The following is a 55,255-nucleotide window of genomic DNA, read 5'->3' as shown; positions in this document are numbered from 1 at the left end:
TTGGCCCGGCTCCTTGGTCGTGAAGAAGGGTTCGAAGGCATGATCGAGCACCTCAGCCGTCATTCCGCTGCCGGTGTCGGTTACGCAAATGACGACGTACTGGCCCGGCGGCAGCTCCGGATTGGCGCGACTGTAATCATCGTCCGCTGAGACGTTGACGGCTTCGACCGTCAGCTTGCCGCCATCGGGCATGGCGTCGCGGGCGTTGATCGCGAGATTGATGATGGCTGATTCCAGATGATTGGTGTCAGCTTCGATCTGCCACAAACCCGCGCTGCCAACGGTTTGGACCTCGACACGCTCGCCGAGCGTTCGCTGCAGGAAGTCCTGCACGCCGTTCAAGAAGTTGTTGACGTTGATCGGCCTCGGATCGAGCGCCTGCCGACGCGAAAAGGCGAGCAGGCGGCTGGTGAGCGCTGCAGCTCTTTGGGCGCCGCGCTTGGCATGGCCAAGAGCGCGCTGCAGATTGGCGCTGCCGGCCAGTTGGCGGGCATTGCGCTCCGCGGTCTCGATATTGCCGAGCACGATCATGAGCAGGTTATTGAAGTCGTGGGCGATGCCGCCGCTGAGCTGTCCGATGGCCTCGAGCTTTTGTGACGCGAGCAATTGCTCCTGCACCAGCTTGAGCTCGTCCTGCGCGCGCTTGCGCTCGGTCAGATCGCGCGTGACCTTGGCGAAGCCGATGATCTCGCCTGCCTCATCGACGATGCGGTCGATGATGACCGACGCCCAAAACCGTGTTCCGTCCTTTCGCACGCGCCAACCTTCGGCCTCGAAGCGGCCGTGCTCGCGGGCTTCGGCCAGGGCTCGTTTCGGAACCCCGATAGCGAGGTCTTCCGGCGTATAGAACTGGCTGAAATGGCGCCCGATGATCTCGTTCGGAGCATAGCCCTTGATGCGCTGGGCACCGGGATTCCAGGTTGCGACGTTGCCCTCCGGGTCGAGCTGGAAAATGGCATAGTCGATCACCGCCTCGATCAAGCGGCGGTAGCGGCGTTCGCTTTCGAGCAGCTCGACATGGGCCTGCTGTCGTTCGGTGATGTCCCGGGTCACCTTGGCAAAGCCGATCAGCTCGCCGTGCTCGTCCCTGATGGCATCGAGTACGACGAGGGCCCAGAACCGGCTGCCGTCCTTGCGGACGCGCCATCCTTCGGAGTTGAAGCGCCCGGTCTCGCGCGCGGTCGCCAGCGCCCGTTGGGGCAGACCCGCAGCCCGGTCTTCCGGGGTATAGAAGGCCGAGAATGGCTTGCCGATGATTTCACTCGCGGCATACCCCTTGAGGCGTTCGGCGCCTGAGTTCCAGCTCCGTACGAAGCCGTTGGTGTCGAGCATGAAGATCGCATAGTCGACGATGGCATTGACCAGCAGCTCGAGACGGCGCGCATCTCCGAGTTGGTCGAGCGTCGTCTGGCTCATGAAATCCTCGGGCTGCGCGCGGATGGAGTGCGCTCAACGGCCTCCAGGGACCGAAAGTTCCTGCCGAGGTTACGATTGTACCTCTCCTGGCCTCAAGGAGAGAACGATTGCTCTCAGCCGGGATGTTGCGAGCGACAGCGCAGCGACGGGTGCCGTCAAGCGGCGTAAGCGGAAAAGCGCGGCGCGGAGAGCTTGTCAGGCGGCCCCTGAGTTCCCCTAAAAACGGTGTCGGTCTGCGCGGCGCGCTTGCAATGCGGACACACGAAGAGATGCGCGATGATCGGAACCGGCTCGTCCGCAAGCAATTCCGAACGGTACCACCTCATCTCGATATGGCAGTCTGGGCAGATCGGTGCTTCCAGCTGTTCCGCAGCGCTTTTGAGACGATCAACCATTGGCCCCTCGCGTTTTCGAAGGCCATAACGCAATACCCTCAACCGGTCTGCAACAAATGACACCCAACCTGAAAATTCAGCTAAGGCTCACCAAACTCAGAGCCGCCTGAGCGCCACGCTCTCCACCGCGTGATCGGCGCCCTTCTTCAGGATCAGCGTCGCGCGCGGCCGCGTCGGCAAAATGTTGTCCTCGAGGTTGGCGAGGTTGGTGCGCTCCCAGATCGCGGTGGCGGTGGCGATGGCTTCCTCGTCCGACAGCAGGGCGTAACGGTTGAAGTAGGATTTTGGATTGGTGAACGCGGTGTCCCGCAGCGCCAGGAAGCGCTTGATGTACCAGCGCCGCAGCGCCTCCTCGTCGGCGTCGATATAGACCGAGAAGTCGAAGAAGTCGGAGACCACGGGCACTGCCTTGCCGTCGCGCGGCAGCTTGCCGGTCTGCAGGACGTTGACGCCCTCGACGATCAGGATGTCGGGCTGGTCGATCTCGGCCCACTCGTTCGGCACGATATCGTAGGTCAGATGCGAATAGACCGGCGAGCGCACATGGCGGCGGCCCGACTTGATGTCGGACAGAAAATTGAGCAGCAGCGGCAGGTCGTAGCTCTCCGGAAAGCCCTTCTTCTGCAAAATGCCCTGCTGCTCGAGCAGGGCCTTCGGGTAGAGGAACCCGTCGGTGGTGATCAGGTCGACCTTCGGACGCGGCGACCAGCGCGCGAGCAGCGCCTGCAGCACGCGGGCGGTGGTGGATTTTCCGACCGCGACCGAACCGGCGACGCCGATGATGTAGGGCACCTTGCGGTCTCGGATGTTGAGGAACTGGCGCTCGGCGTAGTACAGGCGCTGCATCGCATCGACATAGATCGAGAGCAGGCGCGACAGCGGCAGATAAATGTCCTCGACTTCCTTGAGATCGAGGCGGTCGTGCAGCGAGCGCAGGCGGTCGAACTCACCGGGCTCCAACGTCATCGGCGTGTCGTCGCGCAGACGCGCCCACTCTTCGCGCGAATAGACGCGGTATGGATTATACTGCTGCTCGGGTGCGCGGATATCCATGACCGACCTTTCCGTTGCGATCTGTTCGCCCTTGCCTACGTGCCTTTGCGCGAGGCCTTCTCTTCCAATCCCGACATATTGGTCCGCTTGTCCAGCGCCAGCTCGACCTCCTCCAGCTTTACGCCGCGCGCCTTGAGCAGCACAAGGAAATGGTAGAGCAGGTCGGCGCTTTCAGCGATCAGATGCGCGCGATCGTTTTCGACTGCTGCGATTACGGTTTCGACTGCTTCTTCACCGAACTTCTTGGCGCAATGCTCGGCGCCCTTGTCGAGAAGCTTGCGGGTATAGGAGGCCTCGCCACCGGAGGCCGCGCGGGCATCGATGGTGTCGGCGAGATCGTGGATGGTGAAACGCGGCATAGGAATGACTCGACAAACACTCAGAGGCCAGGAGGCACAGTCCCACCGGCCTGTGTAGCATTTTTATGGACAGGAGTCGTCAGGCATCCAGGCGCATGGGCAGGCCGCGCCGGGCCATGTGCTCCTTGGCCTCACGGATGGTGAATTCCCCGAAATGGAAGATCGAAGCCGCCAGCACGGCGGTGGCATGGCCGTCGCGGATGCCGTCGACGAGATGGTTGAGATTGCCGACGCCGCCCGAGGCGATCACGGGCACCGGAACGGTGTCGGCGATCGCGCGGGTTAGCGGAATGTCAAAACCCTGCCGCGTGCCGTCGCGGTCCATCGAGGTGAGCAGGATCTCGCCCGCGCCGAGCGAGACCACTTCCTGGGCATATTCGATCGCGTCGATCCCGGTCGAGTTGCGACCGCCATGGGTGAAGATCTCCCAGCGGTCGCCGCCGGGGCGCTTGACCCGCTTGGCGTCGATCGCGACCACGACGCACTGCTCGCCGAACTTCTCGGCGGCTTCCTTGACGAACTCGCGCCGCGACACCGCCGCGCTGTTGATCGAGACTTTGTCGGCGCCGGCGCGCAACAGCGTCTTGATGTCGTCGACTTCACGCACGCCGCCACCGACAGTCACGGGCATGAAGCAGGCTTCCGCCGTGCGCCGGACCACGTCCAGCATGATGCCGCGGTTCTCATGGGTCGCGGTGATGTCGAGGAAGGTCAGCTCGTCGGCGCCGGCGGCGTCATAGGCGATCGCGGCCTCGACGGGATCGCCAGCATCCCTGAGGTCGACGAAGTTGACGCCCTTGACGACGCGGCCGTCCTTGACGTCGAGGCAGGGGATCACGCGCACCTTGAACATTTTTCTCTCCTAGGCGGTGCGTGCGTTGCGGATCAAGGTGAGGGCGGCAGCGGGATCGAGCCGGCCGTCATAGAGCGCGCGGCCGGCGATCGCGCCGGCGAGCTTTTTCGCGCGTGGCGTCAGCATGGCTTTCACATCCTCGATCGAAGCGAGACCGCCGGAGGCGATCACGGGGATCGAAATGGCGTCGGCGAGCGCAATGGTCGCATCCAGGTTGAGGCCCTTAAGCAGGCCATCGCGGGCGATGTCGGTGAAGATGATGGCGGCGACGCCGGCATCTTCGAACCGCTGTGCGATCTCCAGCACCGTGACCTGCGAGGTCTCGGCCCAGCCTTCGACCGCGACCTTGCCGTCGCGCGCGTCGAGCCCAACAGCCACACGGCCGGGAAATTTCTTCGCGGCAGCCTTCACCAACTCCGGATCGCGCACCGCGGCGGTGCCGATGATGACGCGGGTGATGCCCTTGTCGAGCCAGGCCTCGACGGTCTTGAGATCGCGAATACCGCCGCCGAGCTGCACCGGGATCTTGATCGTCTTCAACATCCCTTCGACTGCCTGCGCATTCACTGGCTTGCCGGCAAACGCACCGTCGAGGTCGACGACGTGGAGATACTCAAAGCCTTGCTCGGCAAAGCTCTGCGCCTGGGCAGCGGGATCAAGATTGAACACGGTCGCGCGCGCCATGTCGCCTTGCTCGAGGCGCACGCACTGGCCGTTCTTGAGATCGATGGCAGGAAAGAGAATCATGTCAGACCTTCTGCCGTCCCGCGCTTGGAGACGGAACTATCACGTATGCACTCCGTCATTGCGAGAAGCGAAGCGACGAAGCAATCCAGGCTGCCACCGCGGAAAGATTCTGGATTGCTTCGCTGCGCTCGCAATGACGAGCTGGAAATCGAAACGACCTTCACGGTTTCCATCGCAAAAAGTTCGAGATCAGGGCGAGGCCGAAGCGCTGGCTCTTCTCGGGGTGAAACTGAGTGCCGATGGCGGTGTCCTTCGCGACGATCGCGGTGACCGGCCCGCCGTAATCGGCGCGCGCGAGCACGTCCGCTTCATTGGCGGCGTTGAGGTGGTAGGAGTGCACGAAATAAGCGTGCTGGCCCTTGGGACCCAGCGGCAGCTTGTTCAGGACCGGATGCTCCTGCAGCAGATCGAGTGTGTTCCAGCCCATGTGCGGGATCTTGAGGCTCTCGTCGCGCGGCGTGATCTTCTCGACATCGCCGCCGATCCAGTTCAGGCCTTCGGTGATGACGTGCTCCTTGCCGCGGCTCGCCATCAGCTGCATGCCGACGCAGATGCCGAAGAACGGCCGCGCCTTGACGCGCACGGCTTCGGTGATCGCCTCGACCATGCCGTTGACCGCATCGAGCCCGCGCCGGCAATCGGCGAAGGCGCCGACGCCAGGCAGCACCAGACGATCGGCCTCATAGGCCTGGTCGGGATCGCTGGTGACGAACACCTTTTGCCGATTCTCCAGGCTGCGCGCGGCGCGCTCGAACGCCTTGGCGGCGGAATGCAGATTCCCGGAACCGTAATCGATGATGGCGACGCTCATCTTGACCCTCCCGGTTCTGGAAACAATCCAATGATGCCGCCGGCCGGAATCGGCGGCGGGCTCGAAAATGGCTGGCCCGGTACACCCCGGGTCGGCGGCGGCCCGCCGCGATCGACGGCCCATTGATCGTTGACGATGCCGCGCTGTTTTTCGCTCCATCGCTCGAAGAAACGGCGCTCGGCGGTGTCGTGGTCGTCGGCGACGACGATGTCGAGCTGCCGCCATTTGCCCCGCGACAGTGTCCAGCGGCGCAGGGTCGAGGCCTCAAAACCCATCAGGAGCGCGACGATGATATTGGCGAGGACAATCGAGCGGCGACCGACGCCGAGGCTGGACAGCCCGGCATCGAACGCGGCGAGAAAGACGATCCAGCCGATCAGCGCCAGCCAGAGCCTGTTCCAGAGCAGCCAGAGCGGGCCGAAGACCATCGCCCAGAAATGGAAGCCGTCGCGCACGAACACGAACTTGTCGGTCGCGCGCAGATCGGCCCCGCCTGGGGTGGGAGCATGAACTGTGTAGACAGGCATTGTCGATGCCCCGTGCTCGAGAATTCAAGTCAAGGCCGCCGGCGGCGTTCGTTGACCGGCGGAGATGTCAGCCGCCGAGCGAGCCCTTGGTGGAGGGGATTTCACCCGCCGCCTTGGGGTCGATCGCAACGGCGGTGCGCAGCGCCCGCGCCAGGCCCTTGAAGCAGGACTCGGCGATATGGTGGCTGTTATCGCCATATAGGGTCTCGACGTGGAGAGTCACGCCGGCATTGATGGCGAAGGCCTGGAACCACTCGCGCACCAGCTCGGTGTCGAACTCACCGATCTTGTCGCGGGGGAAGTCGGCCTTGAACACCAGGAACGGGCGGCCTGAGATGTCGATGACCACGCGCGTCAGCGTCTCGTCCATGGGCATGTGCACGCCGGCATAGCGGGTGATGCCCGCCATGTTGCCGAGCGCCTGCTTGACCGCCTGGCCGAGCGCGATGCCGGTGTCTTCGGTGGTATGGTGATAGTCAATGTGCAGATCGCCCACCGCCTTGACCGTGAGGTCGATGCGGGAATGGCGGGCGAGAAGATCGAGCATATGGTCGAAAAAGCCGATGCCGGTCGCGATATTGGCCACGCCCGTGCCATCGAGGTTCACGGAGACCTCGATGTCGGTTTCCTTGGTCTTGCGCTTGATCGTCGCGGTGCGCATGGAAAATCGATTTCCACTTTAGTTTTGAGCATGATCTTGTCGGAAAACCGGTACCCACTTTTCCGGATCATGCTCTTTGAGCCGAAAACGCCAGTCTCTTAACAGCCAAATGACGCCTTCGCTACTGCGGGAACGCTGGCCGGGCCTCTACTTCTGCCTATGGTGAGCGAAATTCGGCCCGGAACGGCCCGTTGTGCCCTTAGCTCCGACCGCCTAAATCAGGCGGGACAACGAGGGTCATGATGCAAGATTCCCAGAACAGCTCGCCGGTTTGGCACGGCACCACGATTCTAACGGTCCGCAAGGGCGGCAGGGTGGTGGTCGGCGGCGACGGCCAGGTCTCGATCGGCCAGACCGTGATCAAGTCCAACGCCAAGAAGGTCCGCAGGCTCGGCAAGGGCGACGTGATCGGCGGCTTTGCCGGCGCCACCGCCGACGCCTTCACGCTGTTCGAGCGGCTGGAGAGCAAGCTCGAGCAATATCCGGGGCAACTGACCCGGGCCGCCGTGGAGCTCGCCAAGGACTGGCGCACCGACCGCTATCTCCGCCGGCTGGAGGCCATGATGATCGTTGCCGACAAGGACGTCTCGCTGGTTCTCACAGGCACCGGCGACGTGCTCGAGCCCGAGGCCGGCGTCATGGCGATCGGCTCCGGCGGCAATTACGCCCTGGCCGCGGCCCGGGCCCTGCTCGACACCGACAAGGACGCCGAGACCATCGTCCGCCGCTCGCTCGACATCGCCGCGGACATCTGCGTCTACACCAACCGCAACGTCACCGTCGAAGCACTGACGGCCGGCTAGGGATGGCCGTGGCCCAAAGCGCCAGCCCGACCCGGCCCGCGATCCCGCCGCCCGTGTGGGTCGGCATCGCGCTGCTCTTGCTGGCGCTGCAGGCCTCGATCCTGTTCGCGATGGGGCGGGTGCCGATCTGCACCTGCGGTTACGTCAAGCTGTGGCATGGCGTGGTGAACAGCTCGGAGAATTCCCAGCACATCGCCGACTGGTACAGCTTTTCGCACGTGCTGCACGGCTTCCTGTTCTATGGGCTGACCTGGCTCTTGTTCTCGCGGCGTCTTGGCTGGCCGGCACGGCTGATCATCGCCATGCTGATCGAGGGCGCCTGGGAGATCGTCGAGAACTCGCCATTGATCATCGAACGCTATCGCGCCGGCACGATCTCGCTGGATTATTACGGCGACAGCATCGTCAACTCGGTCTCAGACACAATGTTCATGGTGCTGGGGTTCCTCACCGCCCGCGTGTTGCCTGTCGCGGCGACCGTCGCACTCGGGCTCGCCTTCGAGATCATGCTGGCGCTGCACATCCGGGACAATCTGACGCTCAACATCCTGATGCTGATTCATCCGATCGAGGCCGTGAAGCAATGGCAATCCGGTCCGCCGATCATCTGACGGCCAAAAAAGCGGCTTGTCGCCGCCGGCTTCTAATCCTAGCTAAGGTCCCATGACAGACTTTTCCCCTCGCGAAATCGTTTCCGAACTCGACCGTTTCATCGTCGGCCAGGGCGACGCCAAGCGCGCCGTCTCGATTGCGCTGCGCAACCGCTGGCGCCGGCAGCAGCTCTCCGGCTCCCTGCGCGAAGAGGTTCTGCCGAAGAACATCCTGATGATCGGCCCGACCGGCGTCGGCAAAACCGAGATCGCGCGCCGGCTCGCCAAGCTGGCAAACGCGCCGTTCCTGAAGGTCGAGGCGACAAAATTTACCGAGGTCGGCTATGTCGGCCGCGACGTCGAGCAGATCGTGCGCGATCTCGTCGAGGTGGCGATCGCCCAGGTGCGCGAGCGCAAGCGCAAGGACGTGCAGGCCCGCGCCCAGCTCGCCGCCGAGGAGCGCGTGCTCGATGCGCTCGTCGGTGCCAATGCCTCTTCGGCGACACGCGAATCCTTCCGCAAGAAGCTGCGCACCGGCGAGCTCAACGACAAGGAAATCGAGATCGAGACGCAGTCCTCCGGCGGCGGCATGCCGATGTTCGAGATCCCGGGCATGCCGGGCGCGCAGATGGGCGCGATCTCGATCGGCGACATCTTCGGCAAGCTGGGCGGCCGCAGCAAGACGCGGCGGCTGACGGTGGAAGGCTCGCACGAGATCCTCGTCAACGAGGAATCCGACAAGCTGCTGGATACCGACCAGCTGACGCTGGAGGCGATCAGCGCGGTCGAGAACAACGGCATCGTGTTTCTCGACGAGATCGACAAGATCTGCGCCCGCGACGGCCGCGTCGGCGGCGACGTCTCGCGCGAGGGCGTGCAGCGCGATCTCCTGCCGCTGATCGAGGGCACCACGGTCTCGACCAAGCACGGCGCGGTCAAGACCGACCACATCCTGTTCATTGCGTCAGGCGCCTTCCACGTCGCAAAGCCGTCCGACCTCTTGCCGGAATTGCAGGGCCGGCTGCCGATCCGCGTCGAGCTGCAGGCCCTGACCCGCGACGACATGCGGCGCATCCTGACCGAGCCCGAGGCCTCGCTGATCAAGCAATATGTCGCGTTGATGCAGACCGAGGGCGTCACCCTCGACATCACCGACAGCGCCATCGACGCGCTGGCCGACGTCGCGGTCGCCGTCAATTCCACCGTCGAGAACATCGGCGCGCGGCGGCTGCAGACCGTGATGGAGCGGGTGCTGGACGAAATCTCCTTCACCGCCCCGGACCGCAGCGGGGAAACCGTGAAGGTCGATGCCGATTTCGTCCAGAAGCACGTCGGCGACCTCGCCAAGAATGCCGATCTGAGCCGCTTCATTTTGTAATTCTGGCCTGCCGCGCTATGGATGCGGCGTGACCGCGCGCATCCTGCAAAACCCCTGGCGACTCCTGCTCGCGATCAACGCGGCGGTGATCGCCGGCGTGTTCGTGCACAAGATCCAGCTGCCGCCTTACGTCCCCTATATCCATCTCCTCGTCGACTACCATTTCGGCTTCATCAAACGCGCGCTGATCGGGGCGATCGTTGCGCTGTTCACGGACAAGGTGCCGGTGTGGCTGGTGTTCGCGCTCGGCGGGGCGACATGGCTCGTCACGCTCGGGCTCTACGCAAGACTGTTTCAGAAGACGTTCGGATTCACGGCGAAGACGCTGCCGCTGTTCGTCTTCATCGCGGGCTCGCCGTTCTTCTTCAAGAATTTCATGCACACGCTCGGCCATTTCGACATCTACGGCTGCGCGCTTGCGATCATCCTGCTGTTGATGCCGGCGGGATCGATGCTGTTCGTCGCGACGGCGGCGCTGTTCTCGATCGTGCTCGTCCTGATCCACCACATCCATCTCCTGATGTATGTGCCGACGATCATCGCCATCGTCGTGACCAGGCACTATCTCGTTTACGGCCTCACGCGCGGCAATGTCGCGTTCGGCGTCATCGCGTTCGTGCTGGTGTCCGCGCTGTTCTTGGCCGCGCAATTCCTGGGAACGATGCCAATCCCGGAAGCGGATTTCGTCGCCTATCTGAAGACCCGGATGGCCGATCCCTCGCGTAACGATCTGCTGCAATTCGCCTATATCTGGTATCAACCGCTGGCAAAGGAAATTACCGACACCTGGGCCTGGCTGCCGCACAACAGCCTCGGCATTCCCGTGTTCGCCCTGCTGATCTGGCTGCATACGCCGCTATGGCGCTATTTTGCGAAGCTGATCGCGGCCCTCGCGAGCGAGACCCACCGCAGGCTCGTCATCGCCGCGCTGGTCGGCGTCAGCCTCGCCTATCTCGTGATGTTTGCGATGGTGTTCGACTATTCGCGCTGGATCTCGAACTGGGCGGTCTGCATGGTCCTGATCCTGCATGCGGTGAAGATGCTGCCGGCGAAGCAGGAGACAGCGCCGATTCCGGAAGAGGATCGGAAGACGAATGTCTTCGGCCTGATCGTCACGCTGATCCCGCGGGTCGGAATCGTCCGGCCGTTTTAGGGATCATAAATAGCCACACAGGCAGTGCGCCCCCTCTCCCGCAAGCGGGAGAGGGTTGGGGAGAGGGCTTTCTCCGCAAGCGAGAACCCCCAAGGGGAGAGAACCCTCTCCCGCCGCGCTTCGCGCGTCGGCCTCTTCCGCAAGCGGGAGAGGCGAGAGGAGCCTGAGGCTCGCTTGATCCCCTAATATCTCGCCCGCCGGATCCGCACGTACAGCGCGCCTTCGCCGCCATGGCCGATGCCTGCTTCCTCGAATCCGACCACAAAGGCGCGGAATTCCGGCAGGCTCAGCCATTCCGGTACCTGGCGGCGAAGCACGCCGCTTTCGCCGCCGCTGCGGCCCTTGCCGGTGATGACGAGGACAAAGGTCAGGCCGTCGTGATGGGCGCGGTGCAGGAAGCCGGTGAGGGCGCGGTGCGCGCGCATCTGGGTCATGCCGTGCAGATCAAGCCGCGCCTCGATCTCGCTGCGGCCTCGCGACAGTTTTGTCCGCTCGCGCTTGCCGAGCGGGGCGAGCGGCGGCATCGCCGGTTTGGACGGACGCGGGGCTGGAGCCGCAGCCAATGGCCGCTGCGATGGCGCAGGCTTGGCAGCAGCCACTGCGGGCGCAGTCTCGGCGCGCGGCGTGGCATGAACCTTCGTCGCACGTTGCTTTCGCAGCGGCTTGACTTGTTTTGCGACGAGGTCCCACAGCTCGCGATCTTCCTCGCTTAAGCCACGGCGGCGCGGCGAGGGACGCGAATCCAGCACGGGCGGACGGGAGGATCGCTTCATTGCTGGTGGGAACGGGTTTTCATGTGCCTGCGTGGTTCGCGCACCGGCTCTATCACAGGACGCGGCGCCGGCAACGGCACCGGGCCGGCAATGGCCACCGTCTCGGCCTTGGGGTCCTTGGCCGGATCGCCCTGCGGAAACAGTTTTGCGATCTTTTCCGACGGTCGCGGATCCGGCACCGGCAGCCGCGCCGCGCGCAAATTCGGATCGAGGCTCTTCGGCACCAGCATCACGAAATGCATGGGATGGCGCAGCCGCCCCGAGAGGCGGCCGGCCTCCGCGCCCGCGCCAAAATAGAGATCGGCGCGCGCGGGACCGATGATGGCCGAGCCGGTGTCCTGCGCGATCATCAGCCGATGGAACGGCGTCTTGGCTCGGTCGGACTCGATCGGCAGCTCGCCCTCGATGAAGAAGGGCGTGCCGTAGACGTGGAGCGACTTGTCGACCGCGATCGAGCGGCCGGCCGTCAGCGGGATGCCTTGCGCACCGACCGCCTCGTCCTTATCGGACAGATTGACCTCGTGGAAGAAGATATAGGACCGGTTCTGGCGCCGCAGCTCCTTGGCACCGTCGGGGTTTTGCGCCATCCACTCCCTGATCTTCTGCATCGACATCTCTTCCTTCGGAATGATGCCGCGCTCGATCAGGACGCGCCCGACGGCGGTGTAGGGATAGCCGTTATAGGAATCGTAGTTGAGCCGGATGGTCGTCCCGTCGTCGAACTTGATCCGCGCCGAGCCCTGGATCTGCGCGAACAGGAGATCGGTCGGGTCCTTCAGCCAGGCGATCTCGAGGCCGCGGCCGGCGATCTTGCCGTCCTCGATCTCGCCGCGATCGTAATAGGGCACCAGCTTGCGGCGGCCGATCTTGCGATAGACCGGGCCCTTGTTGGGCAGGCTGACCGAGGCCTGATTGAAGCCGCGCACGAACAGGTTCGAGGGGCGGCGGTAGACCGGCACGTTGTAGACCTCGGTCTGGGTGCGCGATCCCTCCAGCACCGGCTCGTAATAGCCGGTGACGAAGCCGTCGGGCTCGCCAAGGCGCGAAATGCGCAGCGGCGAAAAGTTTTCTTCGAAGAAGGCCTTTGCCTTGGAATCGTCGGTCACGTCGAGCGTCTTGGCGACGCGGCAAGGCTCGCTCAACGAGCCGCCCAGTGCCTTCGGCTCGGGCGCACCCGTCTGCGCGTTGATCGGTCGGCAGCTGGCGCGAAAGGTCTTGTAGGCCGCGAGATGATCGTCGTCGCTCCAGCCTTTCACGTCGGCCCAGGTCAACGGCAGATATTGCGCGCCGGGAATCTCGAACGGGAGAGGCAGCTGCGGATAGGGTAGCGGGCGCGGCGGGATCGCGGCGGCTTCAGGGAGACGATGATGATGGCTGCGGTAGTGGCGCCGCGCCGCCTCGGCGCCGAGCGAAAACGACGACAGCACGACGAGGCCTGCGCAAAGCGTCGTCGCGCCGTTCTTCAGAAAGCTCTTAATTCGCGCTTCCGGTGCCAACCAGCTTCCAGTTCGGATCGCGAGAGGTGGTGTCGCGGGCGAAAGTCCAGATGTCGGTGATATCGGCGACCTTGTCGGCATTGCCGTCGACGATGTTGCCGGCCTTGTCGCGGGTGACCGAGATCATCTGCGAGACGAAGCGCACGGTCAGCTGTGCGGTACGGTCGCGCAGCTCGGCACCGACGAGCTCGGCCTTGTCGATCGAGACGAAGCGGGTCTCGGTCTTCTGCTCGTTCTTCTCGCGTTCCCTGATCGCGGCGTCAAAGCTCTCATAGACCTCCGAGGACAAGAGGTCGCGCAGCGCACGGCGGTCGCCGTTGGCAAAGGCCAGCACGATCATCTCATAGGCGCCGCGTGCGCCCGAGAGGAAATGACGCGGGTCGAAGGTGGAATCCTTGTCGACGATGGCATCGAGGCCCTGGGCCAGTGCGGTGCCAGGCTCGGCCAGGCCCTTCCAGCGGTCGGAAGGCGGGGTCGGCTCGGCTGTCGGGGCGAGCGGCGGCTGGTCGATCACCTTGCCCGGCATAGTCACGACGTTCTTGTCCGGGGCACCCCCGAGCGCATTGCGGGCCGTGCGGTCGAACGGCGGCCGCTCATTGCCGGTCCGCTGCCCCAGCACGCTGCGCAGCCGCAGAAAGATAAAGACCGCCAGCGCTAGAAAGATGATGGTGTAGATGTCCACGTCGTGTCGCTTTCTGGTCTTGAACTCAGGTCTGCTTTGGGGTCGCTGCCGGGAAAAATCGATCCGGCCAGTAGACCGTTCCATACCCGAACGGCAAGACTACATCACCATTTTGGCCCGCGCGTCATGTCCGCTGGATGTAGGCACGAAATTTGGCCCGGCCAATGGCGCCTTTTGGCACAGCGGGAAGTGTAGCGCGTTTTATCCTTAAGGGGAAACCCGATCATGGGTGGAAATCGCGCATCTTCAAGCATTTAACGTGGTATTTGGTGTTCGGGGCGGGCAAACGTCACAGTTGTGGGCGCGGCTGGGATCGTCCCTCTGAACCCGTTCGTCCTTGTGGAATGAGGCAGCCCTATGTTAGCCAACCGCCGCGAAATTCAGCCCCAATCGGGTAAGGAGACACTCTGATGACCAACGGTAACGGCACCCCTCCCGAGGCGGCCCAGGCTCCCCAGCTCAATGTGCTGGCGCAATACACCAAGGATCTCTCGTTCGAAAACCCGAACGCCCCGAGCTCGCTCCAGCCGCAGAGCCAGCCGCCCCAGATCAACATCCAGATCAATGTCGGCGCCAATAATCTCAGCGAAACCGAGTTCGAGGTGACGCTGACGGTCGAGGGCAAGGCCGAGACGGCGGGCAAGGTGATGTTCTCGTTCGAGCTGGCCTATGCCGGCGTGTTCCGCATCGCGAACGTGCCGAAGGAGAACCTGCATCCGCTGGTCATGATCGAGTGCCCGCGGCTGTTGTTCCCGTTCGCCCGCGAGATCATTGCGACCGCTGTGCGCGACGGCGGCTTCCCGCCCCTGATGCTCGATCCGGTCGATTTCGTCGGTCTCTATCGCCAGAACATGGAGCGGCAAATGGCCGCCCAGCAGCCGGCCGGCCAGGCCTAACCTGCAGACTATTCGGCTGGGGCGGCTGGAGCGGGCAGATACTCGTTCCAGATTGCCTTGTCGCCCATGGTCGCGATGAAAGCCCGATGGGCCTTCCGCTCGGCGTCGGATACCCGCGGCGCAAGCGGCACCTGTCGCTGCCGCCGCGGCGCATCGCCACCCGCATTGACGCGAATCTCCTGGGCTTCCGACGCCAGCAGCAGCTGCGACTGCCGCGCCCCGACCAGATCGACATAGACTTCCGCAAGCAGTTCGGAATCGAGCAGCGCGCCGTGCTTGGTGCGGTGTGAATTGTCGATCGAATAGCGTGAACAGAGATCGTCGAGCCGGTTCGACACCCCGGGATGCTTGCGCCGTGCCAGCAGCAGCGTGTCGACGAGCCGCTCGCGCGGGATCGGAGGGCGCTTGATCCGGTCGAGCTCGGCATTGATGAAGCTGATGTCGAACGAGGCGTTGTGGATCACCAGCGGCGCATCGCCGATGAACGCCAGGAATTCGTCGACCACTTCGTGGAACAGCGGCTTGGTCGAGAGGAACTCGGCGGACAACCCGTGCACCGCGAACGCTTCCGCCGGCATGTCCCGCTCGGGGTTGATATAGACGTGATAGGTCTGCCCCGTCGGCATGCGGTTGAGGATCTCGACACAGCCGATCTCGACCAGCCGATCGCCGCGAAGCGGATCGAGGCCGGTGGTTTCGGTATCGAGAACGATTTCACGCATGATTTTGAGATGCCGTGCAGGAAGCCGTAGAGGTCGGCGAATCAGGCCCGCCGCTGCGGCATCTTAACGACCTCGGCCAGGATGTGCGTGATTTGCGCACGCACCGGCTCAAGTCCGTGGGACGTATCCACCACGAAATCGGCGCGCTTGCGTTTTTCGGCGTCGGGCATCTGCTTGGCGATGATGGCCTCCAACTTGGCCTCGTCCATGGTTCCCCGTGCCAGCACACGCTCGCGCTGCAATTCCGGCGAGGTCGAGACCACGACGACGGCATCGACGCGCTTCTCGCCGCCTGTTTCGAACAGCAGGGGAATGTCGAGGACCACGACCGGTGCCTTGGCCGCTTCCGCATCGGCAAAGAATTTCTGCCTGGAAGCGCCGAGCATCGGATGGACGATCTGCTCGAGCTGCTTGATCGCGGCCGGGTCGTGCACCACGCGCGCCGACAACTTCTGCCGGTCGACCCTGCCGTGTGCGGTGGTGCCGGGAAAGGCGGCCTCGATCGCGGGCGCGGCCTCGCCTTCATAGAGCTGATGAACGGCCGCATCGGCGTCATAGACGGGCACGCCGGCCTCCGCGAACAATTTCGCGGTGGTGGATTTGCCCATCCCGATCGAGCCGGTCAGTCCGAGGATCCGCATCGGCGCAAAATCATCCCTGTCAGTCACACCGCAACTAACCGTTCACGCCGCAGGAACGCAAGCAACGGCAACAGCGGCAGGCCGAGGATGGTGAAATGATCGCCCTCGATGCGCTCGAACAGATGAATGCCGAGGCCTTCGAGCTGATAGGCGCCGACGCTGGTGGTGACGGCATCGCCGGCGGCGTCGAGATAGGCGGACAGCTCGGCTTCCGACATTTGCCGCATCGTCATGCGGGCGATCGATACATCCTCAAAAACAATCTTGCCGTCATGCGCCAGCGCGACGGCGGAATTCAGCTCGTGAGTGCGGCCGGCGAGATCACGCAATTGCGCCAATGCCGCGGCGCGGCCGGCGGGCTTGTTGAACAGGCGGTCGCCGAGGGCCAGCGTCTGGTCGGCCCCGATCACATAGCTTCCGGGACGATTGGCGGAGGCCGCCTTCGCCTTCTCACGCGCCAGCAGCAGGCCGATCTCGCGCGGATCCGAAAGTCCGGACGCGGCCTGAATGCCGCGCTCGTCGATATCGGCGGTGACAGCCTCGAATTCCAGCCCCGCATTCCGCAGCAGCATTTTTCGCGCGCTGCTCTGCGAGGCCAGCATTAACGGAGATTTGCCGCGCCACAGACCCATCGCCGCCACTTATTCGGAAGGCCGGTTGCGCTGACGATCGCTGTAGAGCTTCATGATCGCCGCCGCGGTTTCCTCAATCGAGCGTCGCGTGACGTCCAGCAGCGGCCAATCGTGCTTGGCGCTGAGCTTGCGCGCAAACGCCACCTCCTCGGTCACCGACTGCTTGTCGGTATAGGTGTCGCTGCCGGATTCGGCGCCCATCGAGAGCAGGCGATTCTGACGGATCTGGATCAGGCGTTCCGGGGTCGCATGCAGGCTCACCACCAGTGGCCGGGTCAGCGTCTCCAACTGGGCCGGCACGGGAATGCCTGGAACCAGTGGGACGTTGGCGGTCCGGATGCCGCGATTGGCGAGATAGATCGACGTCGGCGTCTTCGAGGTGCGGGACACGCCGACCAGGACGACGTCGGCATCCTCGAGGCCTTCGACATGCTGCCCGTCGTCATGGATCATCGTGTAGTTCAGCGCGTCGATACGCTTGAAATATTCGGCGTTGAGCACGTGCTGCGCACCGACGCGGCCCGTGGTCGCAGCGCCAAGATAGGCTTCGAACAATTGCATGACCGGGCCGATGATCGAGAGGCTCGGAACATTGATCGTCTTGCACTTGTCCTCGAGCCTCGAAACCAGGTCCTTCTCCAGCAGCGTGAACAGCACGATGCCGGGTGCTTCCTCGATCTCGTCGAGCACGCGGTCGAGCTGCTTCTGGCTGCGTACCAGCGGATAGACATGCTCGACCGGCGTGACGTTGGCGTATTGCGCGGCGACGGCGCGCGCGACCGTGATCAGGGTCTCGCCGGTGGAGTCGGAGACGAGGTGCAGATGGAAATAATTGCTCGAGGTCGGCACAAAAACTCTTTGAATGTCGTTGTGTGGTTTGTGGATTTCTGTGGAGCTTAACCCCTCGGAAAGGGATGCGCGACACCACGGGCGGGATAAGTGCCGATTTTCTTCACACCGCTGCCCGTCAGAACAAGTCCGGCACCGTGTCACGAGAGAAGCGGGATTGCGCGGACAACCCCCTTGATAAGCTGCCGACAAAAAGGCGCAAGCCTTTGAAGCCCGGCGGCTTATCTGAACGGGCCTGGTCTGCCCGGAACATGTTGACGGATGTGAACAAGCGCGTGCGCACGCGCGGATGGCGTTGCGTGAGTCCAATCCACGGTCACTCAGACTCAAACCTTTAAGAATCTAAGATTCTAGATTTGAGGAAGGCGCTACGGACGGATATGTGTGCAGGTGAGACCTTAAAGAGTTCTTACTATCCCCAGCCCGCCTGATGGCTGGACGCAAAGTCGGACGCCGGACATGTTTGAAGACGTCTATCTCTGGATCAAGGCGCTGCACGTGATCGCGGTCATCTCCTGGATGGCCGGCATGCTCTATCTGCCGCGGCTGTTCGTCTATCATTGCGAGGCCGAGATCGGCTCGAAACAGTCCGAAACCTTCAAGGTGATGGAACGCCGCCTGCTGAAGGCGATCATCAACCCCGCCATGATCGTCACCTGGCTTGCCGGGCTTTATCTCGCCTGGGCCGGCCATTGGTTCACCTTCGGCTGGCTGCACGTCAAACTGGCAATGGTGCTTGCGATGTCCGCGGTCCACGGCTTTTTTTCCCGCTGGCTGAAGGATTTCGCCGCCGACCGCCGACCCCACAATCAGAAATTCTTCCGGATTATCAACGAGGTGCCGACCGTCCTGATGATCATCATCGTCATCATGGTGATCGTGAAGCCGTTCTAGGCAGCAATCGTGAACGATCGCTCAGCGCTTCGGCTTGCGGAGTGGGAAGCGATTTTCTATATTAGCGATATCCCACCCAACGCAGGCGGATGTGGTTGTGTCTGAGCTTTCCAGAGGCCGGACACCGCATCAGGTTTGAAGCCCCCACCGGCACTCACCTTGCCAGACCTGCGGACCTTACCTGCACCTGCTCGCGTCCGCATTTCAGAGCCACCTCGCACCCCCCTTCCAAGGTTACCCCACAGGACCACCCCAATGCGGGAAATCAAACTCGAAGACCTCAAGTCCAAAACGCCCGCCGAGCTCGTCTCGTTTGCGGAGGAAAATGGGGTCGAGAACGCCAGCACAATGCGCAAGCAGGAGCTGCTGTTCGCCATCCTCAAGCAGCTCGCGCTGGCCGAAACCGACATTGTCGGCCAGGGCGTCGTCGAGGTGCTCTCCGACGGCTTCGGCTTCCTCCGCTCGCCCGATGCCAATTATCTGCCGGGCCCGGATGACATCTACGTCTCGCCCTCGCAGATCCGCCGTTTCGGTCTGCGCACCGGCGACACCATCGAAGGCCACATTCGCAGTCCGAAGGAGGGCGAACGCTATTTCGCGCTGCTGAAGGTCAACACGCTTAATTTCGAGGACCCGGAAAAGGCCAAGCACAAGGTCAATTTCGACAACCTCACGCCGCTGTTTCCGAATCAGCGTTTCCGCATGGAAATCGACGATCCGACGCGGAAAGACCTGTCTGCACGCGTGATCGACATCGTCGCGCCGATCGGCAAGGGCCAGCGCGCATTGATCGTGGCGCCGCCGCGCACCGGCAAGACCGTGCTGATGCAGAACATCGCGCATTCGATCACGGCCAACCATCCCGACTGCTATCTGATCGTGCTCTTGATCGACGAGCGTCCGGAAGAAGTCACGGACATGCAGCGCTCGGTGAAGGGCGAAGTGGTGTCGTCGACCTTCGACGAGCCGGCTGTGCGTCACGTCCAGGTCGCCGAGATGGTGATCGAAAAGGCCAAGCGTCTCGTCGAGCACGGCCGCGACGTCGTGATCCTGCTCGATTCGATCACGCGCCTCGGGCGTGCCTACAACACCGTGGTGCCGTCATCGGGCAAGGTGCTGACCGGCGGTGTCGACGCCAACGCGCTGCAGCGGCCGAAGCGCTTCTTCGGCGCCGCCCGTAACATCGAGGAGGGCGGCTCGCTGACCATCATCGCGACCGCGCTGGTCGATACCGGCAGCCGCATGGACGAAGTCATTTTCGAAGAGTTCAAGGGCACCGGTAACTCGGAGCTTATCCTGGACCGCAAGGTCTCGGACAAGCGCACCTTCCCCGCGATCGACATTTCGCGCTCCGGCACCCGCAAGGAAGAGCTCATCACCGACCCGCAGGTGCTCAAGAAGATGTACGTGCTCCGCCGCATTCTGAACCCGATGGGCACCATGGATGCGATCGACTTCCTGCTCGACAAGCTCCGCTCGACCAAGAGCAACGCGGAGTTCTTCGACTCCATGAACACCTGAGTGCGGTGCAGCATTGGATTAGAGGGGCGCCTTCGGGCGCTCTTTTCGTTTGTGCGGCTATGCTGCAGCGGTCGTGCAGCATAGTCGATGGTCTGACCGCACCGTCTGGATCTCTGTGACCCTTTGATAAATCTACATAATACCTCCACCCGCAAGCGTTAGCCTCGACTGATGAACGGGAATTTTGCAGCAAACGCTGCTCTTTATATTGCGCTGCAATATTCCTTTGCTGCGGTTCGATGCGCAGCAAAAGCGGGCTTCGGCCCTCAAACGGGCTGTTTGCCTTTTCCTCACCAGCCGGACAAATAGGCCATGCACCCGCGAGATCAGACCATCTTTGCATTGTCGTCCGGGCGTCCGCCGAGCGCGATCGCGATGGTGCGTGTGTCGGGCTCGCAAGCGGGACAGGTGCTGGCGACGCTCGCAGGTGAGTTGCCGGCACCGCGGCAAGCCAGCCGCCGGCTGCTGCATGACGCCACGGGCCAGCCGATCGACGATTCGGTCGTGCTCTGGTTTCCGGCGCCGGGCAGTGCGACCGGCGAGGACGTCGCCGAATTTCACGTGCATGGCGGCCGCGCGGTGCTAGCCGCGCTCCTCGCCGCGATTTCCGTTATTCCGAATACGCGCGCGGCGGAGCCGGGCGAGTTCACCCGGCGGGCTTTTGAGAACGGCAAGCTCGATCTCACGGAAGCCGAGGGGCTCGACGATCTCATCCATGCCGACACCGACCGCCAGCGTCGCCAGGCGCTGCGGCAGTTGCAGGGTTTGCTCGGCGATCGCGCGCGCGACTGGCGCGAGCGCATCATCGAGGCGTCGGCGCTGATCGAGGCCGGGATCGATTTTTCCGATGAAGGCGACGTGCCCGTAGAATTGAGGGCTCCGGCAGTCAGGGCGATCAAGGCGCTGCATGATGAAATTACGAAAGTCCTTGCGGCACAGGGACATTCCGAACGCCTGCGCGACGGCTTGGTGGTCGCGATAACAGGCAAGCCGAATGTCGGCAAGTCGACCCTGATGAATCAGCTTGCCCGCCGCGAGGTCGCGATCGTCTCACCGTATGCCGGCACCACGCGCGACGTGATCGAAGTGCAGCTCGATCTCGATGGCTATCCCGTCACTGTCATCGACACGGCCGGGATTCGCGAGACCAATGATCCGGTCGAGCAGGAAGGTGTTCGCCGGGCGCGGGCGCGGGCCGAAGAGGCCGACCTGGTCCTGTGGCTGGTGGAAGGCGGGCAGGCCATCGATCCCGACGCGCTGCGGTCGCTTCGGAAATCCGGAGATGGCGATCGGCCGGACGGGCCGGTCTGGATCGTGCGCAACAAGATCGACCTCGGGGCAGCCGGACTAATGGGTGAGTTCGGAATCTCGGCGAGCCGTGGTGATGGCATTCCGGAACTGGTGGAGGCCCTCGTGAAATTTGCCGCCGAGTGCTTCGGAACCAGCGAGGGCGCATTGGTTACCCGAGCCCGCCAACGCGATCTGTTGACCCGTGCGGCGGACAGCTTGCGCCGGAGTCTGGAGCTTGTAGAAGAGGGCGAAGAACTCGCCGCGGAAGAGCTGCGCACCGCCGCTTATGCTCTCGGCCGTTTGCTCGGTCGGGTAGATGTCGAGGACGTACTCGGGGCCATCTTTCAGAAATTCTGCATTGGAAAGTAAGTCTAGTTCTACATTGTAGAACTAGTCCTTGTTCCGCTACTTGCGTTTCACGTGAAACATGGCTTGCCGCCCTGTCAACGCGTTTCACGTGAAACGCTATCCCCGTTATTGCAAGCAGCAGCGATGAAGCAATCCAGCTTCCTCCAATGGTGATTCTGGATTGCTCGCTGCGCTCGCCATGACGGCGTTGTGGCGGAGTAGTCCAACGAACTAGCATACCTGCGGAGCTGCTGGTTTCACGTGAAACAGAAGCTATGGCAACACGCCTCGTACTGTGCATGGGGTTGTTTTACGAGGCGGCCAAGTGCCCGTTTCACGTGAAACATCGGTTTCCCGAGTTTCCACTTCCGGCTTTCTCACCTCTGAGCTAGAAGTTCGCCCATGCGATCAGAGCGAGAAAGTTTCGACGTCATCGTCATCGGGGGCGGTCATGCCGGCTGTGAGGCCGCGGCTGCTTCTGCCCGGATGGGTGCAACGACGGCTCTGGTGACGCACCGCTTCTCCTCGGTCGGCGTGATGTCCTGCAATCCTGCCATCGGCGGTCTCGGGAAGGGCCATCTAGTCCGCGAAGTCGATGCTCTCGATGGCCTGATGGGACGGGTCGGCGACGCCGGTGGCATCCAGTTTCGCGTTCTCAATCGTCGAAAGGGTCCCGCGGTGCGTGGTCCCCGAGCCCAGGCCGATCGCAAGCTCTATGCCGCCGCGATGCAGGCCGCGATCCGGGAGACTGAGGGTCTTTCCGTGATTGAAGGTGAGGCCGACGAGCTGATCGTGGTCGATGGCCGGGTGACTGGACTGCGCCTGGCGGACGGCCGGGAGCTCAGGGCAGGGGCGGTTGTCGTTACCACCGGCACCTTCCTCCGCGGCCTGATCCATCTCGGTGAGAAGAACTGGCCCGCCGGCCGGGTCGGCGAGGCCCCCGCAATGGGTCTCTCAGTTTCCTTCGAGCACGCCGGCTTCACCCTCGGACGGCTGAAGACCGGCACGCCGCCGCGCCTCGACGGCACCACGATAGACTGGTCCGCGGTCGAAATGCAGCCCGGTGACGATCCGCCCGAGCCGTTTTCGGTGATGACCGAGCGGATCACCACGCCACAGATCCAGTGCGGCATCACCCGGACCACCCCCGCAACCCATGAGGTGATCCGCGCCAACGTCCATCGCTCTCCGATGTACTCTGGCCAGATCAAGAGCTCCGGACCGCGCTATTGCCCCTCGATCGAGGACAAGATCGTCCGCTTCGGGGACCGCGACGGTCATCAGATCTTCCTGGAGCCGGAAGGGCTGGACGATCCGACCGTCTATCCCAACGGCGTCTCGACTTCGCTGCCCGAGGAGGTCCAACTCGCGATCCTCGCCAGCATCCCGGGCCTCGAGCGGGTGAAGATGGTTCGTCCGGGCTATGCCATCGAATACGACCACATCGATCCCCGAGAACTCGATCCGACCCTGCAGACCAAGCGTTTGCGTGGCCTCTTCCTGGCGGGACAGATCAACGGCACCACCGGGTATGAAGAAGCCGCGGGGCAGGGCATCGTGGCCGGTCTGAACGCAGCACTCTCCGCCAGCGGCGCGGCGCTGGCGGTGTTCGACCGCGCCGACGGCTATCTCGGCGTGATGATCGACGACCTCGTCACCCGCGGGATCAGCGAGCCCTATCGGATGTTCACCTCGCGGGCCGAGTATCGGCTCACCTTGCGGGCCGACAATGCCGATCAGCGCCTGACCGAGAAGGGCATTGCGCTGGGCTGCGTCGGCAGCGCCCGGACCCGATATCATCGCGCCAAGATGGATGCTCTGAACGCGGCGCGGACGCTGTCGAAGTCTCTGACCATCACTCCCAACGAGGCGATCAAGCACGGGCTGTCCCTGAACCGGGACGGCCAGCGCCGGTCCGCCTTCGAGCTGATGGCTTACCCAGATATCGGCTGGAGCCAGGTCCGGGCGATCTGGCCGGAGCTCTCCGCTATCGATCCCGGCATCGCCGCCCATCTGGAGATCGACGCGAAGTACGACGTCTACCTGGAGCGCCAGAGCGCCGACGTCGAAGCCTTCCGGCGTGATGAGGGCATGGTGCTGTCGGAGATCGACTACAGCCTCGTCCCCGGTCTTTCCAACGAGGTGCGGGCCAAACTCGAGAAGGCACGGCCATTCACCGTCGGTCAGGCCGGCCGGATCGACGGTATGACGCCGGCGGCGCTCGGCATCCTCGCGGCCTATCTTCGCCGCGAGGCGCGCAAGACCTCCAAGGCCATCGCATAGGGTTTCACGTGAAACAGCGCGGACGGGGCGGGGACAGACCGCTATCGCGACGATCAGGAGCCGGCGAGGCCGCCGGTCGCCGGTCCGAACCGACCCCCGGGAAACCGAAGATCGACAAGGCCAGCGCCAACGATCAGGCGCTCGACTCCATCATCGCCGCCGACAAGCGCGCGGCGCTTAAACTCGCACCCGTTTCACATGAAACGGAGGAGCGGCTCAATCGCTACATTGCGCTGCTCCGGGAGTGGCAGGCCAAGACCAATCTGGTCGCGCCCTCGACCCTGCCTCACCTCTGGACCCGTCACATCGCCGATTCGCTTCAGCTTGTGAATCTCGCGCCGTCAGCTAAACGCTGGGCCGACCTCGGCAGCGGCGGCGGCTTTCCCGGCGTCGTCCTCGCCTGCGCCATGGCCGGTACGCCGGGCGCGAGCGTTCATCTCATCGAGCGAATCGCCAAGAAGGCCGCGTTTTTGCGCGAAGCTGTTCGCGTCACCACATCTCCGGGAGTCGTACATCTCGCTGAGATCGGGGATAATGTGGATAGAATCACCGGCCCCGTCGATTGCGTCACCGCGCGCGCGTTGGCTCCGCTAAATCAACTCATCGGCTTTGCGGAGCCGCTGATGCGCCAAGGCGCAAAGGCGTTATTTCCGAAGGGTCAAGATGTAGAGGCTGAATTGACCGAAGCCGCTAAATATTGGAATATTCAGCCGCAGCTCCACCGAAGCCGGACCGGCGACGGATGGACCGTCGAACTGGCTTCGGTTGAACGGCGCGGGTGAGGCGCTCAGGGGTTGAGGAATTTCGATGACCGTGATTGACGAGCCGCAGCAAGACCAGACCGTCCAGGAGACGGACCAAGTCCCGCACGCTCACCCGCGCATTCTGGCGTTGGCGAATCAGAAGGGTGGCGTGGGAAAAACGACCACAGCGATCAACCTCGGCACGGCGCTCGCCGCGATCGGCGAGCGCGTCCTGATCGTCGATCTCGATCCGCAGGGCAATGCGTCGACCGGCCTCGGCATCGATCGCCGCAATCGCTCTTGCTCGACCTATGACGTGCTGATCGGTGAAGCACCCTTGCGAGAAGCGGTGGTCTCCACCGCGGTGCCGCGGCTGCACATCGCGCCCTCGACCATGGATCTCTCCGGCCTCGAGCTCGAGCTCGGCACCACGGCCGGCCGCGCCTTCAAGCTGCGCGATGCGATCGGCGCGCTCAACAACAACGTCTCGCCCGAGTCGGACTACACGTACGTGTTGATCGACTGCCCGCCCTCACTGAACCTGCTGACGGTGAATGCGATGGCGGCATCGGACGCGATCCTGGTGCCGCTGCAGTGCGAGTTCTTCGCGCTCGAAGGTTTGTCGCAATTGCTGCAGACCGTGGAGCAGGTGCGCTCGACGCTCAATCCGAACCTGTCGATCCACGGCATCGTGCTGACGATGTTCGACTCGCGCAACAACCTCTCGAACCAGGTGGTTGCCGACGTCCGCCAGTTCATGGGCGAGAAAGTCTACAAGACCATGATCCCGCGTAACGTGCGCATTTCGGAAGCGCCGTCCTATGGCAAGCCGGTGCTGGTCTACGATCTCAAATGCGTCGGCAGCGAAGCGTACTTGCGTCTCGCCACCGAAGTGATCCAGCGCGAGCGCGAGCTGCGCGTCACGCATTAGCGCTACCGTAGGGTGGGCAAAGGCGTTTTCGTCGTGCCCACCGTCTTCCGCTTATGAACAATTGGTGGGCACGCTTCGCTTTGCCCAACCTACGACAATTCAGTTCTGGAGTGCTGCAGCGTGAATCCAAGGGAGCTGGCGATGGCCGATGAAGCGCGTTCGCGACTGGGCCGGGGTCTTGCAAGTCTGATCGGTGATGTCGGCGGCGAGGCCCAGCACGTCGACCGTCCGCGCGCGCAACGCAAGGTGCCGATCGAATTCATCAAGGCCAATCCGCGCAATCCGCGCCGGACTTTTTCGGATACCGAGCTCAAGGAGCTCTCCGAGTCCATCAAGCAGCACGGCGTGATCCAGCCGATCGTGGTGCGTCCCGTGAAGGGCGCACAGGATCGCTACGAGATCATCGCCGGCGAACGGCGCTGGCGCGCCTCGCAGATGGCCGGCCTGCACGAGGTGCCTATCGTGCCGGTCGACATCAGCGACAGCGATGCGCTGGAATTCGCGATCGTCGAGAACGTGCAGCGCGAAGACCTCAACCCGATGGAGGAGGCGCAGGGCTATCACGCGCTCGCCAACGAATTCAAACGCAGCCAGGAGGACATCGCAAAGGTCGTCGGCAAGAGCCGCAGCCATGTCGCCAACATGATGCGGCTGACCAAGCTGCCGGCCGAAGTGCAGGCCTTGATCGCGACCGGGGATCTGACCGCCGGTCACGCCCGCGCGCTGATCGGCGTGCCCGATCCGCTGGCCGCCGCCAAGCGCATCGTCGAGGAAGGTCTCAACGTCCGCCAGGCCGAGGCGCTCGCGCATGAAGAGGGCGTGCCGGAGCGCAAGCCGCAGAAGGCGCGCAGCAGCGGCGGCAAGGAGAAAGACCCTGATACGATCGACCTGGAGAAGCGTGTCAGCGACGCACTCGGCCTCAAGGTCACCGTCAATCACCGCGACCCCGGCGGCTCGGTCCAGATCAACTACCGCAACCTCGATCAGCTCGACGAGGTGATGAAGCGGCTGGCGAAGGGCGCGCTGTAGAGCTCAGTGCCGTCCGGGCGAAAGCCAGCTCTCTACACTCGTCAATTGTGAGCGCAGCGAAGCAATCCAGAGTCCCTCCGCGGAAAGATTCTGGATTGTTTCGCTGCGCTCGCAATGACGTGGAGAGAGCGTGGGGTTTATCCCCTTCGCCTCGCGTTCGCCGCGATCGCCATCAGCGTGCGCTGGGCGATGGCGGCGGCGAGCGTGGATTGCTTGCGGGTGTCGAGCGCGGCGGTCGCAAGCTGCTCGATGACCGCGGCGAGCCTTGCCGCGCTGAAATTGCGCAGCGCGGTTTCGACCATCGGTTTCCGCGAAAAATGCAGGCGCGGAAATCCGCCGTCGAGCACGGCGGACGCCGGCGTGCCGTCGGCAATCGCGAGCGCGGATTTGTGCAGCCACGCGGCGTGGCGCTGCGCGGCCGAGATGATCACGCCGGGATAGGTGCCGGCGATCATCGCCTTGGCGAATTCGGTCTCGACGATCTCGGGCCGGCCGGCGAAGGCGCCGTCGACGATCGGATCGAGCTTCAGCTCGGATGCGTCCGCGACCACGGACATCACGTCGTCCAGCGTGATCTCGCCTTTGCCATGGGCGTAGAGTGTCAGCTTACGCAGCTCGTTGCGGGACGCCTGGCGGTCGCCGCCGAGGAACGACATCAACGCGGCGCGGGCGTCCTGCGCGATGCGCAGATTCGCGGTGCGAAGCTCGTCCTCCATCAGTTTCGCCAGATCGCGCTCGGTGTCGGGATAGCAGCCGATCGCCACCGCGGTCCTGGCCTTTTCGCAGGCCTTGCGCAGCGGTGATTCCGGGCGCAGCTCGCCGGCCTCGATCACGATGCGGCAATCCTTCACGCCCATCTCAGCCAGCGTGTCGACACCGGCAGCAAAGCTCCGTGATCCCGCGCGGATGCGAATGGCGCGGCGACCGCCGAACAGCGGCACGGTCATGGCTTCGTCGACCAGGCGTGACGGCTCGGCGGAGAGCTCGTCGCCGTCGAGCTTGACCAGCGAGAAGGGATCGTTGGGATCGTCGACGGCGGACGCAACCAATGCGTCGGCGCGCTCGCGTACCAAGCCGGCATCAGGACCATAGAGCAGGATGATCGGCCGGCCCGCGTCGGGGCGGGCGAGGAAGGCGTCGATCTCTTTTCCGCGCAGCGCGACCATGTTGCCTGATACGCGTCATTCCGGGTTTATGCTTCGCATGCCCCGGAATGACGGGGATGAACTAGGTGCCCGCAGTGAAGAACGCGGCGAGCCGGGTGTTGATGTTCTCGGCGATCTCGTTTGCGGCACGATCCTCCGCGTCGCGCACCGCGCGGTTGCGGGCAAAGCGCTGGTAGGAGCCGGGCAGGTCATAGGACACGCGCGAGAAGGTAGTCCCGGTCATGACCGACTTGCCGGTCGCGACCTCGATCAGATTGTACTGGCAGTCGATGCCGTAGTTCTCGGTGTTCGGCAGGCCGGTACTGGGATCGACGATCAGCGACGTCTTGCTGGTGTTGAAGCGGATATCCAGCCGGTGGGTCGGCGGCATGCCCGTTGCCGAGCCGTAGAGCTTGAAGGCGAGGGCATTGCGGACCTCGACCCCGACCCGGGCCTCGCGCGAGGCGTTGGGCTTGGCGATCGGCGGCAGCTCGACCCCCATCAGCTTTTCACGCAAACCCGGGGTGCCGTCGGTATGCTCGGCATACATCGGCTGGAAGCAGCCAGCCGTCGTCGCCGCCAAGGCGGCGACCGCGAGCAGGCGGGCTGCGATGCGGATCCTAGCCGACAACATTCACAATCCTCTTGGGGACGATGATCACCTTGCGGACGGGCTTGCCGTCCAGGGCCAGTTTTACAGCATCGAGGGCCAAAGCGGCAGCCTCGATTTCCGGATTTTGGGCCGCTGTTGCAACCGTGACCTCACCCCGCTTCTTGCCATTGACCTGGACCACCAGCGTCACGCTGTCTTCAACCAGCAAATCGCGTTCGATTTGCGGCCAATCGGCCTCGGAAACCAGCCCGGGCTGCCCCAGAACCTGCCAGCACTCTTCGGCCAGATGCGGCATCATCGGGGAGAACAGCTGGACCAGGATCTGGCTGGCCTCCCGGATCGCCCAGGCGAGATCGGCCGTCGGCTGACCGGGGCGCTGGAGCACCTCCGAAAACGTGTTCGTGAACTCGCGGATATGGGCCAGGCAGACATTGAAGTGCAGCCGTTCGACCCCTGATGTGACCTTGTCGAGCGCGCCGTGGGCAGCCTTGCGCAAACCAGTCGCATCCGGCCCGAACGAGGCCGGCCGGGCCGCGGGGGCAGCCTTGCCAAGGTCCGCAGCATCGTTCACCAGCCGCCACAGACGCTGCACGAAGCGCGAGGCGCCCTGGACGCGCTCGTCACTCCAGATCACGTCGCGGTCGGGCGGGGAATCCGACAGCATGAACCAGCGGGCGACGTCGGCGCCATAGGTCGCGATGATGTCGTCGGGGTCGACCGTGTTCTTCTTCGACTTCGACATCTTCTCGATCGGGCCGATCTGGACGTCCTCGCCGGTCGCAAGCAGCGTCGCGCGGCGGCCGTTGCCACCGACCTCGATCTTCACCTCGGCCGGTTGCACCCAGGTGCCGTCGGCCTTCTGATAAGTCTCGTGCACCACCATGCCCTGCGTGAACATGCCGGCGAACGGCTCGTCGAGCGCGATGTGACCGGTCGCCTTCATCGCGCGGGTGAAGAAGCGGCTGTAGAGCAGATGCAGGATCGCGTGCTCGACGCCGCCGATATACTGGTCGACCGGCAGCATCCGGTTGGCGATCGCAGGCGTCGTCGGTGCGGCCTCGTTCCAGGGATCGGTGAAGCGCGCGAAATACCAGGACGAATCCACGAACGTGTCCATGGTGTCGGTTTCGCGGGTCGCCTTGCCGCCGCATTTCGGGCAGGTGACGTGCTTCCAGGTGGGGTGATGATCGAGCGCGTTGCCCGGCTTGTCGAAGCTCACATCCTCCGGCAGCACGACCGGCAACTGGTCGTCCGGCACCGGCACCACGTCGCACTTGGGACAGTGGATCACCGGAATCGGGCAGCCCCAATAGCGCTGGCGGGAAATGCCCCAGTCGCGCAGGCGGAAATTGACCTGGCGCTCGCCGACCGACGCATTGCCGCGCAGCTCGCGTTCCAGGCGCTTTGCGACCTCATCCTTGGCCTGGTCGATGGTCATGCCGTCGAGGAAGCGGGAATTGATCATGCGGCCGTCGCCGTCATACGCGGTGTCGGTGATGACGAATGATTTTGGATCCTGGCCTTCGGGACAGACGACGGGCGTGTTGCCAAGGCCGTATTTGTTGACGAAGTCGAGGTCGCGCTGGTCGTGCGCGGGGCAGCCGAAGATCGCGCCGGTGCCGTATTCCATCAGCACGAAGTTGGCGACATAGACCGGCAGCTTCCAGGAGGGATCGAACGGATGCACGGCGCGGATGCCGGTGTCAAAGCCCTGCTTCTCGGCTGTGTCGATGATCTCCTGCGCCGTGCCGATTTTCTTGATGTCGGCAATGAATTGGGAAAGCTTCGGGTTCTTTGCAGCCGCTGCCTGCGCCAGCGGATGATCGGCCGAGATCGCCATGAACTTCGCACCGAACAGCGTGTCGGGGCGCGTCGTGAAGATCTTCAGCTCGCTCTCGCCGGCGGGTGTGGTCGCCTGGTCCAGCGCGAAACGGATCAAGAGGCCCTCGGAGCGGCCGATCCAGTTGCGCTGCATCAGCCGGACCTTGTCGGGCCAGCGGTCGAGACTATCCAGCGCGGACAACAATTCCTGCGAGTACTTCGTGATCTTGAAGACCCACTGGCTCATCTCTCGTTGTTCGACAACGGCACCGGAGCGCCAGCCGCGGCCGTCGATCACCTGCTCGTTGGCGAGCACGGTCATGTCGACCGGGTCCCAGTTCAGCTTGCGCTTTTCACGCTCGGCGAGGCCCGCGGCGAGCATGTCCAAGAACATCTTCTGCTGATGCTTGTAATAGCTGGGGTCGCAGGTCGCGAATTCGCGGCTCCAGTCCAGCGACAGCCCGATCGAACGGAGCTGCTTCTTCATCGCGGCGATGTTGTCGTAGGTCCAGGCCTTCGGCGCGACCTTGCGCTCGATGGCGGCGTTTTCGGCCGGCAGGCCGAAGGCGTCCCAGCCCATCGGATGCAGCACGTTGAATCCCTTGGCGCGCATGAAGCGGGCCAGCACGTCGCCGAGCGTGTAATTGCGGACATGGCCGATATGAATGCGCCCGGATGGGTAGGGGAACATCTCCAGCACATAATATTTCGGCCGCGAATCGTCGTTCTTCGAGACGAAGATCGCCTGTTCGTCCCAGATGCGTTGCCAGCGCGGTTCGGCTTCGCGGGCGTTGTAGCGTTCGGAGGTCATGGAATCGTTGGGTTTTCGTGGTTTCGGCGGCCTGAAGAGGCCGGACTAGGCCATAGAAGTCGACGGGGGGTCAATGGGTTGCCGCCGGAAGTGGTGGCCCGCAATGCTGCTCCGCAAAAGTACGGATGAGGGCGTTGGGACCGGGTTAAGGGGTCGGTGCGAGTTTGGCCGTCAATAGTGTACCCCGCGTCAGGCAATGGCCCTAGATTTCGACAATCCCGACTATGACTATGCCGCCTCCATCGCCGGACGGGCGATGCGCAGCATGGCCGACCAGCGGATTCCGCCGACGCCGGCCAATTTCGCCATCTGGTTCCAGTATTACGCAGGTGGCCATGACGATCTGCGCAACGCCATCGATCTGCTGATCGACCACAACCGCCCCTTCGACAGCCGCACTAATCAGGACCTGTTCGAGACTTATATTGCGCCCCATGTGAGCGCTGCCGTCGTCGATACGTCCGAGCGGCTGCATGCCCTGATGGGCGCGGCGAAGGAGTTTCTGGCGACCGCAATCGCCGACAACCGCTCCCAGATGCAGGCGATCAGCCAGGTTGCCGACCAGGGCCAGGCGGGCGTCGACCCGAAGGCGCTGGTGGCCCAGCTCATGAACGAGCTGGCGCGGGCCGCTACCAGGACGACGCGGCTCGAAGCGGGCTTTGCCGAGAAGACCCGCGAGCTCGACGTCATCAGAGATTCGCTCTCCAAATCCGAGGAGCGCGCGCGGACCGACACGCTGACGGGACTCGCAAATCGCAGGGCGCTGGACGAATTTCTCCGCAAAGCACAGACGACCGCCGATTGGGGCGAGCCGCTGAGCGTGCTCCTGCTCGATATCGACCACTTCAAGACCTTCAACGATAATTTCGGTCACGGCGTCGGCGACCAGGTCTTGCGTCTGATGGCCAAGGTGCTGCGCGAAAAGGTTCGTACGCAGGATCTGACGGCTCGCTACGGCGGCGAGGAGCTGATCGCGGTGCTGCCCGATGCCGATCTTGCAGCGTGCACTGACATCGCCGAGCGGATCCGGCGCGCGATCGCGGAGTGCACCATCACCCGCCGCTCGACCGGCGAGGTGCTGCCGAACATCACAGTTTCAATCGGCGTGGCGCAGTATCGGGCTGGCGAGGCGATCGCCGATTTGATCGAGCGCTGTGATCGCGCGCTCTATCTTGCCAAGGGCGGCGGCCGCAATCGCGTCGTGACGGAGAACGAACTCGACCGCGCCGAGGCTGCGGGTTAGCGGAGCACAGCGAGATCAGGGCAAGCAGTCCGACTCTAGCCTGCCATCGCAATCTTGGCCGTGCCGTTCTCGATCGCCTCTACGCCATGCTCGACGACATTGTTGCGGCCGCGATGCTTGGCGGCGTAGAGCGCCGCGTCGGCGGCCTCGATCAGATCGCCCGGGCGCAGGGATTCGTTCGGTCGCGCCGCCGCAACGCCGATCGACACCGTGACGACCATGTGTGCCGAAGTGATGTGCGGCAGGCAGAGCTTCAGCACGGCCGCCCGCACCTGCTCGCCGATCTCGACGGCGCGGTTGACGTTGGTATTCGGGACCAGCAGGCAGAATTCCTCGCCGCCGTAGCGGGCCGCAAAGCCCATGGTGTCCGCAGCGATGCCGGATAGCGACTCGCCGAGCCGGGTCAGGCACGAATCGCCTTCGAGATGGCCGTAGGTGTCGTTGAACAGCTTGAAATGGTCCACGTCGATCATCAGAAGCGCGAGCTCGCTGCCGTATTGTTGCGCGCGCATCCATTCGAAGTCGAGGCGGCTCTGGAAACCGCGGCGGTTGGCAAGCCCCGAAAGCATGTCGATCGACGCCATCACCGTCAGCCGGTCGTTGGTCGCGATCAGCTCGCGCTCGCGCTGGCTGAGCTGAGCCGCCATCGCGTTGAAGGCGCGCGCCAGCGGCACGAATTCGGCCGGCAGCCGGCTGCGCGCGGCGCGGGCCGACAGATCGCCCTGGCCGAGACGCTTGGCCATGTCGGCGAGCATTTCGATCGGCTTGATCACGAGCTTCTCGGCGGCGATCAGGGCGCCGAGCAGCACGAACATGACGACGAAAGCGAGCTGGAGATAGGCGGTGCGGATATCGCGGCTCACCGCGGCGGAGACCTTGTCTTCGTCGATGCTGGCGATCAGGCGCGAATTGGTGCCGGCGATGCGGATGAAGCTGACCGCGCGATGTGACCCGTCGGCGGCAAGGAAAGACAGCGAGCCTTCGTCCTGGTCCGAGCGCAGCGCCATGTCGGCAATGGCCGACATCAGCGGCATGTTGTCGAGGGGACGGCCGACCGCGTTGTGCTGGTCGGCCGGCGCGGCCAGCACGGTGCCGGCGCTGTCGACCAGCACCGCGGTGATGCCGGCGCGGCCGCCCAGATTGTTCATCACCTTCGACATCCAGTCGAGATTGACCGTTGCCAGCACGACGGCGTCAGCGACGCCGCTGAACGCCGAAACTGGATAGACCGCCATCACGGTCGGCGATTGCACCGGCCGCGACAGGATGAAGTCGGACAGCACGAAGCGGCCGGTCTCCTGCGCCTGCTGGAAATAAGGCCGATCGGAAAGATCGAGGCCGACATACATGTTGTTGGTGGCGCACTGGATGCGACCGTCCTGGCCGGCGATCAGGAGCGTGCGAATCCAGGGAAGGTTCGTCGGCAGGCTCGCGCGCAGGACGTCACAGCTCTTGCTGACGCCGCCGGCGGAGGCGCGGATGAAAGCTTCCGATTTCAGGATGGTTTCGACCGACGAGATCACCTCGCGCTGCGCATCGGCGCTGTGTCTTGCGACGGTGGTGAATTCGGCCGTGGCCTGCGCGATCTGCTTGGTGCGGGTGTCTTCAAGCGAGCGGATGCGCTCGAGCATCAAGGGCGCGACCAGAATCACCGCGAGCAACGCAAGCCGGGCCCTGATGCCGAGGACCTGCTTGAGTTTTGCGCGTTTGCGGTTGAAACTGACGCTGACCATTTTCGCTACCCACCCCGCGGGCAAGGTAAAGCGAAGGGTTCAAAAACTCTTTCTTGAACTTGGTAAAATTGGAACTACCTCCGGTACTCGCATAGTTCGATCGACATCATGACAGACAATAACGCCGCGCCGGTAACCGGTCATTCACCAAACGCGCTTGCCGCGGTCGAGGCCGAGATTGCACGCGCCTGCAAGGATGCGCGGCGCGATCGCGCCTCGGTGACGCTGATCGCGGTGTCAAAGACTTTCGCTGCGGATGCAATTCTCCCGGTTATCGGCGCCGGACAGCGCGTATTCGGCGAGAATCGGGTGCAGGAGGCCAAAGGCAAGTGGCCGGCGTTAACAGCCGATTACCTTGACATCGCGCTGCATCTGATCGGACCACTGCAATCCAACAAGGCGAAAGAGGCGGTCGCGCTGTTCGATGCCATCCACTCGGTGGACCGACCGAGCATTTGCCAGGCGTTAGCCAAGGAAATCGAATCCCAGAACAGGCACCCGCAGCTCTTTGTCCAGATCAACACCGGCGAGGAGCCGCAGAAGGCCGGCGTTGCGCCCGGCGAGGCCGACGCCTTCCTGGCAAGCTGCCGCGACACCTATGGCCTGACGATATCAGGCCTGATGTGTATTCCCCCGGTGGACGAGCCGCCGGCTGCGCATTTCGCACTGACCGCCAAGATCGCGGCGCGCAACGGATTGACCAACCTCTCGATGGGCATGAGCGCGGATTATGCGACCGCGATTCTGTTGGGCGCCACCCATGTGCGCGTCGGAAGCGCGATCTTCGGGCATCGGTGAGTGCCGGCGGCGGACGCTCGCACGGCATCGGCTAGAGTTCGTCATTGCGAGCGAAGCGAAGCAATCCAGAATCTTTCCGTGGAGGCAGCCTGGATTGCTTCGTCGCAAGAGCTCCTCGCAATGACGGCGGAGTGTGAGGCCGCCTATTCAAATCTGACCGACACCTTCCCCAGCGCGCCGAAATCCGCCGCGAAATGATCGCCGGCCTGGATCGGCAGCGGCGGATGACAGGTGCCCGTCGTCACCACCTGCCCTGCCCGCAAGGTGATGCCGAGCCCGCGCAGCTCATTGGCAAGCCAGGCCAGCGCCATCAGGGGATCGCCGAGCACGTTCTTGCCGTGACCGACATAGCGCTCGCCGCGCAGCGTGATCTGCGGCCGCTCCTCGACGAGATCCATCGTGCGCCAGCTTGCGGAAGTGGCGGCACCAAGCACGAACAAATGTGCGCAGGCGTTGTCGGCGATCAGCTGCGCCTCGCCTGCGCCGGTGAAATCGGCGAAGCGCGAATCCGGAATCTCGATGGCCGGATGCAAGCTGTCGACCGCCGCAAGTACCTCGTCGACGCCAAAAGGCGTCGGTCGCGGCGCCAGATCGCGCGCCATGCGAAAGCAGAATTCGGGCTCGCCGACCCGCATTGCATTGCCCTTCATCGACGCGATACCGCCGTCGGCGATCACCGTGTCGCTCATGATGCGCCCGGCCAGCGGTCCCGTGACGTTGATGTGCTTCTGGCCGGCCTCGCTGGTCGCCGCGATCTTCCAGCCGAACAGTTTTCCGAACGACTGGTGTTCGAGCACGCCCTGCACGGCGTAACCATCCGCGCGGCTCTGCGGCCGCAGCCGCGTCTCCAGCGCATCGAGCTTGGTGCCGTCGCGCCAATGTCGAACGAGGACCTGCGAAGCGGCGTTGATCTGATCCTTGTCGAGCATCTGTCCTCACCCGATGATGATTCTTGTTCTTGGTCCTATCTGCCGCAGCAATTGCAGCATCGCCGCCTTGGTCATGGAGACGCAGCCCGCGGTCGGGCCGAAATTGTCGCGCGCCAGATGCAGGAAGACGGCGCTGCCGCGGCCGGCGACGCGCGGCCTGGCGTTGTGGTCGATTTCGATGATGAAGTCATAGAGATGATCGGCCCGTTTGAGCCGATCGCCGCCCTCGCCCTTCCCGCGCCGGATCCACTGGTTGTAGTGGCGATCGCCGGGGTCTTCGCACCAGGCATCCGTGTCGCCAATGGTCCGCGCCGGCAGAAAGGTCCGGGGCCGGCTGTGCCGGTCGCCCCGCCACCACAATCGCCTGGGACGAAAACAGCCTCTCGGGGTACCGCCGTCGCCCTCGCGCTTGTTGGCCAGAATGCCGCCGCGGCCGAGCGCCACCGGGATCGTCAAATGGCCGACCGTCAGCCAGCCCCGGCGCGGATTCCCTGCGGCAGGCTTAACGCGGATCGCGGACAGCGGTCCCGGCCCTCGATTCCTGGTATAACTCACTGACACAGCTTTATTTTTCATGTGAACGCGCGATGCCGAATTCATTACAGGACATTCATCAATGCGCCCTGCTATTCTGGGTTAGAGTAATTCCGGCTTGTGAATCGGTAACAGCCCACTACTTCAACACGAACAACAATAAAAACAGCGACCCCTAAACTTCCCATCACGGCTGGGTGCGGCATGCCCGCGCGCCCGTCCGACCCAAAAGGATGATCCCCCATGGCCAATGCCCGCAAGATCCTGATCGTGGATGACGATACCGATCTGCGCGATACGTTGGTGGAGCAATTATCGCTACACGAAGAATTTGAAGCCTCCGCCGTCGATACCGGCGCCAAGGGCGCGAGCGCCGCAAAGGCCAACGCCCCCGATCTGGTCCTGATGGATGTCGGCCTTCCCGACACCGACGGCCGCGAGGTGGTCCGCTCCTTGCGCAAAGGCGGCTTCAAGGCGCCGATCATCATGCTGACGGGGCACGACACCGATTCCGACACGATTTTGGGCCTGGAATCGGGGGCCAACGACTATGTCGCAAAGCCGTTCCGCTTTGCCGTGCTGCTGGCCCGCATCCGCGCCCAGCTTCGCCAGCACGAAGCCAGCGAGGACGCGGTGTTCTCGGTCGGCCCCTACTCCTTCCGTCCCGGCTCCAAGATGCTGACCGCGGCCAATGCCCGCAAGGTCCGCCTCACCGAGAAGGAAACCGCAATCCTGCGCTTCCTCTACCGGGCCGGCCAGATGCCGGTGTCGCGCGAGACCCTGCTCCAGGAGGTCTGGGGCTACAATTCCGGCGTCACCACCCACACGCTGGAAACCCACATCTACCGCCTCCGCCAGAAGATCGAGAAGGACGCCGCCAACCCGGAGATCCTGGTAACGGAAGCCGGTGGCTACAAGCTGGTGCCGTGATACGTTCCGGATGCGCGCGATTCGTCGTAAATCAGCGCGTTCCACGAACCTCGGACCGGAATGTCAATCGACGACGACGTAGCGCTGCTCGAGCGTGTCCCGACACTGCGCCTGTTGGGAGACGCCTCGTTGCGCATGCTGGCGATCGGCTCCGAGCAGCGCGACTTCGTCCGCGGCGACATCCTGTTCAATCTCGGCGACGATGCCGATGCCGGCTTCGTGGTCCAGCGCGGCGCCTTCCGTGTCGATGACGGCGCGGGCGCCGAGATGATCGCCGGCCCCGGCACGCTGATCGGCGAGCTTGCGCTGGTCGTGCCGATGAAGCGGCCGTCGAGCGCGGTCGCGCTGGAGCATTCCTCCGTCATCCGCGTCGCGCGCAGCCTGTTTCAGCGCGTGCTCGAAAGCGATCCTGCCGCCGCGGTCCGCCTGCGCGACGAATTCGCCATCCGCTCCAGCCAGATCGCCAGCGATATCCTGATGGCCGGTTCGAAGCTGAGTACGTAACCTCCCCACCCGTCATTCCGGGGCGCGACGAAGTCGCGAACCCGGAATCCATTCATCCACCAACTTTGCCGCCTGATGGATTCCGGGCTCGCGCTACGCCCGCCCCGGAATGACGAGAGTTACACGTCCAGCGTCACCGTCACAGGCACGTGATCCGACGGCCGTTCCCAGCTGCGGGCATCGCGCAGAATCCTGAAATCCTGCACCGCATCCTTCAGCGCGCGCGAGACCCAGATGTGGTCGAGCCTGCGGCCGCGATCACCGACGGTCCAGTCGGCGGAGCGGTAGCTCCACCAAGTGTAGACCTTTTCCGACATCGGGATGCGGTCGCGCGCGACGTCGACCCATTCGCCGGCTTCGAGCGCGGCCTTCAGCTTTTCGGTTTCTATGGGCGTGTGCGAGACGACTTTCAGAAGCTGCTTGTGCGACCACACGTCGTTCTCGTGCGGCGCGACGTTGAGATCGCCGACCAGGATGTGTCTGTCATCACCGCGCGGATGCAGCGGCTCGCAGGCCTTCATCTCGTCGAGGAAGCGAAGCTTATGGTCGAACTTCTGGTTCAGCGCGGGATCGGGAATGTCGCCGCCGGCCGGCACGTAGAAATTATGCAGCACCAGCGGCTTTGCGATTGTGGCCTTCTCGCCGAACGACACCGAAATATGGCGCGAATCCACCTTGTCGCAGAAGGTGCGGATGTCAGTCGATTCGAACGGGATCTTCGAGACGATGGCGACGCCGTGATAGCCCTTCTGTCCGTTCAGCGCGACGTGCTCGTAACCGAGCCGCTTGAAGCGCTTCAGCGGAAAGGCGTCGTCGATGCATTTGGTTTCCTGCAGACACAGCACGTCCGGCCGCGCACTCTTGAGAAATTTCGCGACCAGGTCGATGCGCAGCCGCACCGAATTGATGTTCCAGGTTGTCAGGGAAAGACGCATGAGAATGGCGTCTTAGCATGGATTGACGGGGGCGGAATGCTTGTCCACAGGGGCGGTGCTGCAGGGTGGGCAAAGTGAAGCGTGCCCACGATGTCTAGATGGTGGGCACGGCGCAAGTGCGCCTTTGCCACCCTACGGCAGTCGAGCGCTTAGCCCGGCGCCGGGCCGTAATTGGTGAAATCGATCTTGAACATGCTGGGATCGAGCTTCTTGCCCGCATCGAGATTGTAGACCGCGACCGTGGTGTCGTAGCCCTGCGGGTCGGTGACGGTCCATTGCTTCAGCTGGCCGTCCTTGGCGCCGATCATCAGCAGCAGGCGGCTGGTGCCGACCAGCGCCTGCTTCTCTTCGATGGTGACACTGATGAAGAGATCGTCGGAGGTGACGTTGACGACGTTGGTGTCCTTCATCAGGTCGATGCGGTCCGACAGCAGGAAGCGCAGCGGCGTCTGCGACAGCGGGTAGACGTCCTGCGTCGCGAGCTTGCGGTCGCGGACCACGACCGACGATCCGTCGGCGATGATGTCGATCGGGCTCGGCGGGTCATATTCGAAGCGGAGCTTGCCCGGCTTCTGGATGTAGAAATCGCCCTGCGTCTTGCTGCCGTCGGGGCCGACCTGGACGAAATTCCCGACCAGCGTCGACAGCGACGACAGATAGGCGCTGACCTTGGCCGCCTGCGCCTTCTGCTTGTCGTCGAAAGTCTGGAAGATGCTGCTCGGCACGTTCCGGCGCGGATCGGGAATCACCGGATTCGGCGGCGCCTGCGTCGCACCGGTGATCGCCGGCCCTCCCGAGGGCTGAGCATTGTCGCGGCCCTTCGGTGCAGGCTTCGGCACGGGGACGTTCTGTGCAAACGACGCTGCGGTCACCATCATGGCGGTGACGAGAAGCACGCCCGCCACGCGCGCGCCGCGCGCAGCGAAAGAGGCCGCGAATCGAATGTCCGGATGTCTGGTCAACGCGTCGTCCTGTGTGGCTGGGCGCCGTTTTAGCGTGATTTCGGGCAAAAGCGGAGATCGATTTTGCGTGAAAATGTCATTCGAGGCGTGCTGCCTCACATGTGGCTGTCTTCTTCCTCGACCAGAATCTCGCGTTTGCCGGCGTGATTGGCGGGTCCGACGATGCCTTCCAGTTCCATGCGCTCCATCAGCGATGCCGCGCGGTTATAGCCGATTTGCAGGCGGCGCTGGATGTAGCTGGTCGAGGCCTTGCGGTCGCGCTTGACGATCGCCACGGCCTGCTGGAACAGGTCGCCGCCGCCATCTGCGCCCATGCCACTGGCGTCGAACACCGCGCCACCATCCTCGTCCTCGCTCGGCTCTTCGGCCGTGACGGCCTCGAGATATTCGGGCTGGCCCTGCGTCTTGAGGTGGCGCACCACCTTCTCGACTTCCTCGTCCGAGGCGAAAGGTCCGTGCACGCGGCTGATGCGGCCGCCGCCGGCCATGTAGAGCATGTCGCCCTGGCCGAGCAGCTGCTCGGCACCCATCTCGCCTAGAATGGTGCGGCTGTCGATTTTCGAGGTGACCTGGAAGGCGATACGGGTCGGGAAGTTCGCCTTGATGGTGCCGGTGATGACGTCAACCGACGGGCGCTGTGTCGCGAGAATCACATGCAGGCCGGCGGCGCGCGCCATCTGTGCGAGGCGCTGCACCGCGCCTTCGATGTCCTTGCCGGCCACCATCATCAGGTCGGCCATTTCGTCGACGATGATGACGATGTAGGGCAGCGGATCGAGCGAGAGCTTCTCTTCCTCGTAGATCGCCTTGCCGGTTTCCTTGTCGAAGCCGGTGTGCACCGTGCGCGTCGGCTCTTCGCCCTTGGCTTTCAGCTCGAGCAGGCGCGTGTTGTAGCCGTCGATGTTGCGCACGCCGAGCTTGGCCATGTTCTTGTAGCGCTCTTCCATCTCGCGCACCGCCCATTTCAGCGCGACCACCGCCTTCTTCGGATCGGTCACGACGGGCGTGAGCAGATGGGGAATTCCGTCATAGACGGAGAGTTCGAGCATCTTGGGATCGACCATGATCAGGCGGCACTGGTCCGGGCGCAGCCGGTAGACCAGACTGAGGATCATGGTGTTGATCGCGACGGACTTACCGGAGCCGGTGGTACCGGCAATCAGCATGTGCGGCGTGCGCGCGAGGTCGATGATGACGGGGTCGCCGCCGATGGTCTTGCCGAGGCAGAGCGGCAATTTCGCCACCGTGTCGGTGGCTTCCTTCGCCACCAGCAATTCGCGCAAGTAGACCTTTTCGCGATGTGCGTTCGGCAGCTCGATGCCGATGGCGTTGCGGCCGGGAACGACGGCAACGCGTGCCGACAGGGCGCTCATCGAGCGCGCGATGTCGTCGGCGAGGCCGATCACGCGGGAGGATTTGATGCCCGGCGCCGGCTCCAGCTCGTACAGCGTGACGACGGGGCCCGGATTGGCTTTCACGATCTCGCCGCGCACGCCGAAATCCTGCAGCACGCCCTCGAGCGAGCGCGAGTTGGTTTCGAGCTCGGCCTTGCTGAGCGGCTGACGGTCGCCGGCCTTCGGCGCCGCCAGCATGGAGACGGAGGGAAGATCGAACTTGTCGGAGCCCTTCTTGGCCGCCGGCTTCGGCGCAGCCTTCTTGCGCGATGCGCGCGCGGGCGCCTCTTCCTCTTCCTCCTCCTCTTCTTCTTCGACCTCTTCGTGCTCGTCCTCGTAATCTTCGTCCTTGGACTGCGGTGAGATCGAAGGCGCGGCGCGGCCGCCGCCGAGATTGGGTTCCTGCCGGCTGAATGCGACAGCCTTGGCCTTCGGTCCGCTCGAGACCAGCGAACGATAGGCCGCGCCGAACAGCCAGATGAGCCGCGCCTTGGTGCTCATCAGCGCGTGGAACAGCCAGCCTAGCGATACCGAGCCGTGATCGCTGTCCTCGTCGTCCTCGAGCGGCTTGTCGTCCTCCTCGATGTCAGCGAGCTCGTCGTCATGCTCGCGCGCGCCGAGACCGCAGGCGATCAGGAACGTCGCAGCCAGCGCGACGAACAGGATCGCGCCGAGCACCAGGCGATAGATCACGCCTGGCGGTCCGAAGATCACAGCGGGGGCGCGCACCAGCGCATCGCCGACCACGCCGCCGAGCCCGGTCGGCAGCGGCCAGGCGCCGCCATGCGGCCAGCAGCTGACAAAACCCGCCGCGATCACGGTGCAGAGGATCCAGCAGCCGAGCCGCAGCGCCTCGCGATCGAACGGGCGATGGGTCATCATGCGCCAGCCCCACACTGCGACGGTGAGGATCAGCATGATCGCGCCGAGCCCGAGGATCTGCATGGCGAGGTCGGCGCCGATCGCGCCGGCATAACCGAGAATGTTGCGGATCGGGCGCGAGGTGGCGTGGCTGAGGCTCGGGTCCTGCACCGACCAGGTCATCAGCGCGGCGGAGGCGAGGCCGGCCAGCGCGATCAGGCCGAGGCCGGTGAGCTCGCGCATGCGCCGCGCCAGACCCTCCCGGATCGAGGGCGGCAGATGGCCGACCAGGGGAATGACACGCTCGATTGCCGACATGCTCATGGGCCCCGCCTAACCCAGAGTTTCGACCAGCCGGTGCAGCGCCTGCGCCGTGGTCTCGCTATCCTGCACCAGCGCCAGCCTGATGTAGCCGGCACCGGGGTTGAAGCCGTCGGGCTGTTGCCGCGCCAAAAAGCTGCCGGGCACCACGCGCACGCCTGCTCCCTTGAAGAGTTTCAGCGTCACCGACACGTCGTCGCCGATCCCGGACGTGTTGAGCCAGACGCAGAAGCCGGCATCGGGCCGGCGATAGCCATAACGATTGCCGATGATCTGGTCGGCGAGATCGAACTTGATCCGGTAGAGCCTGCGGTTCTCCTCGACATGCGCTTCGTCGCCATAGGCAACGGTCGCGACATGCTGGAGCGGTACCGGCACCTGCGGGGCCGCGATGTTGCGCAGCTCCAGGAACATGCCGATGAATCTCTTGTCGCCGGCGGCGAAGCCGACGCGCAGGCCCGGCAGGTTGGAGCGCTTCGACAGCGATTGGAATGCAGCCACGCGGGTGAAATCGGCCCCCGCACATTCGAGCGCGCTGCCCGGCGCCTCGCGGGTGTAGATCTCCGAGTAGCACTCGTCGCTGAGGATCATAAAGCCGTGCCGATCGGCGAGCTGCTTCAACCGCGTGAAGTAATCACGCGTAGCGACCGAGCCCTGCGGATTGGCGGGCGAGGCCAGATAGAATGCGACCGTGCGCGCCAGCGTCGCTTCGTCGATGGCGTCGAGATCAGGCAGGAAGCCGTTGTCGACTGTGGTCGGCAGATGCACCGGCTCGCAAGCCGCTGCGAGAGCGCCGGCGCCATAGACCGGATAGAACGGGTTCGGCATCAGGATGGCGGGCTTGCCGGGACGCGGGCCGACATAGCGCGCAGCCGCCATCGCGGCAAGGAACAGCCCTTCGCGGCTGCCATTGAGGACGAGAATCTCGCTCTTGGGATCCAGCGCGCGCGGCAGTTTGAAGCGCGACGACAGCCAGGCGCTTGCCGCGTTCCTGAACGGCTCGGTGCCCTGGTTCATCGGGTAACGGCCGAAATCGGCGATGTGCTTGGCCAGCACCGGGCCGACGAAGTCAGGCACCGGATGCTGCGGCTCGCCGACTGCGAGCGAAATCAAGGGCTTGCCGGGTTGATGCGGCGCCAGCAGCTCGTTCAGCCGGACAAAGGGCGAGCGTTCGTTATTGGAGCTTCCACTGGCCTGCGGCGCACGGGATGAAGCGGTCATGACCATTCTGGGCGCCAGTACTCTCGGAACGGCCGGTCGCGCGCGGGCGCCGGCGGGAAAGCGGTTCAGTTCACCATAGATAGGGCGAGGTTAAGACGCGATTAACCATCGGCCGGCCGGCCCGTCCAGAGCGTGAATAACGAGCCCGGATAACAAGGGATTCGAGCTGCGCCCGAGTGCCCGTCATGGCCCGGCTTGTCCCGGCCATGACCAATTCGGCCCATGTCGGACCTTCAGCGCCCCGGCAGTTTCTCGAATGTCTTCATGCCCGCGGGGATCGTGTGGAAGTCCCGCATGTCGCAGGTGTAGATCGCCATCTGCGGCCGGAACTGGTCCGGCTCGTCCAGCGTGCCGACCTTGACCACGGTCGCCGGCAGTCCCGGAACCTTGGTGACCAGATGCGTGCCGCACTCGGCGCAGAATTCGCGCGTCACGGCGCGTTCGAGGTCCTTGCGGGTGAACTGCTTGGGCTGCCCCGTGATGTAGGTGAACCCGGCCGCCGGCATCGCGATGAAGGTGTTGGGCCCGCCGCCCGAGATGTACTGGCACTCGCGGCAGTGACATTGGGCCTGCATCATCGGATCGCCCTCGGCAACGTAGCGAACTTCGCCGCAATAGCATCCGCCTTCCAAACGCATGACGACCTCCCGTTTTATTGTTCGTTGTGGTCGGTATTTCTGCGCCGGCGATCCGGAATGGCAATCCCCTTTCTTTGGAGCGCCGGGCAAAAAGAAAGGGGCTCCAGCTTGCGCTGGAGCCCCTCAACGGTCGGGGCATTGCCGGGTATGTGCCCGAACCGTAGGAGTGGACGCGATCCCCGAGGAGAGATCGCGCCCGGGAGGAGAGGTTACATATTGTAGGCGCGTTCGGTGTGGTCGGTGATGTCGAGGCCTTCACGCTCGCTCTCGACATTGGCGCGCAGGCCAACGATCACGTCGACGACCTTGTAGAGGATCGCCGAACCGACGCCCGACCACACCAGCGTGGTGCAGACGGCTTCGATCTGGGAGATCATCTGCGCGGCGAAGTCGTAATCGGCAACCTTGGGCGGGATCGCGGTGTAGTCGATGATGCCAGCACCACCGAGAGCCGGATTGACCAGGATGCCGGTGCCGAGGGCGCCGACGATGCCGCCGATGCAGTGCACGCCGAACACGTCGAGCGAGTCGTCGTAGCCGAGCGCGTTCTTCACGACGGTGCAGAAGAACAGGCAGACCACGCCGACCACGAGACCGAGGACGATCGCACCCATCACGCCGGAGAAGCCGGCGGCAGGCGTGACGGCCACGAGGCCCGCGACAGCGCCGGAGATGACGCCCAGCACCGACGGATGACCCTTCACGATCCACTCCGCGAACATCCACGACAGCGCAGCGGCGGCGGTGGCGACGAAGGAGTTGGTCATGGCGAGCGCAGCGCCGCCGTTGGCCTCTAAGTTGGAGCCGGCGTTGAAGCCGAACCAGCCGACCCAGAGCAGCGAGGCGCCGATCATCGACATGGTCAGCGAGTGCGGAGCCATCAGCTCCTTGCCGTAGCCGACGCGCTTGCCGATCAACAGAGCGCCGACGAGGCCGGCGATGCCGGCATTGATGTGCACCACGGTGCCGCCGGCGAAGTCGATCGCGCCCTTCTTGAAGATCCAGCCGGCGTCGGCGTTGATCTCGTCGAGCTTGGCCTGAGCCGCGGTCTTCGCCGCCGCGTCAGTCGCAGCAGCCAGGGCCTTGGCCGCGTCCTGGATCGCGTCCGGGCCGGGCCAGTACCAGACCATGTGCGCGATCGGGAAGTAGATCAGCGTGACCCAGAGCGGGATGAACAGTGCGATCGCCGAGAACTTCATGCGCTCGGCGAAGGCGCCGACGATGAGGGCGGGCGTGATCGCCGCGAAGGTCATCTGGAAGCACATATAGACGAGCTCCGAGATGTTGGCGTCGACCGAGAAGGTCGCGGCCTTCGAGTCGGTGGTGACGCCCATCATGAACGCCTTCGAGAAGCCGCCGATGAAGTCGGAACCGCCGGTGAAGGCGAGGCTGTAGCCGTACACGGCCCAGATCACGGTGACGACGCAGACGGTGTAGAACACCTGCATCAGCACCGAGAGCATGTTCTTGGAACGAACGAGGCCGCCGTAGAACAGCGCGAGACCCGGGATCGTCATCAACAGCACGAGCACTGTCGATGTCAGCATCCAGGCGTTATCCCCCTTGTTGACCGTTGGCTCGGCATAGGCTGCGGTCGCAGCGAACAGGCCGACTGCGAGAGCCGCCAATCCCGCGCCATAGGGACGCTTAAACGTCATTTCATTTACTCCTGATTGAATTTTGGTTGAGCGCGAAATCAAAGGGCCGCGGCGTCGGCCTCACCGGTGCGGATGCGGACCGCGTGGTCGAGGTTGATGACGAAGATCTTGCCGTCGCCGATCTGACCGGTTTTCGCGGCGGACGTGATGGCGTCGATGGTCTTGTCGACCTGCTCGGAGGCGATAGCGACTTCGATCTTGATCTTGGGCAGAAAGCTCACGGCATATTCGGCGCCGCGGTAGATTTCCGTATGGCCTTTCTGCCGGCCATAGCCCTTGACTTCCGTCACCGTGAGACCGTGAACGCCAATGGCGGTCAGGGCGTCACGGACTTCTTCCAGCTTGAATGGCTTGATAATCGCCATAACAATTTTCATGGGTCCTATCCCCGCTTGGGCCCGGTCCGGACGTGGCCGGGCGTTTCTCGACTGGTTCGCCACGAGGGAGAAAGATTCACTACGCGGGCACAGCCGGGCCCTTAGAATCAAATGCCGTGCCAGATCGGACGGCTTGCCTAATGGACTATGAAAACGGGGGTTTTCGCGTTTGACGGGTATTGCGCTGCACTGCGCCATTACGTCGCGCTCAATACGTGATCAGCCCTGATTAAAATCAGGGCAGCAACAGCCTGCCGACACAATGTTGCTCATGTGCCGGGCAGTAGAAGGTACTGCAATACAGTTCGATCCGAGAGATATCGAACCCGTCGCGCCCGCTGCTCATGGCATGCGCGCAAGGCGGCGACCGGGTTGCGCCGCCGGCTCTGGCAAAAGCACTCCGGCCGAGGGCCGCTATGGCATCTTCAGGCGGCCTCGCGCTCTGCGAAAACCCGGTCGATCAAGCCCCACTCGACGCCCTGCTGCGCGGTCATGAAATGGTCGCGGTCCAGCGTCCGTTCGACCTCCTCTTCGGTCCGTCCGCAATGTTGCGCATAGAGGCGGATGATGCGCCGCTTGGTTTCCTGCATCTCGTTGGCATGGATCAGGATGTCGGTGGCCTGGCCCTGAAAGCCACCGAGCGGCTGATGCACGTGAAGGCTCGCATTGGGCAAAGCGGCCCGGTGACCGGGCTCGCCCGCCATCAGCAGGAACGAGCCCATCGAGCGCGCGGTGCCCATGCACAGCGTATGCACCGGCGCCTTGATGAACTGCATGGTGTCGTACATCGCGAGGCCGGAGGTGATCACGCCGCCATAGGAATTGATGTAGAGATTGATCGGCCTGTTGGGGTTCTCCGCCTCCAGGAACAGGAGCTGCGCGCAGACGAGGCCCGACATCGCATCATTGACCTCGCCGTTGAGAAAGATGATGCGCTCGCGCAGCAGCCGCGAATAGATGTCGAACGATCGCTCGCCGCGCGCGGATTGTTCGACGACCATAGGGACGAGCTGAAGCATGTCGCGCATCGGCGACCTCCATGTCTTTGAGGTGATGACGTCGTGTGAGTGTCAGGCCGCCGCGCGCATCAGGCAGCAATTGCTGTTGGCCGGCTGCGGCAGTCTTGCGCCGATCTCGCAGGCTTGCTGAATGATGCGAAAGCGCGTGCCGCCCGACACGTTCGGCTCGATCCGGAAGATGACGTGGCTTTCACGAAACGGCGGCTCGGAATCGCGCATCCGGTAGCGCACCTCTTCGCCGGGGACCGATGTTTCAGGCTCGGCCCCGGCAAGATCGCAGTCCGGAAGCCAGCGCTCGCGCAACTCGGGAATGGTGACGGCACGCCAGACTTTTGCCGGCGGTGCGTCGAATTCGAATTCGAGCACGAGCTTTGCGTCGGGGCGGTCAGGCTTTGCGGCGTCGCTCATTGATCCATATCCTTCAAGAGATCGGCGAGTGCTTCCATGCGCTTCGGCCAATAGGCGCGATAGCGCGCAAGCCATGCCCCGATGGCGGCGATTCCGTCCGGATCGACTTCGTAATTCACAAAGCGGCCCTGCCGCTGCTCGCGCACAAGGCCTGCCGCGCGCAGCACCGAAAGGTGCTGCGACATCGCCGGCTGGCTGATCTCCAATCCGTCGCGCAAGGCGCTGGCGTTCTGGCTTCCGCCCGCCAGCCTCTCAAAGACAGTGCGGCGCGTCGGATCTGCCAGCGCTTTGAAGATGTCGGCTTCGATCATGGCAACACATAAGCACGTGCTTATGTGTTGCGCAAGCCCTTACTGCAGCGCCTCGCCGTGCTGCGAGATATCGAGCCCCTCGAGCTCGTGCTCGCGCGAGACGCGCAAGGGCACGAACAGGCCGACCAGCTTGAGCAGGACGAAGCTCACGCCCGCCGACCAGACGAAGGTGACGGCGATCCCGTAAAGCTGGATCAGCAATTGCTGCGGATGGCCTTCGAGCAGGCCGGCAGTGCCGCCGATCGCGCTGGTGGCGAACACGCCGGCGAGCAGCGTGCCGGTCAGCCCGCCGATGCCGTGGACGCCGAACACGTCGAGCGAATCGTCGTAGTTGAAACGGTGCTTCAGCCAGGTGCAGGCCCAGTAGCAGATCCCGCCCGCGGCGATGCCGATGACGATGCCGTGCCACGGCGCAACGAAGCCCGAGGCCGGCGTGATGGTGCCGAGCCCGGCCACCGCGCCCGAGATCATGCCGAGCACGGACGGCTTGCGCCGCGCCGACCATTCGATCGCGCCCCAGGTCAGCGCGCCCGAGCACGCTGCAAGATGCGTCGCGATGATCGCCATCACCGCGCGCGAATTGGCAGCGCCGGCCGAGCCGCCGTTGAAACCGAACCAGCCGACCCACAACAGGCCGGTGCCCATCACCGCCAGCGAGAGATCGAACGGAGAAAGATTCTCGGTGCCGTAGCCGTGACGCCGCCCCATCACCTTCGCGGCGACAAGGCCGCCTGTGCCGGCCGACAAATGCACGACGAGGCCGCCGGCGAAATCCAGCACGCCCATGCTGTTGAGGAAGCCGCCGCCCCACACCCAATGCGCCAGCGGAATATAGACGAAGATGAACCAGGCGACCGAGAACAGGAGATAGGCGGAGAACCGCATCCGGTCGGCCACCGAGCCTGCGACCAGCGCCACCGTGATGATCGCGAACGTCATCTGATAGAGCATGAACAGCGCTTCCGGGATCGTCTTCGCCGCCGGATTGATGCTGTCCATGGTCATGCCGGCCAGGAACCAGCGGTCGAGCGTGCCGAGCCAGGGGCCGTCACCGACGAAGCACAGCGAATAGCCGAACGCGACCCAGAGGATCGAGATCAGCGTCACTGCGGCGAGGCTCTGCGCCATGGTCGCGAGCACGTTCTTCTTGCGCACCATGCCGGAGTAGAACAGCGCAAGCCCCGGGATCGTCATCATCAGCACCAGCGCGGTGGCGACGATCATCCAGGCGGTGTCGGCCGTGTTGATGTCGGAGGCCGCGGCTTGCGCCGGCGCGGCCATCATCAACACGAACCCGACCGGCGCAGCCATCGCGGCTACGCGGCGCAACAAACCTGCCATGTCATTTCCCCCCGGCATCGTGGTGGCTTTGCACGCGATGGCGTCCAGGCCCGGTGCAATCGAAGAAGGAGCGATGCGTTTCGAGCGCAGTGGATACCGGTTCGCGTGACGAAAACGCGTCAAACAGAGTTTCAGAGTGCGTCGCTGTCGGTTTCGCCGGTGCGAATGCGCAGCGCATGGTCGATCGGCGTCACGAAGATCTTGCCGTCGCCGATCTGGCCGGTGCGGGCGCTTGCGGTGATCACACCCACGGCCTTGTCGGCGACGTCGGAGGCGACCGCGATCTCGATCCGCAGCTTCGGCAGGAAGTTCACGACATATTCCGCCCCGCGATAGATCTCGGTGTGACCCTTCTGGCGGCCATAGCCCTTTACCTCGGTCACGGTCATGCCGTGGACGCCGATCGCCGTCAGGGCCTGGCGGACCTCATCGAGCTTGAAGGGTTTGATGATCGCGACGACGAGTTTCATGGTCAGGCCTATTCCCCGGGATGCGCCGCGCCGCATGTCCCCGGCGCTGCGTCAATCTGGCATCTTTCCGGGCAAATGGCACAAAAAACTTGCACATTGAAGCGGAAAAACGTTTGGCCAAGGGCGCTCGTGTGAACGGCTGCCTCTGTACAGGGCGTCAGTTCATCTATCACAATGCATTTTTCGCATGGATGCGGTGAACCCGCGCCGGCCGAACGGTACATAAGTATTTTGGGGGACGCATCATGGCGAGTTGGTTCTATGCATCCGAGGGCAAGCAGCAGGGGCCCTATCCGGAGGGGCAATTCCGCGACCTGATCGCGCAAGGGATCGTGCGTTCCGAGACGCTGGTGTGGACCGAGGGCATGGCCGGCTGGCAGAAGGCAGCCGAAATCCCGGGCCTGATCTCGGCTGGCGGCATGCCGCCGATCATCCAGGCCGGTGGTCCGCCGATGATGGGCGGCGCTGGTTATGCAGCCAGCGGGAGCGCTGCCGGCGGTTCGCTGTCGGTCGATTTCGGCATCTGGGATTTTACCTGGCGCACGCTGGTGATGGCCATCGGTTCCTGCTTCGTCATCCCGGCGCCCTGGCTGTTCGTCTGGTACACGAAATGGCTCGTGCCCTGCGTCAAGGTTCCGGGACGGCCGAACCTGTCCTTCACCGGCAGCGCGATGGCGATCGTGCCCTGGTTCTTCGGCTTCATCGTGCTGGCGATTGTCATCGGCTATGTCGGCAGCCAGTTGCTGAGCAATCTCCTGTTCATCGCCCAGCTCGTTCTCTATTGGCTCCTGATCAAATGGATGATCGCGAACCTCGCCTCCAATGGTCAGCCGCTGGGCTTGAGCTTCACCGGATCGGTCTGGGCCTATATAGGCTGGAATCTGCTGTTTGCGATCTCGGTCATCACCATCATCGGCTGGGCATGGGTGGCCGCAGCTCAGACGCGCTGGTTCTGCCGCAGCATCGAGGGCACGCGCCGTGAACTCGTGTTCAAGGGCAGCGGTCTCGAAATCCTCTGGCGTGGCATCGTCGCCGCCATCCTGTGCAGCCTCATCATCCCGATCCCGTGGGTCTATCGCTGGATCATGAACTGGTTCGCCTCGCAGATCGAGCTCGCGCCGCGCGGTTCGCTGTAACCACGATCAGAACGTCTCGAGCGCGAGGGACTCGCGCTTGAGATCATCAGCTCCGCCGCTCGCGCAACGAGCGTTCCTGCGCAACGGAGCCGGCCGGCATGCCGTCGAGCTTGAAGATCGCGCCGCGTCCCCGCGCGGCGCCGATATGTTCGCATTATCGACGGAAGGCGCGTCCATTGCGCTTGTACAGCCCCGGCCTGTTGCCCTAGGTTGGTTCCATTGCAAGGTACAACTCTTTTGGGGGATCGCAGTGGGCGATATTTCAAATCCACCTCCGGGTGGCGCGGGACGTTCTGTGGTTCAGCCGCCGCGTAGCGCGCCAAGCTCCGACGTACCGCCACATCCGCTCGACGCCGAATGGCACATTCACATCAACGGGCAGACTTACGGGCCGTATAACGGGCACCGCATTGACGAATTCATCAAGGAGGGACGCGTCGACGGCGCAACCCAGGTGTTGCCGGTTGGAAGCGAGAACTGGATGCCCGCCTCGCAGGACCGCTACCTCTCGTCCCTGTTCAGGCCGACCAAGCAAGCTGCTCCTCCGCCGATCAATGCCGCGGCGGGTGCAACCGTCGTGCACGTGGTCAATCAGATGAATCCCGCGGTTCTTCTCGACGATTCCGGAGCGTTCGGGGCGAAGTCGCCCGGCGTCGCGCTGCTGCTGTCGTTCCTGATCTGCGGTGCAGGGCAGATGTATTGCGGCCGTGTCGGCAAGGGCGTGTTGATGCTGATCGGATGCATCGCCCTTTGGATCGTTTTCCTAGGCTGGACAATCTGGATCTGGTCGATGATCGACGCCTACGCGACGGCGAAAGACATGAACCTCCGCTATCTCCGCCGACTTCAGGCCGGTCAGCCGGTATGACCAACGCGCTGCATCGGCCGCGGGTTCGAACGTGTCCTTCGTGCGGATCGGCGGTCAACAGCGGCGCGCTGACCTGCAATTCATGCGGCGGCGTGATAGCAGTCGAAAACGTCCTCAGCCGCTTGAAGCAGGAATTCCGCTACCAAGCGGAGAGGATCGGCTGGTCGATCCGCGATCCCGAGATTCTGATCTGGGTTCTGGCGGTCTTTCCGATTCTGATTCTGCCGCCGCTGCTGGCACTCTTCATGAGCATGAGGTCGTCGAGACCGTCGCTGTCGGACGGTCCGGCTTCGAAATCCAACCAGAGCCTGTTCGTCGCGATCGTCGCGGTCTGCAACATCGTTCTCAGCATCATGTTCTGGCGCTGGCTCAGCGAGCTCTCGCTGTCGGGACTTTCGATCGGAATGCTGCTGAGATCGCTCGGATTCAACGTGCACTCGCCAGCAAGTCCGGCGGGCCAGATCTGATATCAGCTCCGCCGCTCGCGCACGGAGCCTTCTTGCGCCACGGAGGCGACCAGCGTGCCGTCGGGCTTGAAGATCGAGCCGCGGGTCAGGCCGCGGCCGCCGCGCGCGCTCGGTGAATCCTGCGCGTAGAGCAGCCATTCGTCGGCGCGGAACGGGCGGTGAAACCACATCGCGTGGTCGAGGCTCGCCGGCATCATCCGCTTGTCGAACAGCGTGCGGCCATAGCGCGCCATGATGGCATCGAGCAGCGAGAAGTCCGACGCATAGGCCAGCGCGCACATGTGCAGCGCCGGGTCGTCAGGCAGGGTCGCCGCCGTCTTGATCCAGACATGGATGCGACCGTCCTCGATCTTCTGGCCGAAATAGCGGCCGAGCTCGACCGGACGCAGCTCGATCGGCCGATCGGATTCGTAATAGCGGCGGATGAACTCGGGCATCTCGCGGAACATCGGCTGCTTCGCCACCTCCTCCGCCGTGAGCTTCTCCGGCGGCGGCACGTCGGGCATCTTGTCCTGGTGGTCGAACGCGCTCTCCTCCTCGGCGTGGAACGACACCATGATCGAGAAGATGGCGTTGCCGTGCTGGATCGCGGTGACACGGCGCGTCGAATAGCTCTTGCCGTCGCGCAGGCGCTCGACCTAGTAGATGATCGGGATCTGCGGATCGCCCGGCAGGATGAAATAGCAGTGCAGCGAATGCGGCAGCCGGCCCTCGACCGTGCGGCACGCCGCCACCATCGCCTGTCCGATCACCTGGCCGCCGAACACCCGCTGCCAGCTCGTCTTCGGGCTGTTGCCGCGGAACAAATTCACCTCGAGCTGCTCGAGGTCGAGGATCGAAATCAGGTCGATCAGGCTTTTGGACATCGTGGTGCTTTCTTGCGGTCACGCCGGCGCGAATACTCGCCCCGGAATGGCACATGAGCAGGTCTTTGGGCCGTTCCGCCCTTGTTTCACCGCACTGTTTCGCCCACCTCAAGTCTGCTAGCAAGGCCAAGAATTGATCGGGAAGCTTGGTATGTCGGTACAGGGTCACATTGTCATTGGCGGCGGCGCGTTTGCGGGCCTGGCGCTGGCGCTCGCGTTGCGTCAGGGGCTGGGACCCGAGATTCCCGTCATCGTCGCCGACCCCGCGCTCGCCACGCGGCCGAGCCGCGATCCCCGCGCGACCGCGATCGTCGCGGCCTGCCGCCGCCTGTTCGAGGCGCTCGGCGCCTGGGATGACGTCAAGGGCGAGGCGCAGCCGATCCTCGACATGGTCGTCACCGATTCCAAGCTGGAGGACGCGACGCGTCCGGTGTTCCTGAACTTCGCCGGCGATGTCGCGCCCGGCGAGCCCTTCGCGCATATGGTCGAGAACCGCCGCCTGATCGATGCGCTGCTCGCTCGCGCCGAGGCTGAAGGCATCGATCTCCGCGCCACGACCGTGTCGTCTTACGACGCGCGTGCCGAGAGCATCGACGTCACGCTGGGCGATGGCAGCGTCATCGCGGCGAGTTTGCTGGTCGCGGCCGACGGCGCCAAGTCGAAGCTGCGCGAGCGCGCCGGCATCGCCACCCATGGCTGGGACTACGATCAATCCGGCATCGTCGTCACGGTCGGCCATGAGCGCGATCATGAGGGCCGCGCCGAAGAGCATTTTCTGCCCGCAGGTCCGTTCGCGATCCTGCCGCTCACGGGAAAGCGCTCTTCGCTGGTATGGACCGAGCGTCGCAGTGAAGCCGCGCGCATCATCGCGCTTAGCGACGAGGAGTTTCACGGCGAGCTCGAGCAGCGTTTTGGTTTACATCTCGGCGAGATCAAAGCGCTCGACAAGCCGCGCGCGTTCCCGCTGTCCTATTTCGTCGCGCGCTCCTTCATCGCCGAGCGCCTCGCGCTGGTCGGCGATTCCGCGCATGTCATTCACCCGATCGCGGGACAGGGCCTCAACATGGGGCTGAAGGATGTCGCGGCGCTGGCCGAAGTCGTGGTCGATGCGGCGCGGCTCGGCATGGATCTCGGCGGCGCGGATGTGCTGGAGCGCTACCAGCGCTGGCGCCGCTTCGACACCATGGCGATGGGCGTTGCCACCAACTCGCTGAACTTCCTGTTCTCGAACCAGTCGACGCTGCTGCGCACGGTGCGCGATATCGGCCTCGGCCTCGTCGACCGCACGCCGCCGCTGAAGAACCTCTTCATCCGCCAGGCCGCCGGCCTCACGGGCGAAATCCCGCGGCTGCTGAAGGGCGAGGCGCTGTAGGCCAAGCTGACGCTCCAACCTCCGCGCGTCGTCCCGGCCTACGCCGGGACGACGCGAGAGTGTAGCGCGTCATCGCGCAACAACCCTCAATCGATCTTCCGCGCCTCTTCCGGCAGCATGATCGGAATGCCGTCTCGGATCGGATAAGCGAGCTTGGCGCTCCGGGAGATCAGCTCCTGCCTGGCGGAGTCGAATTCCAGCGGGCCCTTGGTCAGCGGGCAGACCAGGATCTCCAGCAGTTTCGGATCGACGCTGTTTTCGGGACGTTCGGTCGGCGCGTTCATGAGGGTCTCCGGCAATCGGCTGGCTGTAGCATAGAAAAATGCCGCCGCCCATGATGGGCTACGCGGAGAGCATGTCGAGGATCTCGTCGAGCAGGCCCTGAAGTCGCGCCGGTGGCACCGGCGTGCCCGACAGCGCGAAGCCGAGAAACGTCCAGTATAGGAGCTGCGCGCGCGCCCGGGCGGTCGCCGCGGAGAAACCGCGGCGCTGCAGCAGCGCCTCGATATAATCGAGCCTGCGGCGATCGATGGCGCGGACCGCCGTTTGCGCCGCAGGATCGAACGCCCCCCAGTTGCGCACCGCGCGCTCCAGGTCGAGCCGGGCGCCAAAGCTCCTGCGCAGCAGCGCCTTCAGCGGCTCGTCGCCACCGCCTTCGACGCCGGCGATGATCTCCTCGGCCGCGACCTCGCGCCAGCGCTTCAGCACGGCCGCGTGGAACGCGCCGAGATCGGCAAAATGCCAGTAGAAGCTTCCGCGGGAGATGCCCATTGCCTTGGCCAAGGGATCGGCCTTCAGCGCCGTGAAGCCGCTCCTGGCGAGCGCCTTGAGTCCCTGTTTGATCCAGTCGTCGGCGGAGAGCTGCTCGGTCATGTCAGGTCCCGAAATCTCACCATACACTAGTGTATTGACAGGCGGCTGGCCAGCATCTATCCCACCATACATAGATGTATGGAGGCGTCGATGCGTGATCTCTTGCTCCAGGGCGCCGGACTCGGGGCCGTCATCGTGGCGCTCATCCACGGCATCCTCGGCGAGACCAAGGTCTTTCCCCGCGCCCGCATCGAGCCGGAGCGGCTCCGCACCCTGATCC

The 55,255-nt window shown here is 63.9% G+C and carries 56 protein-coding genes and 1 pseudogene (1 of these 57 cut by a window edge); 20 read left to right on the top strand and 37 right to left on the bottom strand.

Going from position 1 to position 55,255, the window contains the following annotated elements:
* From IF809_RS21410 to hisB, 9 genes are all read right to left on the bottom strand, one after another.
* A protein-coding gene (locus tag IF809_RS21410; RefSeq protein WP_462838430.1) for a hybrid sensor histidine kinase/response regulator crosses the window boundary here: on the bottom strand, nucleotides 1-1,416 show its 5' portion. Its footprint begins 555 nt before the window's first position; the window shows 1,416 of its 1,971 coding nt (coding positions 1-1,416); its start codon is at nucleotides 1,414-1,416; the stop codon falls past the left edge of the window.
* Between the two features lie 155 nt (nucleotides 1,417-1,571).
* Complete coding sequence (locus IF809_RS21405; protein WP_128963216.1) at nucleotides 1,572-1,811, bottom strand: hypothetical protein; 240 nt, start codon at nucleotides 1,809-1,811, stop codon at nucleotides 1,572-1,574.
* A 96-nt stretch (nucleotides 1,812-1,907) separates the two neighbouring features.
* Complete coding sequence (gene coaA / locus IF809_RS21400) at nucleotides 1,908-2,864, bottom strand: type I pantothenate kinase (RefSeq protein WP_128963217.1); 957 nt, start codon at nucleotides 2,862-2,864, stop codon at nucleotides 1,908-1,910.
* Nucleotides 2,865-2,899: 35 nt separating this feature from the next.
* Nucleotides 2,900-3,223 (bottom strand): phosphoribosyl-ATP diphosphatase, encoded by a 324-nt coding sequence (locus IF809_RS21395; RefSeq protein WP_128963218.1) that lies wholly within the window; start codon nucleotides 3,221-3,223, stop codon nucleotides 2,900-2,902.
* A gap of 79 nt (nucleotides 3,224-3,302) precedes the next feature.
* Complete coding sequence (gene hisF / locus IF809_RS21390) at nucleotides 3,303-4,076, bottom strand: imidazole glycerol phosphate synthase subunit HisF (protein ID WP_462838429.1); 774 nt, start codon at nucleotides 4,074-4,076, stop codon at nucleotides 3,303-3,305.
* A gap of 9 nt (nucleotides 4,077-4,085) precedes the next feature.
* Nucleotides 4,086-4,823 carry a 1-(5-phosphoribosyl)-5-[(5-phosphoribosylamino)methylideneamino]imidazole-4-carboxamide isomerase gene (gene hisA, locus IF809_RS21385; protein WP_128963220.1) on the bottom strand — a complete coding sequence of 246 codons (738 nt, stop codon included), beginning with the start codon at nucleotides 4,821-4,823 and terminating at the stop codon, nucleotides 4,086-4,088.
* A gap of 160 nt (nucleotides 4,824-4,983) precedes the next feature.
* Nucleotides 4,984-5,634, bottom strand: coding sequence for an imidazole glycerol phosphate synthase subunit HisH (gene hisH / locus IF809_RS21380; protein WP_128963221.1), 651 nt, complete (start codon nucleotides 5,632-5,634; stop codon nucleotides 4,984-4,986).
* Entirely contained in the window at nucleotides 5,631-6,161 is a 531-nt protein-coding gene (locus IF809_RS21375; RefSeq protein ID WP_128963222.1) for a DUF2628 domain-containing protein, read from the bottom strand. The genes hisH and IF809_RS21375 overlap by 4 nt, the downstream gene beginning before the upstream one ends.
* 67 nt (nucleotides 6,162-6,228) lie before the next feature.
* Nucleotides 6,229-6,822: an imidazoleglycerol-phosphate dehydratase HisB gene (gene hisB, locus IF809_RS21370; protein WP_128963223.1), complete on the bottom strand. Its 594-nt coding sequence runs from the start codon at nucleotides 6,820-6,822 to the stop codon at nucleotides 6,229-6,231.
* A 242-nt stretch (nucleotides 6,823-7,064) separates the two neighbouring features.
* On the opposite strand from hisB, the gene hslV reads away from it, so the two are divergent.
* From hslV to IF809_RS21350, 4 genes are read left to right on the top strand one after another with little or no spacing between them, the layout of a single operon-like run.
* Nucleotides 7,065-7,625, top strand: a complete 561-nt coding sequence (gene hslV, locus IF809_RS21365; RefSeq protein WP_128969091.1) for an ATP-dependent protease subunit HslV — start codon at nucleotides 7,065-7,067, stop codon at nucleotides 7,623-7,625.
* A gap of 2 nt (nucleotides 7,626-7,627) precedes the next feature.
* Nucleotides 7,628-8,236, top strand: coding sequence for a DUF2585 domain-containing protein (locus IF809_RS21360; RefSeq protein WP_128963224.1), 609 nt, complete (start codon nucleotides 7,628-7,630; stop codon nucleotides 8,234-8,236).
* Nucleotides 8,237-8,288: 52 nt separating this feature from the next.
* Nucleotides 8,289-9,593, top strand: coding sequence for an ATP-dependent protease ATPase subunit HslU (gene hslU / locus IF809_RS21355; RefSeq protein WP_462838428.1), 1,305 nt, complete (start codon nucleotides 8,289-8,291; stop codon nucleotides 9,591-9,593).
* 28 nt (nucleotides 9,594-9,621) lie between these two features.
* Nucleotides 9,622-10,746, top strand: a complete 1,125-nt coding sequence (locus IF809_RS21350) for a hypothetical protein (protein ID WP_462838427.1) — start codon at nucleotides 9,622-9,624, stop codon at nucleotides 10,744-10,746.
* 182 nt (nucleotides 10,747-10,928) lie between these two features.
* Here IF809_RS21350 and IF809_RS21345 read toward each other — a convergent pair whose 3' ends face one another.
* Genes IF809_RS21345 through IF809_RS21335 form a run of 3 tightly spaced genes read right to left on the bottom strand, consistent with a single transcriptional unit; the run spans nucleotide 10,929 to nucleotide 13,697 of the window.
* The gene (locus IF809_RS21345; RefSeq protein ID WP_462838426.1) at nucleotides 10,929-11,519 is read right to left on the bottom strand and encodes a Smr/MutS family protein; all 591 of its coding nucleotides are present in this window, start codon (nucleotides 11,517-11,519) and stop codon (nucleotides 10,929-10,931) included.
* On the bottom strand, nucleotides 11,516-13,015 hold the full coding sequence (gene mltA / locus IF809_RS21340) for a murein transglycosylase A (protein ID WP_462838425.1): 1,500 nt from the start codon (nucleotides 13,013-13,015) through the stop codon (nucleotides 11,516-11,518). Before mltA ends, IF809_RS21345 begins: the two co-directional genes overlap by 4 nt.
* The gene (locus IF809_RS21335; RefSeq protein ID WP_128963228.1) at nucleotides 12,993-13,697 is read right to left on the bottom strand and encodes a Tim44/TimA family putative adaptor protein; all 705 of its coding nucleotides are present in this window, start codon (nucleotides 13,695-13,697) and stop codon (nucleotides 12,993-12,995) included. The genes mltA and IF809_RS21335 overlap by 23 nt, the downstream gene beginning before the upstream one ends.
* 410 nt (nucleotides 13,698-14,107) lie before the next feature.
* Between IF809_RS21335 and secB the strand changes: the two genes are divergently transcribed.
* Nucleotides 14,108-14,593, top strand: coding sequence for a protein-export chaperone SecB (gene secB, locus IF809_RS21330; protein WP_128963229.1), 486 nt, complete (start codon nucleotides 14,108-14,110; stop codon nucleotides 14,591-14,593).
* A gap of 8 nt (nucleotides 14,594-14,601) precedes the next feature.
* On the opposite strand, the gene dnaQ is transcribed toward secB, so the two are convergent.
* The 4 genes from dnaQ to IF809_RS21310 are packed head-to-tail and all read right to left on the bottom strand — an operon-like array spanning nucleotide 14,602 to nucleotide 17,437.
* Nucleotides 14,602-15,315, bottom strand: a complete 714-nt coding sequence (gene dnaQ / locus IF809_RS21325) for a DNA polymerase III subunit epsilon (protein WP_462838424.1) — start codon at nucleotides 15,313-15,315, stop codon at nucleotides 14,602-14,604.
* A gap of 41 nt (nucleotides 15,316-15,356) precedes the next feature.
* A complete protein-coding gene (coaE, locus tag IF809_RS21320) occupies nucleotides 15,357-15,956 on the bottom strand; it encodes a dephospho-CoA kinase (protein WP_128963231.1) in 600 nt (199 codons plus the stop codon).
* Nucleotides 15,957-15,979: 23 nt separating this feature from the next.
* Nucleotides 15,980-16,588: a Maf family nucleotide pyrophosphatase gene (locus tag IF809_RS21315; RefSeq protein ID WP_462838423.1), complete on the bottom strand. Its 609-nt coding sequence runs from the start codon at nucleotides 16,586-16,588 to the stop codon at nucleotides 15,980-15,982.
* A gap of 9 nt (nucleotides 16,589-16,597) precedes the next feature.
* Nucleotides 16,598-17,437: a pyruvate, water dikinase regulatory protein gene (locus tag IF809_RS21310; RefSeq protein ID WP_128963233.1), complete on the bottom strand. Its 840-nt coding sequence runs from the start codon at nucleotides 17,435-17,437 to the stop codon at nucleotides 16,598-16,600.
* A 459-nt stretch (nucleotides 17,438-17,896) separates the two neighbouring features.
* Here IF809_RS21310 and hemJ point away from each other — a divergent pair, with 459 nt between their 5' ends.
* The 7 genes from hemJ (at nucleotide 17,897) to IF809_RS21275 (ending at nucleotide 26,476) form a co-directional block, all read left to right on the top strand.
* Nucleotides 17,897-18,331, top strand: a complete 435-nt coding sequence (gene hemJ, locus IF809_RS21305) for a protoporphyrinogen oxidase HemJ (RefSeq protein ID WP_128963235.1) — start codon at nucleotides 17,897-17,899, stop codon at nucleotides 18,329-18,331.
* Between the two features lie 255 nt (nucleotides 18,332-18,586).
* A complete protein-coding gene (gene rho / locus IF809_RS21300) occupies nucleotides 18,587-19,852 on the top strand; it encodes a transcription termination factor Rho (protein ID WP_092289654.1) in 1,266 nt (421 codons plus the stop codon).
* 312 nt (nucleotides 19,853-20,164) lie between these two features.
* Nucleotides 20,165-21,511: a tRNA uridine-5-carboxymethylaminomethyl(34) synthesis GTPase MnmE gene (gene mnmE / locus IF809_RS21295; RefSeq protein WP_462838422.1), complete on the top strand. Its 1,347-nt coding sequence runs from the start codon at nucleotides 20,165-20,167 to the stop codon at nucleotides 21,509-21,511.
* Nucleotides 21,512-21,892: 381 nt separating this feature from the next.
* Entirely contained in the window at nucleotides 21,893-23,773 is a 1,881-nt protein-coding gene (mnmG, locus tag IF809_RS21290) for a tRNA uridine-5-carboxymethylaminomethyl(34) synthesis enzyme MnmG (RefSeq protein WP_462838421.1), read from the top strand.
* Nucleotides 23,774-23,781: 8 nt separating this feature from the next.
* The gene (rsmG, locus tag IF809_RS21285; protein WP_462838420.1) at nucleotides 23,782-24,555 is read left to right on the top strand and encodes a 16S rRNA (guanine(527)-N(7))-methyltransferase RsmG; all 774 of its coding nucleotides are present in this window, start codon (nucleotides 23,782-23,784) and stop codon (nucleotides 24,553-24,555) included.
* A gap of 25 nt (nucleotides 24,556-24,580) precedes the next feature.
* Nucleotides 24,581-25,447: a ParA family protein gene (locus tag IF809_RS21280; RefSeq protein WP_128963239.1), complete on the top strand. Its 867-nt coding sequence runs from the start codon at nucleotides 24,581-24,583 to the stop codon at nucleotides 25,445-25,447.
* Between the two features lie 141 nt (nucleotides 25,448-25,588).
* Nucleotides 25,589-26,476: a ParB/RepB/Spo0J family partition protein gene (locus tag IF809_RS21275; protein WP_462838419.1), complete on the top strand. Its 888-nt coding sequence runs from the start codon at nucleotides 25,589-25,591 to the stop codon at nucleotides 26,474-26,476.
* Between the two features lie 137 nt (nucleotides 26,477-26,613).
* On the opposite strand, the gene holA is transcribed toward IF809_RS21275, so the two are convergent.
* From holA to leuS, 3 genes are all read right to left on the bottom strand, one after another.
* Nucleotides 26,614-27,642: a DNA polymerase III subunit delta gene (gene holA / locus IF809_RS21270; protein WP_462838418.1), complete on the bottom strand. Its 1,029-nt coding sequence runs from the start codon at nucleotides 27,640-27,642 to the stop codon at nucleotides 26,614-26,616.
* Between the two features lie 61 nt (nucleotides 27,643-27,703).
* Entirely contained in the window at nucleotides 27,704-28,255 is a 552-nt protein-coding gene (locus IF809_RS21265; RefSeq protein ID WP_128963242.1) for an LPS assembly lipoprotein LptE, read from the bottom strand.
* Complete coding sequence (leuS, locus tag IF809_RS21260; protein WP_462838417.1) at nucleotides 28,242-30,866, bottom strand: leucine--tRNA ligase; 2,625 nt, start codon at nucleotides 30,864-30,866, stop codon at nucleotides 28,242-28,244. Before leuS ends, IF809_RS21265 begins: the two co-directional genes overlap by 14 nt.
* Nucleotides 30,867-31,131: 265 nt before the next feature.
* On the opposite strand from leuS, the gene IF809_RS21255 reads away from it, so the two are divergent.
* A complete protein-coding gene (locus tag IF809_RS21255) occupies nucleotides 31,132-32,109 on the top strand; it encodes a GGDEF domain-containing protein (protein ID WP_462838452.1) in 978 nt (325 codons plus the stop codon).
* Between the two features lie 35 nt (nucleotides 32,110-32,144).
* On the opposite strand, the gene IF809_RS21250 is transcribed toward IF809_RS21255, so the two are convergent.
* Entirely contained in the window at nucleotides 32,145-33,842 is a 1,698-nt protein-coding gene (locus tag IF809_RS21250) for a diguanylate cyclase domain-containing protein (protein WP_462838416.1), read from the bottom strand.
* A gap of 108 nt (nucleotides 33,843-33,950) precedes the next feature.
* Here IF809_RS21250 and IF809_RS21245 point away from each other — a divergent pair, with 108 nt between their 5' ends.
* Nucleotides 33,951-34,640, top strand: coding sequence for a YggS family pyridoxal phosphate-dependent enzyme (locus tag IF809_RS21245; protein WP_462838415.1), 690 nt, complete (start codon nucleotides 33,951-33,953; stop codon nucleotides 34,638-34,640).
* Between the two features lie 143 nt (nucleotides 34,641-34,783).
* Here the strand turns inward: IF809_RS21245 and IF809_RS21240 are convergent, their stop codons facing one another.
* Nucleotides 34,784-35,569, bottom strand: coding sequence for a 2-keto-4-pentenoate hydratase (locus IF809_RS21240; protein WP_462838414.1), 786 nt, complete (start codon nucleotides 35,567-35,569; stop codon nucleotides 34,784-34,786).
* A 6-nt stretch (nucleotides 35,570-35,575) separates the two neighbouring features.
* Nucleotides 35,576-36,145, bottom strand: a complete 570-nt coding sequence (locus IF809_RS21235) for a L,D-transpeptidase family protein (protein WP_164938362.1) — start codon at nucleotides 36,143-36,145, stop codon at nucleotides 35,576-35,578.
* 201 nt (nucleotides 36,146-36,346) lie between these two features.
* On the opposite strand from IF809_RS21235, the gene IF809_RS21230 reads away from it, so the two are divergent.
* Together IF809_RS21230 and IF809_RS21225 are read left to right on the top strand one after the other, a co-directional pair.
* Nucleotides 36,347-37,033: a response regulator transcription factor gene (locus IF809_RS21230; RefSeq protein WP_007598630.1), complete on the top strand. Its 687-nt coding sequence runs from the start codon at nucleotides 36,347-36,349 to the stop codon at nucleotides 37,031-37,033.
* A gap of 60 nt (nucleotides 37,034-37,093) precedes the next feature.
* Complete coding sequence (locus tag IF809_RS21225; RefSeq protein WP_128963248.1) at nucleotides 37,094-37,537, top strand: cyclic nucleotide-binding domain-containing protein; 444 nt, start codon at nucleotides 37,094-37,096, stop codon at nucleotides 37,535-37,537.
* Nucleotides 37,538-37,656: 119 nt separating this feature from the next.
* Here IF809_RS21225 and xth read toward each other — a convergent pair whose 3' ends face one another.
* The 12 genes from xth to IF809_RS21165 all read right to left on the bottom strand — a co-directional run bounded on the left by xth (nucleotide 37,657) and on the right by IF809_RS21165 (nucleotide 49,453).
* Nucleotides 37,657-38,472 (bottom strand): exodeoxyribonuclease III, encoded by an 816-nt coding sequence (gene xth / locus IF809_RS21220; protein WP_462838413.1) that lies wholly within the window; start codon nucleotides 38,470-38,472, stop codon nucleotides 37,657-37,659.
* A gap of 149 nt (nucleotides 38,473-38,621) precedes the next feature.
* A complete protein-coding gene (locus IF809_RS21215) occupies nucleotides 38,622-39,377 on the bottom strand; it encodes an outer membrane lipoprotein carrier protein LolA (RefSeq protein WP_453983763.1) in 756 nt (251 codons plus the stop codon).
* 152 nt (nucleotides 39,378-39,529) lie between these two features.
* Nucleotides 39,530-42,013 carry a DNA translocase FtsK gene (locus IF809_RS21210; protein ID WP_462838412.1) on the bottom strand — a complete coding sequence of 828 codons (2,484 nt, stop codon included), beginning with the start codon at nucleotides 42,011-42,013 and terminating at the stop codon, nucleotides 39,530-39,532.
* Nucleotides 42,014-42,022: 9 nt separating this feature from the next.
* Entirely contained in the window at nucleotides 42,023-43,237 is a 1,215-nt protein-coding gene (locus IF809_RS21205; protein ID WP_462838411.1) for an aminotransferase class I/II-fold pyridoxal phosphate-dependent enzyme, read from the bottom strand.
* 227 nt (nucleotides 43,238-43,464) lie between these two features.
* Nucleotides 43,465-43,869, bottom strand: a complete 405-nt coding sequence (locus tag IF809_RS21200; RefSeq protein WP_462838410.1) for a GFA family protein — start codon at nucleotides 43,867-43,869, stop codon at nucleotides 43,465-43,467.
* A gap of 209 nt (nucleotides 43,870-44,078) precedes the next feature.
* Complete coding sequence (locus tag IF809_RS21195; RefSeq protein WP_453981245.1) at nucleotides 44,079-45,527, bottom strand: ammonium transporter; 1,449 nt, start codon at nucleotides 45,525-45,527, stop codon at nucleotides 44,079-44,081.
* 38 nt (nucleotides 45,528-45,565) lie between these two features.
* Nucleotides 45,566-45,904 carry a P-II family nitrogen regulator gene (locus IF809_RS21190; protein ID WP_164938363.1) on the bottom strand — a complete coding sequence of 113 codons (339 nt, stop codon included), beginning with the start codon at nucleotides 45,902-45,904 and terminating at the stop codon, nucleotides 45,566-45,568.
* A gap of 425 nt (nucleotides 45,905-46,329) precedes the next feature.
* Nucleotides 46,330-46,932: an ATP-dependent Clp protease proteolytic subunit gene (locus IF809_RS21185; protein WP_128963254.1), complete on the bottom strand. Its 603-nt coding sequence runs from the start codon at nucleotides 46,930-46,932 to the stop codon at nucleotides 46,330-46,332.
* Between the two features lie 42 nt (nucleotides 46,933-46,974).
* Nucleotides 46,975-47,331 carry an SRPBCC family protein gene (locus IF809_RS21180; RefSeq protein ID WP_462838409.1) on the bottom strand — a complete coding sequence of 119 codons (357 nt, stop codon included), beginning with the start codon at nucleotides 47,329-47,331 and terminating at the stop codon, nucleotides 46,975-46,977.
* Nucleotides 47,328-47,642, bottom strand: a complete 315-nt coding sequence (locus tag IF809_RS21175) for an ArsR/SmtB family transcription factor (RefSeq protein WP_462838408.1) — start codon at nucleotides 47,640-47,642, stop codon at nucleotides 47,328-47,330. Before IF809_RS21175 ends, IF809_RS21180 begins: the two co-directional genes overlap by 4 nt.
* A 39-nt stretch (nucleotides 47,643-47,681) precedes the next feature.
* Entirely contained in the window at nucleotides 47,682-48,983 is a 1,302-nt protein-coding gene (locus IF809_RS21170) for an ammonium transporter (protein WP_462838407.1), read from the bottom strand.
* Between the two features lie 131 nt (nucleotides 48,984-49,114).
* Nucleotides 49,115-49,453, bottom strand: coding sequence for a P-II family nitrogen regulator (locus IF809_RS21165; RefSeq protein ID WP_128963258.1), 339 nt, complete (start codon nucleotides 49,451-49,453; stop codon nucleotides 49,115-49,117).
* 245 nt (nucleotides 49,454-49,698) lie between these two features.
* Between IF809_RS21165 and IF809_RS21160 the strand changes: the two genes are divergently transcribed.
* From IF809_RS21160 to IF809_RS21150, 3 genes are all read left to right on the top strand, one after another.
* The gene (locus IF809_RS21160; RefSeq protein ID WP_462838406.1) at nucleotides 49,699-50,589 is read left to right on the top strand and encodes a DUF4339 domain-containing protein; all 891 of its coding nucleotides are present in this window, start codon (nucleotides 49,699-49,701) and stop codon (nucleotides 50,587-50,589) included.
* Between the two features lie 145 nt (nucleotides 50,590-50,734).
* Nucleotides 50,735-51,457 (top strand): DUF4339 domain-containing protein, encoded by a 723-nt coding sequence (locus tag IF809_RS21155; RefSeq protein ID WP_462838405.1) that lies wholly within the window; start codon nucleotides 50,735-50,737, stop codon nucleotides 51,455-51,457.
* A gap of 92 nt (nucleotides 51,458-51,549) precedes the next feature.
* Nucleotides 51,550-51,924, top strand: a complete 375-nt coding sequence (locus IF809_RS21150; protein ID WP_128963261.1) for a hypothetical protein — start codon at nucleotides 51,550-51,552, stop codon at nucleotides 51,922-51,924.
* A 2-nt stretch (nucleotides 51,925-51,926) separates the two neighbouring features.
* On the opposite strand, the pseudogene tesB reads toward IF809_RS21150, so the two are convergent.
* Nucleotides 51,927-52,790 (bottom strand): annotated as a pseudogene (gene tesB, locus IF809_RS21145) (acyl-CoA thioesterase II).
* Between the two features lie 151 nt (nucleotides 52,791-52,941).
* Between tesB and IF809_RS21140 the strand changes: the two are divergent.
* On the top strand, nucleotides 52,942-54,162 hold the full coding sequence (locus tag IF809_RS21140) for a ubiquinone biosynthesis hydroxylase (protein WP_462838404.1): 1,221 nt from the start codon (nucleotides 52,942-52,944) through the stop codon (nucleotides 54,160-54,162).
* An 86-nt stretch (nucleotides 54,163-54,248) separates the two neighbouring features.
* On the opposite strand, the gene IF809_RS21135 is transcribed toward IF809_RS21140, so the two are convergent.
* Nucleotides 54,249-54,446 (bottom strand): Trm112 family protein, encoded by a 198-nt coding sequence (locus tag IF809_RS21135; RefSeq protein ID WP_074117933.1) that lies wholly within the window; start codon nucleotides 54,444-54,446, stop codon nucleotides 54,249-54,251.
* Nucleotides 54,447-54,504: 58 nt separating this feature from the next.
* Nucleotides 54,505-55,035, bottom strand: a complete 531-nt coding sequence (locus IF809_RS21130) for a TetR/AcrR family transcriptional regulator (RefSeq protein ID WP_462838403.1) — start codon at nucleotides 55,033-55,035, stop codon at nucleotides 54,505-54,507.
* Nucleotides 55,036-55,255 lie beyond the last annotated feature (220 nt).

It is taken from the genome of Bradyrhizobium sp. UFLA06-24, from assembly GCF_054967145.1.
This window is presented reverse-complemented; position numbering and strand designations above follow the sequence as displayed.

What these genes read in the sequence shown, in the direction of transcription:
- IF809_RS21405 (WP_128963216.1), bottom strand. Translation starts at nt 1,811, where the DNA reads ATGGTTGATCGTCTCAAAAGCGCTGCGGAACAGCTGGAAGCACCGATC.
- coaA (WP_128963217.1), bottom strand. Translation starts at nt 2,864, where the DNA reads ATGGATATCCGCGCACCCGAGCAGCAGTATAATCCATACCGCGTCTAT.
- IF809_RS21395 (WP_128963218.1), bottom strand. Translation starts at nt 3,223, where the DNA reads ATGCCGCGTTTCACCATCCACGATCTCGCCGACACCATCGATGCCCGC.
- hisF (WP_462838429.1), bottom strand. Translation starts at nt 4,076, where the DNA reads ATGTTCAAGGTGCGCGTGATCCCCTGCCTCGACGTCAAGGACGGCCGC.
- hisA (WP_128963220.1), bottom strand. Translation starts at nt 4,823, where the DNA reads ATGATTCTCTTTCCTGCCATCGATCTCAAGAACGGCCAGTGCGTGCGC.
- hisH (WP_128963221.1), bottom strand. Translation starts at nt 5,634, where the DNA reads ATGAGCGTCGCCATCATCGATTACGGTTCCGGGAATCTGCATTCCGCC.
- IF809_RS21375 (WP_128963222.1), bottom strand. Translation starts at nt 6,161, where the DNA reads ATGCCTGTCTACACAGTTCATGCTCCCACCCCAGGCGGGGCCGATCTG.
- hisB (WP_128963223.1), bottom strand. Translation starts at nt 6,822, where the DNA reads ATGCGCACCGCGACGATCAAGCGCAAGACCAAGGAAACCGACATCGAG.
- hslV (WP_128969091.1), top strand. Translation starts at nt 7,065, where the DNA reads ATGCAAGATTCCCAGAACAGCTCGCCGGTTTGGCACGGCACCACGATT.
- IF809_RS21360 (WP_128963224.1), top strand. Translation starts at nt 7,628, where the DNA reads ATGGCCGTGGCCCAAAGCGCCAGCCCGACCCGGCCCGCGATCCCGCCG.
- hslU (WP_462838428.1), top strand. Translation starts at nt 8,289, where the DNA reads ATGACAGACTTTTCCCCTCGCGAAATCGTTTCCGAACTCGACCGTTTC.
- IF809_RS21345 (WP_462838426.1), bottom strand. Translation starts at nt 11,519, where the DNA reads ATGAAGCGATCCTCCCGTCCGCCCGTGCTGGATTCGCGTCCCTCGCCG.
- secB (WP_128963229.1), top strand. Translation starts at nt 14,108, where the DNA reads ATGACCAACGGTAACGGCACCCCTCCCGAGGCGGCCCAGGCTCCCCAG.
- dnaQ (WP_462838424.1), bottom strand. Translation starts at nt 15,315, where the DNA reads ATGCGTGAAATCGTTCTCGATACCGAAACCACCGGCCTCGATCCGCTT.
- coaE (WP_128963231.1), bottom strand. Translation starts at nt 15,956, where the DNA reads ATGCGGATCCTCGGACTGACCGGCTCGATCGGGATGGGCAAATCCACC.
- IF809_RS21315 (WP_462838423.1), bottom strand. Translation starts at nt 16,588, where the DNA reads ATGGGTCTGTGGCGCGGCAAATCTCCGTTAATGCTGGCCTCGCAGAGC.
- hemJ (WP_128963235.1), top strand. Translation starts at nt 17,897, where the DNA reads ATGTTTGAAGACGTCTATCTCTGGATCAAGGCGCTGCACGTGATCGCG.
- rho (WP_092289654.1), top strand. Translation starts at nt 18,587, where the DNA reads ATGCGGGAAATCAAACTCGAAGACCTCAAGTCCAAAACGCCCGCCGAG.
- mnmE (WP_462838422.1), top strand. Translation starts at nt 20,165, where the DNA reads ATGCACCCGCGAGATCAGACCATCTTTGCATTGTCGTCCGGGCGTCCG.
- mnmG (WP_462838421.1), top strand. Translation starts at nt 21,893, where the DNA reads ATGCGATCAGAGCGAGAAAGTTTCGACGTCATCGTCATCGGGGGCGGT.
- IF809_RS21280 (WP_128963239.1), top strand. Translation starts at nt 24,581, where the DNA reads ATGACCGTGATTGACGAGCCGCAGCAAGACCAGACCGTCCAGGAGACG.
- IF809_RS21275 (WP_462838419.1), top strand. Translation starts at nt 25,589, where the DNA reads ATGGCCGATGAAGCGCGTTCGCGACTGGGCCGGGGTCTTGCAAGTCTG.
- holA (WP_462838418.1), bottom strand. Translation starts at nt 27,642, where the DNA reads ATGGTCGCGCTGCGCGGAAAAGAGATCGACGCCTTCCTCGCCCGCCCC.
- IF809_RS21265 (WP_128963242.1), bottom strand. Translation starts at nt 28,255, where the DNA reads ATGTTGTCGGCTAGGATCCGCATCGCAGCCCGCCTGCTCGCGGTCGCC.
- leuS (WP_462838417.1), bottom strand. Translation starts at nt 30,866, where the DNA reads ATGACCTCCGAACGCTACAACGCCCGCGAAGCCGAACCGCGCTGGCAA.
- IF809_RS21255 (WP_462838452.1), top strand. Translation starts at nt 31,132, where the DNA reads ATGGCCGACCAGCGGATTCCGCCGACGCCGGCCAATTTCGCCATCTGG.
- IF809_RS21250 (WP_462838416.1), bottom strand. Translation starts at nt 33,842, where the DNA reads ATGGTCAGCGTCAGTTTCAACCGCAAACGCGCAAAACTCAAGCAGGTC.
- IF809_RS21245 (WP_462838415.1), top strand. Translation starts at nt 33,951, where the DNA reads ATGACAGACAATAACGCCGCGCCGGTAACCGGTCATTCACCAAACGCG.
- IF809_RS21240 (WP_462838414.1), bottom strand. Translation starts at nt 35,569, where the DNA reads ATGCTCGACAAGGATCAGATCAACGCCGCTTCGCAGGTCCTCGTTCGA.
- IF809_RS21235 (WP_164938362.1), bottom strand. Translation starts at nt 36,145, where the DNA reads ATGAAAAATAAAGCTGTGTCAGTGAGTTATACCAGGAATCGAGGGCCG.
- IF809_RS21230 (WP_007598630.1), top strand. Translation starts at nt 36,347, where the DNA reads ATGGCCAATGCCCGCAAGATCCTGATCGTGGATGACGATACCGATCTG.
- IF809_RS21225 (WP_128963248.1), top strand. Translation starts at nt 37,094, where the DNA reads ATGTCAATCGACGACGACGTAGCGCTGCTCGAGCGTGTCCCGACACTG.
- xth (WP_462838413.1), bottom strand. Translation starts at nt 38,472, where the DNA reads ATGCGTCTTTCCCTGACAACCTGGAACATCAATTCGGTGCGGCTGCGC.
- IF809_RS21210 (WP_462838412.1), bottom strand. Translation starts at nt 42,013, where the DNA reads ATGAGCATGTCGGCAATCGAGCGTGTCATTCCCCTGGTCGGCCATCTG.
- IF809_RS21205 (WP_462838411.1), bottom strand. Translation starts at nt 43,237, where the DNA reads ATGGTCATGACCGCTTCATCCCGTGCGCCGCAGGCCAGTGGAAGCTCC.
- IF809_RS21200 (WP_462838410.1), bottom strand. Translation starts at nt 43,869, where the DNA reads ATGCGTTTGGAAGGCGGATGCTATTGCGGCGAAGTTCGCTACGTTGCC.
- IF809_RS21195 (WP_453981245.1), bottom strand. Translation starts at nt 45,527, where the DNA reads ATGACGTTTAAGCGTCCCTATGGCGCGGGATTGGCGGCTCTCGCAGTC.
- IF809_RS21190 (WP_164938363.1), bottom strand. Translation starts at nt 45,904, where the DNA reads ATGAAAATTGTTATGGCGATTATCAAGCCATTCAAGCTGGAAGAAGTC.
- IF809_RS21185 (WP_128963254.1), bottom strand. Translation starts at nt 46,932, where the DNA reads ATGCGCGACATGCTTCAGCTCGTCCCTATGGTCGTCGAACAATCCGCG.
- IF809_RS21180 (WP_462838409.1), bottom strand. Translation starts at nt 47,331, where the DNA reads ATGAGCGACGCCGCAAAGCCTGACCGCCCCGACGCAAAGCTCGTGCTC.
- IF809_RS21175 (WP_462838408.1), bottom strand. Translation starts at nt 47,642, where the DNA reads ATGATCGAAGCCGACATCTTCAAAGCGCTGGCAGATCCGACGCGCCGC.
- IF809_RS21170 (WP_462838407.1), bottom strand. Translation starts at nt 48,983, where the DNA reads ATGGCAGGTTTGTTGCGCCGCGTAGCCGCGATGGCTGCGCCGGTCGGG.
- IF809_RS21165 (WP_128963258.1), bottom strand. Translation starts at nt 49,453, where the DNA reads ATGAAACTCGTCGTCGCGATCATCAAACCCTTCAAGCTCGATGAGGTC.
- IF809_RS21160 (WP_462838406.1), top strand. Translation starts at nt 49,699, where the DNA reads ATGGCGAGTTGGTTCTATGCATCCGAGGGCAAGCAGCAGGGGCCCTAT.
- IF809_RS21155 (WP_462838405.1), top strand. Translation starts at nt 50,735, where the DNA reads ATGTTCGCATTATCGACGGAAGGCGCGTCCATTGCGCTTGTACAGCCC.
- IF809_RS21140 (WP_462838404.1), top strand. Translation starts at nt 52,942, where the DNA reads ATGTCGGTACAGGGTCACATTGTCATTGGCGGCGGCGCGTTTGCGGGC.
- IF809_RS21135 (WP_074117933.1), bottom strand. Translation starts at nt 54,446, where the DNA reads ATGAACGCGCCGACCGAACGTCCCGAAAACAGCGTCGATCCGAAACTG.
- IF809_RS21130 (WP_462838403.1), bottom strand. Translation starts at nt 55,035, where the DNA reads ATGACCGAGCAGCTCTCCGCCGACGACTGGATCAAACAGGGACTCAAG.